Here is a 57,671-nt window from a genome sequence, read left to right as displayed (position 1 = left end):
TCACAGTTAAGTAAATTAGACTCTTTTATTAAGATTCGAAAGAAATATGTAGACATCTATAGTAAAGAATTTAGTTGTTTATCTGAAATCATCATACCAAAGCAATTGCCTCAAACCAGTTCGAGCTGGCACCTTTATATTATTCGTTTAAATACTAAGTTATTAAAATGTAATCGAAAAGAATTTTACGAAGCGTTACAAAGAGAAAATATCGGTGTGAATGTGCACTATATACCCGTACATTTACAACCGTTTTATCAAAAATTAGGTTATGAAAAAGGTATTTGTCCGCAAGCAGAAAACGTATATGAGGAAATTATTACGCTGCCTCTATTTCCTAAAATGACAGAAGCTGATGTGTGGGATGTAATACAAGCTGTGAGAAAAGTTCTTTTGTTTTATAGTGTTGCTAAAAATTAAATGAAAGGGGGGTTAATAAAATTGCAAAATCAGAAATTGTTAAGAGCAGTTACAAAAGTTGACATTAAAAAAGGAGAGATTATTACAGCTAATAAAGTAACAATGGAGTTAAATGTTGTAGAAAATGCGCTGAACAAGCTTGAAGCAGAGGAATTATTACCTCAGGTAGCTGTATATAATTTGTCTGCAGGTACCCCATTAACAAAAGAGGTTATTGAACCTCCTAAGGTAGTAATAATTGTACTTTGCCGCTTAAAATCTACTAGGTTACCTTTAAAAGCCATATTGCCAATACACGGAGTTTCTTCCATTGAACGATGTCTTATAAATACATTAGCTATTCCAGGAAAACATCAGGTCATACTTGCTACTTCAGATATTGCACAAGATGACCCTTTGGAAAAATTTAATTTAGATGGAAAGGTTAAGATTTTTAGAGGTGATCCAGAAAATACCGCTGATCGCATGTTCCAAGCTGCAAAACAAGAAAATGCAAACATTGTCATGCGGATTACAGGAGATTGCCCAGCTGTGTCACCAGAAATTAATAATTTTTTACTAGATGAACATTTGAAAAGTGGTGCAGATTATACACAGGCAGAGTTAAGTACGTTACCTGTCGGAACAGCAGGCGATATTTTTACATTAGAGGCAATTGAACGACTACTACAAACCCCAAAACCTTTAACCTATGCAGAATACCTTCCATTTTATTTTATTAATAATCCACATTTATTTCGTATCAATATAGTGAAACTTCCTCAACCATTTTGTTACCCTACTTGGAGGTTAACATTAGATGAACAACCGGATTTAGATATGTTCAATGAACTTTATAAAGGTCTGAATGTAAAATCTAAACCTTTATTTTTTCATCAAATAAAAGATTACATCCTTCGAAATCCTGAACTTATTGAAATGAATAATCATGTGAAATTGAAATGGGCAAATCAACAATCATTAGTAGATGAGCTAAATAGAGAAACGAAATTATAAGTTAATAAGTTATAGTGCTTTTAGTGAGGAGGGAGTATCTTGCTTGAGAAAAAAATTGCCTTTCGCGCCGACGCATCTATTGAAATAGGTACCGGTCATATTATGCGTTGTTTAACACTGGCCCAAGAATTGCGAAATAAAGGTGCTCAAGTATATTTCATTTGTCGTAAGCTGCAAGGTGATTTGCATCAATATATTTTAAATAAAGGATTTCGTGTGTTTGTATTAGATGGAGATGGTGAAAATACGAATTTCTTAAGTGCAAAAAACGGGAGGTATTTAAATTGGCTAAAATATCATTGGTTTGTTGATGCGCAACAGACCAATGATATTTTGTCGCAACTTCCCAAGTGTGATTGGTTAATTGTTGATCATTATGGATTAGATAATAAGTGGGAGTCTGCTTTAAGAAAAAGTGTAAGAAAAATTATGGTAATCGATGATCTTGCAAATCGAATGCATGACTGTGATTTGTTACTAGACCAAAATTTATATGATAACCTTGATGGTCGCTATAAAGATTTAATACCAGAGCACTCATTAGTAAAATTGGGGCCTAAATACGCTATATTACGACCAGAGTTTCATGCAGCTAAGAAGATTTCACGAAAAAGAACAGGAAAAATTGAGAGGATTTTTATTTTTTTTGGTGGCCATGATGTAACAAATGAGACATTAAAAACGTTAAGAGCTTTACAAAATATAAATAAAGATAACTTAAAAATAGACGTTGTGGTAGGTAGCCAAAATCCTCATAAAGAGGATATTCAAACTTATTGTAAGAGTGTTACTAACGCTTCATATTATTGTCAAATAGAGAATATGGAAGAGCTTCTCGTACGAGCGGATTTAGGGATAGGAGCTGGGGGCACAACCACATGGGAACGATGTTTTCTTGGATTACCTTCTATAACAATTACAACTGCCCAAAATCAAATTGAAGTAACAAAGGCTGTAGCGAAGGTTGGAGCTACATGGAATATTGGTACAGCTGAAAGTGTTTCGGATAAAGCAATTACGAAATGTCTAAACAAACTTTTATCAGATTCTAAAATAGTGAAAGAAATGTCTAATAAAGCTCTTTCTATACAGTGTGCCAGTAATACAAATGAAATAGCAAAAATTATTTTAGGAGGATAGTATGTTAGATATTGGGGATTTTCAATTGGAAAAGTTAAAAAAGAAAGATTTAGAACTTATTTTAAAGTGGCGGAATACAAAAGAAATTCGCTCGGTTATGTATGAAAATCATCAAATAACAATAGATGAACATTTAAAGTGGTATGAAAAACTCGTAATGGATGATACAAAGGTTGCAAGATTATTAACATATAAAGAAAAACCAATTGGATTTGTTAATTTTACAAAAATAGATAAAATGGATCGAACTTGTTATTGGGGATTTTATATAGGTGAAAAGCAAAGTGTAAGACGTGCCGGAACTGTATTAGGTTTATTAGCATTAAATTTTATTTTTGAAATCAAAGACATACACAAAGTATGTGCAGAAATAATAGAATCAAACCGTATTAGTTTAAATTTCCATCAGAAACTTGGTTTCCAAGAAGAGGGAAGATATGAAGATTATATTTATAGGGACAATGATTATGTTGATGTCATTACAATGACCTTGTCCCGTGAACAATGGGAGGAAAGAAGAGAATCTATAAAAAAAGAGCTTGAAGGTGACAAAAATGAGTAATGTATATATCGGAGGTAGAGAGATTGGCAATAGTTTGCCACCATTTATTATTGCAGAAATGTCAGGAAATCATAATCAATCATTAGATAGGGCGTTGAAAATTGTAGAGGCAGCTGCGGAGGCCGGGGCACAAGGATTTAAAATTCAAACATATACACCAGATACAATGACTTTAAATATAGAAAATGGTGATTTTTTAATTCATGATACGAAAAGTTTATGGAAAGGCAAATCACTTTATCATTTATACAAAGAAGCATATACACCATGGGAGTGGCATAAACCAATTTTTGATCGCTGTATAGAGTTAGGAATGATACCATTTAGTACGCCTTTTGATGAAACAGCTGTAGACTTTCTAGAGACATTAAATGTTTCATGTTATAAAATTGCATCTTTTGAAAATACTGATATTCCCCTCATACGTAAAGTAGCCGCAACAGGAAAACCAATAATCATTTCGACAGGTATGGCTTCAATTGCTGAACTAGATGAAACAGTAAGGGCTGCGAGAGAAGAAGGGTGTAAAGAACTAATTCTATTAAAATGTACAAGTACGTATCCTGCATCTCCGAAATCTACAAATATAGTTACTATACCTCATATGAAAGAGTTATTTAACTGTCAGGTGGGCTTATCCGATCATACACTGGGAGTAGGTGTATCTGTAGCGAGTGTTGCCTTTGGGGCCACAGTAATTGAGAAACATTTAACGCTCTCGAGGTTGGATGGAGGAGTTGACGCTAAATTTTCAATGGAACCAGCTGAATTTAAATTATTAGTAAGCGAAACTGAAAAAGCATGGGAATCTTTGGGGAATGTATATTATGGACCGACTGATATAGAAAAAGATTCTTTAAAATTTAGAAGATCATTATATGTAGTAGAAAACATAAAAGCGGGAGAATTCTTTACAAATGAAAATGTTAAAGCTATTAGACCAGGGAATGGCTTATTACCAAAACACATATCCAAAATTATTGGGAAAAAAGCGAATAAGGATATCGAAAAAGGGACGCCTGTTTCATGGGATTTAATTTGATATCGAGGAAATGAGAGTGTTTATAGAAAGATTTATAACAAAAATACTATTTAAGTAGAGAATAAATTTTAAAGGCCCTGTTTAAAAACAGGGCCTTTAAAAAGGGCATAATATTTAACAACTGAAGGTACCTTCATATTACCATTATTGGAATATCGATACCATATGTTAGGTGTTGAGAAATAAAAAGTTCATTCGGTACAACAAAGTGGCCAGCGAAGCTAGCTAAACACTTGTTGCACAAAAGAAAATTAGGCCCTGAAAGTAATAGATATGTAACCTAAAGTTACATTTATAGTGTTAACAAGCTTGCATATATTATACGAAAAGGTATCTAGTAAAAAATTTATTTTGTAGAAATAAAAAAGAAATTGTCACCGGATCACCTTTTGATAAAACAGCGTACTTTCAAACATAATATATTCAAATCCTTATGATATATGTAAATAAAAGAGCAGCTAGTGAAAGCTAGCTGCTTAATAAAGAAAAGAGAAGAACTACAGGGACGTTTAAATGAGTTCTGGCTTTCGCCTATCTTTAGTATTGACGGAATGTTTAGTTTTATGCTGAAAAACTTAAGAAGAGCATCTATAAAAAGACCTCTTTAAGGAAGAAATGAGATATTGAAAAGTGAATTAGGTTTTTAAAATTCAAGAAAATATATGACTATTTCATTATAATGTGACGATGAAACATAAAATGGTAGTTAACAAACTGGCCAGTATGGAAGCACAAACTTTGCATTTCAGCAAGGTAGGAACTATTTAATTGGTTTTGTACTGTTAATATTAGTTGCAAGTATTGAGTGGGATCAATGGCAAAATGTATCTTGTCCAATGTATATTATTGGATTTGCATCAATTGTTATATTAAAAATACTACCAGAATCAACATTTACTCCCGTTAAATTGGGAGCAAAAAGATGGTTTCAATTTCCTGTTATTGTTCAAATTCAACCATCGGAGTTTTTCAAAATTGCACTAATTATATTTGTCGCAAATTTAGTAATGAATCATAACGCTAAATATATGATTCGGACATATAAAACTGATTTCCTGTTGGTTGGAAAAATTATGTTAGTCTCAATTCCTCCTATTGCTCTGGTATATAGCCAGCCAGATACAGGGATGGTGTTCTTATACGCAGCATCTATTGTATTTATTCATATCAGGGATTCAAAAGAAATTAATTGCATTTTGTACATTCATTCCGGTAACTCTACTATCTACATTAATATTTACATACGTAAGATATTCAGATTTTTTCTTTAAAGAATTAGTTACTAGGTTAAAACCTCACCAACAATCACGCATTATAGGTTGGCTGAATCCAGCTGAAAATACAGATCAAGGGTATCAAACGCAACAATCTCTTTTAGCTGTTGGAAGTGGCGAATTACATGGAAAAGGATTTGGTCAAGGAAGTGTATATATTCCTGAAAAGCATACTGATTTTATTTTTGCTACCATCGCTGAAGAAGGTGGATTTATAATAGCGGCTCTCGTTGTATTGGTCTTGTTACTTCTTATATATCGAGTAACTATAATTGCATATTCAGCAGAGAATCTGTTTGGTACATTACTATGTGCGGGGCAATTAGTGTTCTAACACTTCGAATCTTCGAAAATATTGGTATAATGCCAGTAAAAGGAATTGCACTTCCTTTTTTATCATATGGAGGAAGTTCACTGTTTTCAAATATGATAATGATCGGGCTTATCTTATCGGTGCATAAAAATTATAAAAAATACATGTTTCAAGTGAAATAAAAGTTAAGAATATGTTATAGATTAATTTGAAGAAATCCCCTTGTGCATCTATATGCACAAGGGGATTTCTATTTTAATAAAGCTGTGACTGTAAAATAGTTGTTATAAAGTGGATTCTCTTATGAAAAGTATGCTGTGTTATCACTTTTGTATGAATTTTTTCAACCATTAATCTTTTTGAAATCGTGTCATCCAAATAAAGAGATACTTTATTTAAACAGTCTTCAAAGCTGTTATAGGATATAATTTCATCTTTATTGAAGAACGATAAAAGATCAGACTTTTCTTCAATAATTTGAAAGCCTTGGCAAGCGGCAATATCAAACGTACGATTATTAATAGTATTATTTTTTACTTTATTTTTATTTTTATTTTGTGGAAATAGATGACTACGATGAGGATTTAAAATAAGACTAGCGTTGTTATAATAGAGCGCAACTTCTTGAGGTGGAATCCATTCTTCTATAATTTTAATTCTTCGGTGATTTTTCCATTTTTTTAATAACTTATTTCTCCAATGTCGGCCAATAATAGTATAGTGATAGGGGGTATTTTCTAAAAGGAAATGTATTAATTTTACTCGGTTTGGATAAGGATAGCCAATGAATAATACTTCACTTTTATATTTTATATTTTTTAGACTAGGTTTAAATACGTCTATATTAGTTGCTAATGGTAAGTGATATACATTGGTATATCCTAAAGCTGTGTAATATTTAAGTGCTTCGCTATCAATAGTAAATATAAAATCAAAGTTATTTAATAGAAGAAGAGAAGTATCTATATAAAATGGATCCTCAGTTAACCAGACAGCTAATTTAATGTTCCATTTTTTAAAATATTGAATTGCTTTTTGTGGTAGATGATTACCTAATAAGGTGAATACAATATCGGGATGAAAAGTTGTTGTAATGAAATCCAATTGTTGTATTAATTCACTCGGTTGTATCGCTAACCATTCGAAATTTTGATCTATAAGTGTTCCTTGTATGCTTTGATCTAGATATTGATAAATTTTTGAGTAACCAGAAGTAATGTATAAGAGTTTCATATTTCAACCCCTGCTTTAGGTTTAAAATATATTATGAGATAAACGTAACACTTTCTATTTCTTTACAACTAATTTTAGTAATACTTGTAGTAGGAGGAGTAACTGAATTTTCCTCTTCTAATGTGACGATACAAGTATTAGGGTTAAAATTTGTAAAAATAGCAGGTCCAATAATATTCCCAGATTTACCAGTCACAGTAACGACTTCGCCTGGCTGTAAATTTTTAAAAATACTACATACTCCACCTGAACAACCAAATAAATTGCATAAGAACAAATTTATTCCTCCTTTAAACAATATACTATATTATATGAAGTTTTGTAGAACGATGTGTAGACAAGTAACCTTTAGAAGAGAAAAAATTTAAATTAAAGCAATTTATTGAAATAATAGGTCAATAGAATGTTACATCTCAGGGGATACTGATTAGATTTTTCATGAAAAAAGACATTCATTAGAATGTCTTAAATATGGATTAAGCTAGAAAAATATGAATCATTTTAAAGAGTGGTTAAAGTAACACTTTCTATATCTTCACAACTTATGAATGTAGTATTGGTAGATGAAGGGGTTATCACATCTTCTTCTTCCAATACTACTGCACATATATTCGGAAAGAACAGTGAAAAAGTAGCAGGTCCAATAATTTGACCTGATCTAGTAGTAATTGTAACAACTGTTCCCGTTGGCCACGAAGAGAATAGAAAACAAGCTAAACCTGTACAATCTGCCATAATAAATCCTCCTAACTTTAAGTTTTAATTGAAGTAATAAAGTCCAAACATTTTATAGTGTATGTGGGAGTAACATGAAGTGCTTGGACTAATAGAAATCACTTTCTGGTTTTATCTCTTTATGATCAATGAGATAACTATTAAATCCTACAATACAAAGGTTTAATAAATACAATATGGTCAGAAGGTTTAATGAAAAAGATATTCTATGATATAGTAATTAGCTATTCCAAGGTCAAAATACTGTGAATAGGAATTATAAAGTGAGGAATTTTTCAGAGTAACAAATGGAAGTTTTAATAATGTAACAAAAATTGAACATAATCTTCATTAAAAAAAAGAACACAAATCAGTGCTCTTAGAAAGTAGACTATAGGGCTTTCGGATTAGTATATACTATCATATGCTCGTTTTTTTTAAGGGTGTAAACAAAATTAAATAAAAATAATACATATGAGGTTTTTAAAAGAGTAATAGCTCAACAGGATGGATTTGCATACATATAAACTAAATAACCATAATTTCATTTGTAAATTTATATAAACAAAAATATTTGAAAACAAACTTTTCGCATTGCCAAATTGAATATTCCGGTTCTTATAAGTGACAAAGGATACTTTGAGAGAGTATTGAGACAAGGATAAACTGTAAGGAAAAATTATATAAGTGATTAATTAATATAAAACCATCCTATTATTGTATATGTGGACACTGGATGTTTCTATGTAGTTTGTTTCAAGTGACTTATAATCCAATGTCTATTGGCATGTGATGTAATTAAACGTAGCTAGAATACAGTATAATATTGAAAAATATAAAGTTTGTAGTGTTTGAAACAAATTAAAGAAGTAACATAAGGAATTTACGCATAAAGTAATGTTGATGGTAAAATTAACAGAATTTTCATTTTAATAAGATAAAAATGTGATGTTTTTAACGTATAATAATTTTACTACGATGAAAATACGGCCACAAATTAGTTAATTTAAAAATTAAATTTAGATAGGAAGAGGATAATGAAGACCAGAGATAGTTATAAAATTATTGTCGTTGGTGCTGGGACTGCAGGACTATCTTCTACTGCACATTTATTAAGAAATATCCCCCTATTGAAAGAAAGTATAGCGATTATTGATCCGTCAAAAAAACATTATTTTCAGCCACTATGGAGTTTAGTGGGGGGAGGAATTGTTTCAAAGGAAAGTACAATGCGTGATCAAGAATCGCTTATTCCAAAAGGGGCAAGGTGGATCCCTAAAAGTGTTGTTAAGTTATTTCCGGATGAAAATAAGATACTGTTAGATGACGGACTGCTGCTTGAGTATGAAATTCTTATTGTAGCAGCTGGTATACAAATAAATTGGGAAGGTATTAAGGGCTTAAAAGAATCTATTGGGACTAATGGGGTATGTAGCAATTATTCTTATACATATGTTGATTCTACTTGGAGAGAAATCGAAAAATTTAAAGGAGGAAATGCGCTTTTTACCCACCCTAATACTCCTATTAAATGCGGTGGTGCTCCACAAAAAATTATGTATTTAGCAGAGGAGTATTTTTGTAATAGTGGTGTAAGAAACAGAAGTGAAGTAATGTTTTATTCTGCAAACACTGACATATTTCAGGTTCCACGATATGCAAATACTTTAGAACAAGTACTAGAAAGAAAGCAAATTATAACGAATTATAATAAAAACTTAGTAGAAATTATCGCCGAAAAGAGAGAAGCAATTTTTGAAGATACGCAAACGCTGAAAAGAGAAACCATACCATATAGTATGATACATGTTGTTCCACCAATGGGGCCACCAAATTTTATTAAAGAGAGTGAAATAAGTGATTATCAGGGATGGGTAGATATAAACCCTTATACTTTGCAGCATGTAAAGTATAAAAATATTTTCGGACTTGGAGATTGTACTAATTTACCTACTTCTAAAACTGGAGCGGCAATTCGAAAACAAATACCTGTCTTAAAACAAAATATTATGGACGTACTTAGTGGAAGAGATTTGCAGGCTAAATATGATGGGTATACATCTTGTCCAATTATTACAGGATATAAAAGTCTTATACTCGCTGAATTTAACTATAAACATGAGCCTCAAGAAACGTTTCCGTTTAATCAAGCGAAAGAAAGGTATAGTATGTTTTTACTTAAAAGATTTATGTTGCCATATATGTATTGGAATTTTATGTTGAAAGGGATCCTATAGGGGAAGATAGAAAGTGGTTATAAAAATTGAAAAGCAATTTGAAATACCTATTTGGAGGGAATAGCTATGCTTTTAAAATATTTTTATGATGAAAAATTAGCACATGCTTCCTATTTAGTCGGTTGTCAGAAGGAAGGCGTAGCAATTGTAATTGATCCAGGTCGCTATATAGAACAATATATAGAATTTGCTAAGAAAGAGGGAATGGAAGTAATTGCTGCGGCTGAGACTCATATTCATGCTGATTTTCTTTCTGGGTCTAGAGAACTTTCCAATCTTTATCATGCAAATTTATATGTATCTGATGAAGGAGATTGTGATTGGAAATATCAATATCTTAATGAAGGTCGATACAAATTGGTTAGAGAGGGCACAGAGTTTAAAGTAGGTCATATAAAATTTAATGTAATTCACACCCCAGGGCATACGCCTGAAAGTATTTCTTTTTTAGTGACTGATACAAGTCAAAATAATTATACGAATGATAAACCGATAGGGATATTCACAGGTGATTTTATATTTGTAGGAGATATAGGAAGACCGGATTTATTAGAAACTGCAGTCGGTATGAAAGATACTGCAAAAATAGGAGCGAAACAATTATTTGATTCTATACAAAAAATAAAAATACTTCCTGATTATTTGCAAATATGGCCATCACATGGTGCGGGAAGCGCATGTGGAAAAGCATTAGGAGCAATTCCAACTTCTACATTAGGTTATGAAAAGATGTTCAATTGGGCATTTCAGTGTAATGAAGAAAGTGATTTTATATCAACTTTATTGACGGGACAGCCAGAGCCTCCAAAGTATTTTTCATTAATGAAGAATTTAAATAAGTATGGTCCGCCAATTCGTAAGAAGAGAAAAAGTAATGCTATTAATACAGTAGAAGAACTTCAAGAAATTTTGAAGAGCGTTCATCAAATAGTTGATATAAGGGATGTAGAGAGTTTTGCTGCAGGTCATATCGAGAAGTCAATTAACATACCTTATAACAATTCTTTCACAACTTGGTGTGGATGGTTATTAGATTATAAAACAGAAACGTTAATAATTCTAGATGAGGAAAAGGTTAAAGTGGAGGCAATTATTAGAGAATTTGAATCTATTGGGTTAGATAATATTATTGCTTTTGCACCCTTAAAAGTAATACAAAGACTTGATAGATTTGAAAGTTACAAAGAAAAAACATCGATTGAATTATATCCGCATATAAAAGGTGGAAGCGTTAAGGTTATCGATGTGCGTAGTAAAAAAGAGTGGGAGGAAGGACACCTTCATGATGCAATACATATCACTTTAGGTAATCTATTTGAACAACTAGATTATATACCGAAAGATTGTCCAATAGTTTTGCAATGTCGAACCGGATTACGTTCCGCTATAGCAGCTAGTATTTTACAAAGAGCTGGTATAAAGGAAGTAGTGAATTTAAAGGGAGGATTTCTTGCATGGAAAAAAGAAAGGCTTCCTTATACAACAAGCAATCTCAATGTGTAGGAAAATATTATTACAATAGTAAAGAAGGTCGCCATTCACGGCGACCTTCTTTACTATGCGTTATACCCAAATAATTTTAAATCTTCTCCAGACCCTGAAATAATCTTCTCAAATCGTAATCCTACTTTTTCTAAAAGCTTTCCTGAGGCGATGTTATCTATAGAAGTAATTGCTACAATTCGATTCATGCCGAGCTTTTGTACACCGTATTCGATTATTGCAGAAGCTGACTCGTAGCCATATCCTTTTGAACGGAATGTTTCTAAAAAGGCAAATCCGATATCAACGTCTTCTAATGAATCTCTTTTAATAAGGCCACACATACCAAGTGGAGTGAGATCTTCTTTTCGTTCTACTAAGTAAAGGCCAAATCCGAGTTTGTTATACATATCGATGGGACCGTTTACAATATAATTTTTTGCATCTTCTAAGTTTCTAACTCCTTTGTCACCGATAAACTGAATCCATGCAGGATCGTTTACTAACTCAAGAATAAAAGGAGCGTCTTTTATATCAAACCAACGAAGGTTAAGACGTTCTGTTTTAAGAACTATCAATGATTACACCACCTTTAAAAAGTTATAACAATTAGTATGGATTGTGTAAAACAAAAGTGCAACATATTTTAATGGGGGGGTGTTCACATAAAGTTCGTTTGTTTTGTATAGAGAGATATTTTATAATTAGGATTGATTGTAAAGAGTGAGATGCTTATACAATGACTCCTAGGTAACTAGGAATTTTTACTATATAACTATCATTATTGCTAAATATGACACACTACACATTCTACTCAAGGAGGTACATAATGAAGAAATTATATAATGCATCGTTTACGTATTTGATTATCGGTTTATTATCAGGGATTTTCGCTAGGGAGTATGGTAAGTATAAAGGGATTTTAGGATCTACTTTGTTAAATCTTTTGCATACACATACACTTGTACTTGGCTTTTTCTTCTTTTTAATTGCTTTAGGATTAGCAAAAGTATTCGCGTTTCATGAAGTACAAGGGTTTAATAAGTGGTTTGTTTTACATAACATTGCATTAACATTAATGTTAGGTTCGCTAGCAGCGAGAGGGCTTCTTCAGTTAAATGGAGCTGACTTTAAAGGGTTAACTTATATTGTAGGATTTTCTCATTCGTTGATGGCAGTTACTTTAATTTGGTTTATGTTGTTAATAAAGAAATCGTTTAAAATGTAGTGAAAAAGAACTTGTAGCGTGTGCTGCAGGTTCTTTTTTGTATGTTCAGGTTTAATAATCTTATTTTTCTAATTATTTTGTATAAAGATGGTATACTTGTTTTAAAATTAAAAAGGAGCGTTGATTATGGAAATAACAATTGAACATGTAGTAAATGAATTAAAAGGCATACTTCCTGAAGATCGAGTAGTAATAAATATGACAGTACGAGAGTTACATAGTAAAGATGAATCTTATCATACTAGTAGTTTACCTGATGTAGTTGTTTTTCCAAAAACGACCGAAGAAGTTAGCGCGATAATGAAAATAGCGATTCAGCACGGAACAGCTGTCGTTCCATTTGGAGTAGGGTCCAGTTTAGAGGGACATGTAATTCCTTACGAAAAAGGAATTACAATGGACTTTTCTCTTATGAACAAAATACTTGAAATAAGAGAAAAGGATTTTCTTGTGAGAGTACAGCCAGGGGTGACGCGCTCTCAGCTTAATAAAGAATTGAAAAAGTATGGATTATTTTTTAGTGTAGACCCAGGAGCTGATGCAACGTTAGGAGGAATGGCTGCTACAAACGCGAGCGGAACGACAGCAGTAAAGTATGGTGTAATGCGTGATCAAGTTCGAGATTTAGAAGTCGTTCTTGCGGATGGAGGGGTAATACATACCGGGAATTTAGCGGCGAAGTCATCATCAGGTTATCATTTAAATGGTATTTTCGTAGGATCAGAAGGAACACTTGGATGTTTCACGGAGTTAACTTTAAAAGTATACGGTATACCAGAACATGTTATGGCTGCGAGGGCATCGTTTCCAACTATAAATGATGCAGTAGAAGCTGTAATTAACATATTACAAGCAGGTATTCCAATCGCGAGAATTGAACTCGTTGATGAATTATCTATGAAACAAGTAAATCATTACAATGAAACAAGTTACAGAGAAGAACCGACACTATTTTTAGAGTTTCACGGCAATGAAGCAGGGTTAAAGCAAGATATTGAATTTACGAAAGAAATCGTTCTTAATCATAAATGTAAAGAAATTGCGTTTGAGACGGAAACAGCAGCAAGAAATAAACTGTGGGATGCAAGGCATAACTTAGCGTACTCTTACGTGCATAGTTATCCTGGTAAAAAGCTAATGAGTACAGACGTATGTGTGCCAATTTCGGAATTAGCTGGCGCGATTCAACATGCGAAAGAGGTATTAGATAAAGTAGGGCTTATTGGCGGTATTCTAGGTCATGTTGGAGATGGGAATTTCCATGTACTCTTAATGATTGACACAAATGATAAAGAGGAAGTAAAGAAGGCAGACGAAATAAACGAAAGTATCGTTCTGTATGCTCTTAAACGAGGAGGAACATGTACAGGAGAACATGGCGTTGGAATCGGAAAACGAAAGTATCAAGAAGAAGAACATGGGGCGGCATTATGTGTAATGGAGAAAATAAAGAAAGCTCTTGATCCGCAAAATATTTTGAATCCGAATAAGGTGTTTCAATTAAAAGATAGGGGCTGATCGGGTGAAAGTACTAGAAGCGATAAGTAATATAGCTGGAAAGTATTTTGCATTTTGGGTTATTTGTATTGCAGCTATTGCATATTTCATTCCCGCGCCATTTCTCGGGTTAACTAGTTACATAACGATTTTACTTGGGGTTGTCATGTTTGGGATGGGATTAACATTGAAGGCTGTTGATTTCAAAATCATAGCTACAAAACCATTAGCAGTTATTATCGGTGTATGTGCTCAGTTTATTATTATGCCACTTGTCGCATACGTACTAGCCTACGTTATGAATCTGCCAGCGGAATTAGCAGCTGGGTTAGTGTTGCTCGGTTCAGTACCGGGTGGCACTGCATCAAATGTTATGGTTTATTTAGCAAAAGGGAACTTAGCGTTGTCTATTGCAATGACTTCAGTATCAACGTTACTAGCACCAATTGCTACACCGCTCATTCTACTATTACTTGCAGGGCAATGGATGCCAGTAAATGCTATGTCCATGTTTCTTTCTATCGTACAAGTCATTATTGTGCCTATTATTTTAGGACTAGTAGTGAAAAAGTTTTTCCCTCATATCGTTAATAAAGGAATGACTGTTATTCCTTTAATATCAGTTGTAGCAATTATCATAATTGTTTCTGCAGTTGTTTCAGCAAATGTAAGTAGCTTTACTTCTTCAGGACTTCTTATCTTTATTGCGGTGATGCTCCATAATGCTTCCGGTTTTTTGCTCGGATATATAACTGCGTTCGTACTTGGACTAGACGAAGGGACAAGAAGGGCTATTTCAATAGAAGTAGGAATGCAAAATTCAGGTTTAGGTGTTGCACTGGCGACAGCGCATTTTGGACCGGCGGCTGCACTCCCAAGTGTATTAGCAGCAGTATGGCATAACATTGCAGGGCCAATATTAGCAACCATCTGGTCAAAAAATGCAAAAAATGAAAAGAATACTTTTAGCGATGAAAATGTATTAATAAATATAGAAAAATAGGAATGATAAATAATGCAAAAACGTATTGTACATTTTGAAGGAATGGTTGTATTTTTAGCCGCGATTTATATGTATTCGATATATGAGTTTAGTTGGATTATATTTTTTGTATTCCTTTTAGCGCCGGATCTATCAATGTTAGCATATGGGATTAATAATCACGTTGGTGCGAAAATATATAATGTATGTCACACATATATCATATCCATATTAATTGTTCTAATAGGTGTCTATTTTAAGATAGATACCGTTATAATGATTGGCTTAATATGGACAGCACATATTGGAATGGATCGAATGTTTGGATATGGATTGAAATATGAGACGGATTTTAAGGATACTCATATTCAGAGGTTATAAGAAAAAGTATTCATATTTACAGCGGGTCTATTAAAATATTGAACAAAATTCAGTGAATGAATTTTGTTCAATTGTTGAGAAATATATATATAGATAGATACAAATAATCGAATTATGTTATTTTTATGATAATTAAAAGAAGGAGAGTGGATTTGATGAATATACAAATCACTGGCAATGAATTAATTAATAAGATGCTGAATGATTGGTATCGAGATATTAGAGCTCAACGTATAAGTGAAGCAAAAAAATTAAAAGAAGAGATCGATAAAAAGCTTTATATTATCGAATCAGATGTAAAGGTTTCATTTCACTATTATCTGTTAGAATTTCGATATAAAGTGCTAATAGATGGTTTAGGTAATTTGAAAAAAGCTTTTGATAAAATAGATGCATTGCCTAAACCGAATGATGAATATTCTAATTATTATTATTATTTATTCAAAGCCATTCATTATACAATTCTTACTAATTATAGTGAAGCTAGCAACTATTTTGAAAAAGCTGAAGGGTTATTAGAGCATATTTCAGATGAAATTGAATATGCAGAGTTTAATTATAGAGTTGCTATATTAAAATACCACTTGCATTACGCATATTCAGCTATTGAATACGCTTCAAAGGCAAGAGATATCTTTGTTAAACAAGCAGGGTATGAAGTGAACATAGCGCTGTGCGAAAATATATTAGGATTATCTTTTTCGGAATTAAAGCAGCATGATAAAGGTGAGGAATATATTGCGTCAGCAATAAACATTTTACAAAAAAATGATGCTGAAATGTTAGTATTAAGAATCAGACATAATTTAGGTTTATTGTATGCGAGTCAAAATCTTTCAGTTTTAGCAATTAGACACTTATCTGAGGTTTCTAAAAAAATGCCTACTCATTATAAGGCAATCTTTTTAGAGGCAAGAGAATATTATAAATTAGGTGAAATAGAAAAAGCGAAGGAATTAATTGAAAGTGGATTGAAGGTTTGTGAGGAATTAAAAAATGATGAATATAGATATCACTTTTTAATTCTAAAGGGATTTTGTCAGCATTTAGAGGTAGAAAAAATAGAAAAAATTATTCTTGAAGGTTTTTCTTACTTTGAAAGAAAAAATTTATCGGAGTATATTCACGAATATACCGAAAGTCTGGCATTAGAGTTTCATAAGGTAGGTAATATAGAAAAAGCAGAAAAGTATTTTTTTATGAGTTATGAAATAAAAAAGAGAATATTTGAAAAAGAAGCATTAAAATAAAGAAAAAACTTGGATTATCTATAATGGGAATAGCAGCTGGAGTTATGGGGTTTTATGGTAGAAGGTCTTTGCAATAAATTAGCTCACAGTGGATATGGTAGAATGTTTATAATTATAAAACCTAATGAAAATCCATATGCTGTCTCTGAAGATACAACGATGCCTGCAAAACAAATCTTCTATTGAACGTGGGTAATTAAACAAGTCACAAATTATAATTTGTGACTTGTTTAAGGTTGGATACTAAATGTGTTGCTTTCAATATTGAAAGCAACTTTTAAGTTTGTGATTAATAGTTAACTTAATAAATTTTGGGTTAAAATAAAAACAAATTTTTAATCAAGTCCCACAAAAAGTACGATAAGGGCGATTCGTCGGTGCAGGCGGAATGCAGTATTCTTCTTGATCTGTAGAATACGCATAAGGGTTTGATAAAGCTTCAAGAAGTTTCTCCATTACGCTATAGTCGTCATTTGTAACAGCTGCTTCTAGTGCTTCTTCTACACGGTGGTTCCTTGGGATGATTGATGGGTTATTATTTTTCATCATTTCGTAGGCGTTTTCTTTCGATTGTTCTTGTCTTTTTAATCGAGATTGCCACAGTTTGTACCAATCTTTATATTCAGGACTTTCAAATAGAGCTATATTTTCAATAGCATCAAGAGTTAATGAACGGAATGTATTTGTATAATCTGCTTTATATTTCTCCATCATTTTTAAAAGTTGCTCAATAAGTGGTTGATCTTGTTCTTCGGTACTAAATAGTCCTAATTTCTTTTTCATTCCAAGGAACCAATGGTTTTCATACTGTACGCTAAATTTCGAAATTTCGTCTTGGGCGATCTTTAATGCTTCTTCTTCATCTTCGTGCAGAATTGGTATTAAAGATTCTGCTAATCGAGCGAGGTCCCATGCGGCCATATATGGTTGATTTCCATATGCATAACGACCTTGTGTGTCAATAGAGCTAAATACGGTTCCTTGATTGTAATTGTCCATAAATGCACAAGGACCGTAATCAATTGTTTCGCCACTAATCGTTATATTGTCAGTGTTCATTACACCGTGGATAAATCCAACAAGTTGCCATTTTGCGATAAGACTGGCTTGTCTTTTAATGACTTCTTGTAGTAATGCAGTATATCGGTTTTCATGAGCTTCAATTTCTGGGTAATGCCTTTTTATCGTATAGTCAGCTAGTGATTTCAGGTCCTCTATTGAACCACGAGCTGCAGCATATTGAAATGTACCGACGCGTATATGGCTACTAGCTACTCTAGTTAAAATTGCTCCAGGTAACTTTGTTTCACGATATGTTGCTTCACCAGTTGTGACAACTGCTAAACTGCGAGTAGTCGGAATATCAAGTGCATACATTGCCTCACTAATGATATATTCACGTAGCATCGGACCGAGTGCAGCACGGCCATCTCCTCGGCGTGAATAGGGAGTAGGGCCAGAACCTTTCAGTTGAATATCGAAACGCTCACCTGAAGGAGTAATTTGTTCGCCAATTAAAAGAGCACGACCGTCGCCTAACATATTAAAATGTCCGAATTGATGGCCAGCATATGCTTGAGCTAATGGATGAGCTCCTTCTGGGAGTGCATTACCAGCGAAAATAGCAATTTCAGCTTCCTTTTTCAGTTCTTCAGGGGTCAAGCCAAGAGATATCGCTAATGAATGGTTTAGTTTAACTAACTCCGGTGAACTTACGGGAGTAGGGGGGATTTCTGTATAAAATGATTGTGGTAAAGTCGTATAACTATTATCTAAATTCCAACCTGTTTCATTATTTTTAGTCATTGTATCTCCTCCTTTTTGTATTTTAAGTTATGTATTTGTACGTATGTATTCTTTGTAAAGTTAACTAAAAGTATAATATAATATTTCCCCTTGCAATCTATTGTAAGGACTTCATTGCACTATGTCTATTTAACAGCAAATTTAAAACCTCCATTTTAAGAAAATGGAGGTTTTATTATTATTTAATTTTTACAATTATTTTTCCTTTTGCTCTTCCAGACTCTGAATATTCCATTGCTTTTTGCGCATCTTCAAAAGGGAAGACTCGATCGATTACCGGTTTGATTTTTCCGGCTTCAATATAGTTTGCAATAGTACGTAATTGATCCCCGCTTGGCTTCATAAATAAAAATGAATATTGAGCAGTATGCTTTTTTTCAAGTGCAGTAAGTTTTTTGCTGGCTAATGAAAATAAGAGAGTTTTAAAGAATCCTGAACCAAATTCTTTACCGAAGCGTGCATTCGGCATACCTGAAACGGAAACAATGTTTCCTCTGCTTTTTATAATATTGAATGATTTTTCAAGTGTTGCACCGCCGATTGTATCAAATACCGCATCATAATTTTTTAGTATATCTTCAAATTTTTCTGTTTTGTAATTAATAATTTCATCTGCGCCAAGAGACGTTACTAAATTTGCACCAGCTTCACTAGCAGTCGTTGTAACAGTAGCACCCATTATTTTTGCTAACTGAATTGCGAAAGTACCAACACCACCGGATCCAGCGTGAATTAAAATCTTTTGTCCTTTTTGTAATTGCATGATGTCATGTAATGCTTGATATGATGTTAAGCCAACAAGTGGAATCGAAGCAGCTTCCTCAAAACTTAAATTTTTCGGCTTTAAAGCTATATCATCTTCATGAATGGCTATATACTCCGCGAAAGTACCAATCTTATTTTTTCTTGGACGAGCATATATTGCATCACCAACTTTAAAACGAGTTACTTTTGATCCAACCTTCGTGATGACACCGGCAAAGTCATTACCAAGGATTAGGGGCATTTCATATTTCAGTAACATTTTTACTTTTCCGTCGCGTATTTTAAAATCAATTGGGTTAATACTAGCTGCATGAATTTCTGCGAGCACCTCATACTCTTTTATTTCAGGAGTAGGTACCTCTGCCATACGCATTGGGACTTTTCCATATCTATCAATTATCATTGCTTTCATTTCTTATACCTCCAAGTTTTAATAAAAGTTTTGCAATAGCTTCTCAATATCTAATACAAGATTTTTTAATAAACCTAATTTTGTACGTATATCAATATAATAAAAATTCTTTGTACCTTCTTTTCTCATTAAAATAATGCCAGCTTCTCGTAAAATCTTAAGGTGATGTGATACTGCTGGACGGGAAAGGTGTGTTTGCTTCGTGATTTCTCCTACACGTAATCCTGTTTGACATTCCGTTTCCATTAGCACTAATAAAATAGCTTGACGTGTTTCATCACCAATTGCCAATAATACTTTTTGAGAATCAATAAAATCTTTTTTTATAATATTTAATTGTTCTTGTTTATTCATTTCAATCACTTTGCCTCCTGCTAATTAGTCGAAAGGTTTAAGATAACGAACCATTACTTCGATACGGTAATGCTACATGATTGTTGTATGAGGTGCAATATTGGGAAAGAAAATCGAGACGAATGAATTTTTTATTTTTGAAAATTATAGGGAGATAGAAAAGGGATTGGAAGGACTACATAACACAATAGATGAAGTTTTAAAAACAAAAAATGATGTAACAATAAAATAAGCGGTCGTAACCTTGTATAATCCATAAGGTTACGACCGTTTATAATGTTTTTATTATTTTTGATTTTTACGATAGAACATAGTTCAACGTAAAGTACGTTCTTTTGTTTTACACTTTCATACAGATATAATTCAGGTGGATTATATCTGTATGAAAAGGTAAAAGGGATTTTGGGGCGTAATCTATCTATATGATAATTCAAAATGAAATATAAGTCTATATTTTAATGTTTTTTTGATTATATTTATGTCACTGAGCTCAGAACAATGATGTGGAGGGTAAATATATGAAATCGAATTATGTACCAGTTTTAATTGTTGGAGGGGGATTATCTGGGTTAGCGTCTGCGTTATTTCTTGCAAAACATAACATTGAGTACTTACTTATTGAAAGGCATCCGTCTACTGCCATTCATCCGAAAGCAGGCGGTCTTACTTTACGTACAATGGAGTTATTTCGAGAATTAGGCTTGGAACAAAGAATTAAATTGGCAGGTAAAGCATTAGAGAACTGCCGAGGAAGAATAGCGGTTCATACAATAGCTGAGGCGAATAAAGAAGAATTGGAACAAATGAGAGCGACGCAATACAGAAACGATGAAGAGTTACTTCAAAAAATAGAAAAGATTAGTCCATCAAAACAAACTGCATGTTATCAAATTATTTTAGAAGAGATGATGTTACAAGAAGCAAAAACGCTAGGCGGGCAACTATCTTTTTATCATGAATTAGTTTCATTTGAACAAAATGAAAACGGGGCAAAAGCAAAGATTCGAAATCGTGAAACAGAAAAAGAAAGTGTCATACATTGTGACTATGTAATTGCAGCGGATGGAGCGAAAAGTAAAATACGTGAGCAGTTAGGGATTAAAACTGAGGGGCGTGGAACCATTGGTGGCTATTATATGAATATTTATTTTGAAGCTGATTTAAGAGAGTTTATACAAGGAGACGCATTCGGTTTTTCGATGGTACTTCATCCGGAGGTTCTTGGTGCACTTATCCCAGTTGATAACGTAAAAAAATGGATTTATCATGTAGCCTACGATTCATTAAAAGGAGAGGGGCTAGAGGACTTCACTATAGAACGTTGTAAACAAATTATTCAAATAGCAATTGGAAGTACAAATGTTGAATCAAAAATATTAAGTGTTTTACCGTGGGAAGCGGCCGAAAGTACAGCGGTGAAATTTCAAGGAAATCGAACCTTTTTAGTTGGAGATTCAGCACATATTATGCCGCCAACAGGAGGATTTGGTTCAAATACAGGAATACAAGATGCGCATAACTTAGCTTGGAAATTAGCGGCTGTTATAAAAGGGAAGGCAAAACCAAAATTGTTAGAAACATATCATGAAGAGAGACACTCTGTTGCAAAATTAACGACAGCTTATGCAAGTAGTTTACTGTTTCGTGCTGCGAATAGAGAGGAAGGCAGTTTGAATAATATGGATGTTTTAGCTGTTACAGTTGGATATCAGTATTGTTCAGAGGCGATTATAGATAATTCAGTCACTCCACATAGAATGGATAGCATAGAGTTGAACGGGAGACCTGGAACGCGAGCGCCGCATTTATGGGGAACGTATGAAGGAAAGAAAGTTTCTACATTAGACTTATTCGGTAACAGTTTTGTATTACTTATAGGAGTAGAAAATAGTTCTTGGGCTGAGGCAGCACATGCTGTTTCAGCTAAATTAGGAATAAATATAAAAGGGTATCGTGTTGGCTTAAGTGGAGACTTTGTTGTTCCAGAAGATATTTTTAGCAAATTATATGGTATAGAGAATGGAGGTGCTGTATTAATTAGACCAGATGGCTTTATCGGATGGCGTTCGGAAAAAACGGTAGTAAATCCAGATATAGTATTGGAAGAGGTAATGAGGAATTTATTATGTGATTTTTAAGTAACTACAGAAATATTGTTTTATGTGCTTCACTGTACTGAAAAAAATATTCACAAATTTCAATAGGTTTGATATGATTAAATTCGACAAGTTAATAGAGGCCGGAGATATTTGAGAAAAGCCATAAATTTATTTAGGGATACAGGAGTGTATTCTAAATAATTTATGGCTTTTTTTATTGAATGAATCGTACAAAATAGAGAGTTACATGTGAAAAGGAGGACTATAGGAATTAAATAGGATAATACTAGTTTTCTATATTAATAATATAGATAAAGTATATTTGTAAGATTGGAATTTTAATATAGGTTTATAAAAATAATGAAAGTGTGTCTTCTATTTCTTGTAAATCTCATTAGCTTGTTGAAATTTGCAACGTAGGAAGGGTTAGAAGGATGAGAAAGATTATTAGCGTTTTAGTTATTTTCTTTATGACGGGAAGTATCTTTGCTGGGGGAGCTGTTCATGCGAAAGCAGAAGGGAAGCATGAATGGAATACGAATAAGTTTTTAAATATTGCACATCGCGGAGCAAGTGGACATGCACCTGAGCATACTTTTGCTTCTTATGATTTAGTGAAAAAAATGAAAGCGGATTATTTAGAGTTAGATATTCAATTAACAAAGGATGGCCAATTAATTGCAATGCATGATACAGCAGTTGATCGCACTACAAATGGAACAGGCGAAGTACGTGATAAAACGTTAAGCGAAATAAAGAGTTTAGATGCAGGAACGTGGTTTAATAAAGTGTATCCAGAAAAGGCTAAGCAAGAGTATGTTGGGCAAAAAGTTCCGACTCTTGAAGAAATCTTCCAAAAGTATGGAAGAAGCATGAAGTATTACATTGAAACAAAATCACCAGATGTGTATCCAGGAATGGAAGAGAAATTGTTAGCATTGTTAAATAAATATAATTTAGTAGGTCAAAACATGTCATCTAGCCGTGTTATGATTCAATCATTTAGTAAAGATAGTTTGAAAAAGATTCATAGTATGAATGAAAATATTCCGTTAGTTCAATTGCTTTGGTATTATCCAAATGAAAACAATGAAATTGTTGAATGGTCTGGCATTACACATGAACCGAAAAGTGTAACGAATGATGATTTTCAAGAAATTAAAAAGTATGCAGCTGGTATTGGGCCAAATTTACGTAATGATAACGGAGAACTAATTATTGATGAATCATATATGAAAATAGCTAGGAAAAATGGACTGTTAATTCATCCTTATACAATTAATGAGAAACCAGATATGAGACTGTTAATCAAATGGGGTGCTACAGGAATGTTTACAAATTATCCGGATCGATTACATAGTGTATTGAAGGGGAAATAAGTGAAAAAGGGTATACCAGTGTTTTAGGTACACCCTTTTTAATTTAACTCCCCGATAAACAGAATCTCTTTTTCGTAGCATTCATCTTCATCATAAATAATTTCTTGAAAGCGAAGCGTTTCGAAGGAATGACAAACTGGAATTTCTAATTTCTCCCAAAAATCAATTTCATTTGAAAGAAGAATCCATTTTTGAAATTCACTATTTCTATTAAAAAAATTATGAAAGTAGTCCTCATTTTTAAATATAATGATTTGCGAACCCCACAAATTATTTATAGAAATTAAAACAACAACTCGATATGTATGTGTATCGCTCGGTTTCATATTTATTAAATGATTTGCTTGATTTAATAAGGTTTGAATACATAATCGCTTTACTTTTCTAGGTGTTTTACGAGAGTCGATAAAAGTTTGCGAAACTGGCAATAGCATATTCCAATATTCATCGTTATAGAAAATAGAAGGGAACGTTTTTGTATGTTCCTCAATTCGCTTTATTAAAGTGTTTGTTTTTCGTTTCATACCACGTATTTTCTTTTCACGCATTGTGAGTCATCTCCATAAATTTTTGTAATGCAGCAGAGTGATATATATCTTTTCTAGTAATAAAAGTAGTAGGAACTTTTTTGAAGCTATTTGGTAAAGGGTTGAATGATATGTCATGTTTATGATCATTTAAAATAGACTTCATCATAATTGCTATGCCCATACCTGATTTTACACATGCGAGTATCGCCTCAATTGTCCCGAACTCTAATACTCGCTTAGGTGAAATTCCTTCTTCTTGAAGCCAATCTTCTAATAAATTTCTATAATAGCACCCGCGACTAAATGCAAGTAAATTCATGTCTCCGATGTCTTTAAAGGAAGATAAAGGATTTTTGCTAATGAGAACTAATTCTTCTTCACGAAATATATTTGTATGAAGTTCAGTATGCTGAGTAGAGCCAGCTATAAACGCTCCGTCCAGTTTTCGTTCTAATACAAGCCTAATCAATTGTTCCGTCGTATTTGATTCTAAAATCAATTCGACTTTTGGGTATTTCTCATAATAGGCTGTTAATATAGATGGAAGTCTTACAGCGGTTGTAGATTCTGTACATCCAATTTTTAAAGTGCCTCTTGGTTCGATCCCATTACTTTGAACTGCTTTAACAGATTGATCTATTAAGTGGATAATTTGTTTGGCGTATGTTAATAAAATCTCACCGTTAGAAGTTAAAGTTACACCTTTTCCGTTTCGGTAAAATAAAGGCACACCTAATTCGTTTTCTAGTTGTTTCATACGCATTTTTACGCCAGACTGTACATAGTTTAAATTTTTCGCTGCGTGAGATATGTTTTTTTCTTTCGCAACTTCGTAAAATACAGTTAAATCTTTTATATCCAAGTATCATCTCTCCATAAAAGGTATCATTTTTTTTGATGGATTACATAATAAATCTTTATTTTATATGATATCAGAACTTTCATACAATGAAAGGGGGATGGAGGGATTATTGTGTTAATGGAAGAAAGGGTGAATAGTACTTATAAGTGGGTTATGTTAATTTTTGCGACAGTTGCTCAAACAACAGCGACACTTATAACGTATGGTTTTGGAGCGTTTGCATTATTTTGGAAAGAAGAATATGCACTTACGAATACGGAGAGTGGATTGCTAGTAAGTGTTGTAAATATAGGACCGCTATTTTGTATGCTTTTTGTCGGGCGGCTACTTGATCAATACAATGAAAAGTTGTTAATTTCGATAAGCTCATTTTTACTAGGAGGTTCATTTTTACTGACTAATATGGTCAATGAATTTAATGGGTTACTCTTTGTACTTTTATTAGTAGGAACGTTTTATAGTGTTTCGCAGCCAGGAGGAAGTAAGGTGATAATAAAGTGGTTCCCAAAAGAAAATCGCGGGTTAGCAATGGGGATTAGACAAGCTGGTATACCGATTGGTGGCACGTTAGCGGGAGTATTGATCCCGTTTCTTACAATAAAATATAATATGGCTTATGCGGTAAATAGTATTGCATGCATTTGTATAATTGGAGGGTTTTTATTTTTTATATTTTATAAGGAACCATATATTCAAGAGAAAGTTAAACAAGAACGTATTAAACTTTCTTTTTGGATGCAGTTAAAAGAAGTGATGTGTAAAAAAGAGTTGTATGCAATTTATATAACTGGCATTTGTATGATTTCATTGCAAATGGTGTTAGTTGCACACTTTATAAAATTTTTAGTATTGGAACAATCAATCACGCCAATTTTAGCTGGAAAAGTATTTTCCGTTATGTTCTTTTCTGGAATGGTTGGTAGGGTTATATTAGCAGCTACTAGTGATTTGTTTTATAAGGGAAATCGGCGCACCCCTTTATTTATAACTGTTTGTATTTCTATTCTCTTCATTCTAATATTAGTAATGAGCATACATACAATAACGAATGTATTGTATGGTGTAAGTGCATTGTTAGGGTTCTTTTCGATTGGATGGTTTAGTCTTTTTATAACTGAAGTTGCAGAATCAGCAAGTGAAGAATCGGTAGGGATGACAGTGAGTTTTGCACTTACATTAAATCAAATTTCCATTATTGTTGCACCTGCTTTATTTGGTTATATTGTAGATAAGAAGGGATATACGTATGCGTGGTTATGCATAGTTGTATTACTAACTATTTCAGCGGTTAGCTTATATAGGAATTATAGAAAATAAAGGAATGTTAGCAATGTAAATTTTTTGTGAAGAAAGTCTAAAGAAATGTTGAATGAGCGACATTTCTTTTTTATTTGTTGTATAATCAAAATGTAAATGAGATTCGTTTTCAATTTCGTTCATTACCTCTTTTGAAATTACCTGTAATTTTAGCCATAATTAGCTGTTTTTCTTTATCGTTATTTGCATGATTTATTTTATTTAAAAATTTTTCAGCATCATTTCCTTTTAATATCATAATTTGTTTTCCGTAATATTCAATTAATACCATGTTGTTTTTTGTTATCCGATAATGAAACATCTTATCATCTAAACGGTTGCGTTTATCGGTGTTTTTCATATTACATCTCCATTCTTTTTAGTATGTAACAAATGTTACAAAAGAATTTGAAATTATAGTGTAATGCATCCGATTGTATGTTGGAAATTTTGCTAGAAAGAAATACAATAGAGAGTAGTCAAAATTGAAAATGAGAAAAAGGAATCTAGTTTTAACATAGTGAATATTAAATAATATTATAATATACTTGATAATTAAAAGATATAAAATAGAATGGATGTACGTTAAGTGAAACTAGATAAAAGAGGGTTCCTAGTATGTTAAAGAAATGGTTAATCGTTTTCTTTATTTTTGCTGTTTTTTGTGGAAGTGTTGTTACACTAATACATGAAAATAAAGGAAAAAAATATGATGTAAAGGCATTTTTAAATGTAAATAGTAAGCAAAAAGATGTTAAGCAGGAAGTTGATGCGAATGCGAAAAAGCGTTATGAAATTGCAGCTGGAAAACTAGATCAGTACTTAAAAGATAAAGGATTTAATGGGAGTGTTCTTGTAGCAAGTAAAGATCATGTCATTTTACGAAAAGGGTACGGTTATGCGAATGTGAAAGATCAAGTATTAACAACTCCAAGAACGAAATATCGCATTGGGTCTATTACGAAAACAGTTGTTGCAATATCTATTATGCAACTAAAAGAAAAAGGGAAGTTGAACATTGAAGACAATGTAAATAAATATATCCCATCGTTTCCGGCAGATAAAAACATTACGTTACGAAATTTGTTAACACATACGTCTGGATTACCAGAACAGGGACAAGGTAGTGTTGACGCAGCATCACGGTTAAAATTAGTAACGTGGATTGGGGCACAAACGTTACAATTTCCAGCAGGGACAGGATGGAAATATACAGATTATAATTATATGGTGCTTGCATATATTGTAGAAAAAATATCGAATAAACCACTTGCTGAATATGTGAAAGAAAATATTTTGACTCCTGTTGAAATGCATGAATCTGGAATGGGCGCAACACTTCCAGAGGATATTTTCTTAGCAGAAGGGTATACGAAAAAAGATAATAAGTTAATAGCCACGCCTCGCTTAAAAATGAACTGGCTGTATGGTTGTGGTGAAATGTATACGACTGTTGAAGATATGAAAAAGTTAGATGAAGCTATTATGGATGGTAAACTACTTTCTAAACAAAGTGTATCAGATATGTTTTCTGCATCACCTGCAAGAAAATATGGATTTAGTTTCTATATTTACCCAGATTATTATCATAACCACGGTGTATTAGCTGGCTGGAACACTTTTAATAATTTTAACTGGGATAAACGAACGTTTGTCATATTATTTTCTAACGTCCAAAATGGTATGAATGATGCATTTAATCAAGAATTTAGGAAAATGGCGAATGATTTAATAGAAGGAAAATAATTATAAAAAATCGGTATTGATATGTAATTATCAATACCGATTTTTTTATTTTGTAAAGTTTTACTTACTGCCCACAAATAGCGGGATAAATAGGTAAGAAAGGTGATTGGCATTTGAATAAACCAAAATAGGTAGTTAAATGCTAAGTAATGTAAAGAATAATTGGTAATTTTTACATTGATAAAAAAGCTTGAGCTTCACACTATGTGAAGCTTTACATTATTGGAGACAAGAACAGGAGGTTGAAAAAATGAAAAAAGTAATAAAGTTTTGTTTAATAGCTACATTATCTACAACGATTATTAGTGGATGCTCTTTTGAGGGTAACAATGAAAATGTTAAAGGGGAAGAAGGAGAAAAAGTAGAGGTACAGAAAAATGCTGGGAAATATACGATGCCAGATGAAAAAGATAAACATGAAGGTACATGGCTGCAATGGCCACATGAATACACATATGGTGAAGAGTATAAGCAGGAAGTTGAACCTATTTGGGTTAAGATGGCAAGTGCTTTAACTGAGGGAGAGAAAGTCCACATTGTTGCATATGACCAGGAAGAAAAGAAGAGAATCAATAAGCTTTTAACAGATGAAGGGTTAAATATGGAGAAGATTGATTTCTTTATCGCGCCTACTGATGATGTATGGGCAAGAGATAGTGGACCGATTTTTGTTTATGACAATAATAAAAATTTAAAAATATTAGACCCGGCATTTAATGGATGGGGAAAGAAAACGCCTTACAAAAATGATGCTCGAATACGAGAGAATGTCAGTAAACAATCAGGAATTGAAAGAATTGATTGGGGGAAATTTGTCCTTGAAGGTGGTGCAATTGAGTTAGACAGCAATGGAACTGCTTTATTAACTCGAAGTGCAGTAACGAATAAAAATAGAAATCCTAATTTATCAGAAAAGGAAATTGAAAAATATATAAGTGACCTTGGGGTATCAAACTTTATTTGGTTAGACGGAGTACCTAATTTAGATATTACGGACTTTCATATTGATGGATTTGCTAAATTCCATAATAACTCTACCATTGTAACGATGAAAGAAGATGACCTAGCCGAATGGGGTTTATCTAATAAAGATATGAATACATTGTTAGATGCCAAAAATGCTTCAGGACAGAAATATAAGTATGAATACTTGCCGCTTAGTAAAGAAAAAGTTGCTTTAGAAAATGGAAAAACTCTCGATTATAAGGGATCGTATATCAATTATTATATTGGGAATACAGTTGTATTAGTGCCTAATTATAATGATCCGAATGATAAAATCGCAAACGATACGATTCAGAAGTTATACCCGGATCGTAAAGTAGTTGGCATTGATGTGAGAGAGCTTTATAAAAATGGTGGCATGATTCATTGTGTGACACAACAACAACCAATTGCATTGAAGTAATTAATTGTAATTTCGTTGTGCTGCTATATAGACAAAATAGGTGAAATCTTATCTTTACCTATTTTGTCGTTCCTTATTATTTGTAAAAATAAAAATTAAATATAATGATAATTGAATTGTAGTGTATGTTCGCTTTTCGTTTTATATGGTAAAGGAGAAAAATGTTTGTGTTAAAGAATTTTAAAATAGTGTTTTCGTATTTCCCTATCGTTTTACAGTACATTTTAAATGTAGCTTTAATTTGCTTAGGGATTGTTCTAAGTGTATTTCTTATGAAAGAAGTCATTCAGTTTATACAAGAACTGAAATTGGATGGTAATGAATCTAGTTATCATTTAATTGATAGTATCGTCGTATTCTTTTTGTACTTTGAATTCATCGTAATGATTATAAAGTATTTTCAAATGAATTTTCATTTTCCATTACGATATTTTATATATATAGGTATAACAGCTATTGTGCGTCTCATCATTATAGATCACGATAGTCCGTTAGATTTATTGTTATATGCCTGTGCAATCTTTGTATTAATTAGTGCGTTGTTCATTGCGAATTCTAAAATGATGCGTCGGGATTTAGAATAGTGAACATTTGTTGTTGAATTAAATAAGATATTTTATCTTTTTGCAAAAAAGGAGTAACGGTATTGAAAGAAATAATCTTAACCAGCCTCATAATGATAGGGTTTATGATTCTATTATTTAATTGTATACTTTCGTGATTTAAAAGAATAAAAGGTTAATAGAGAAAGAGGTTTTTGTAAATATGGTTCATTACAATAATCAAAATAGTTTACATTTATAAGTTTTGCATTCATAGGTATTGAAGCAATAGGGGTTGAAATTGAAGATCCCTTTGGTCAGGATCCAAATGATCTTCCGCTAGAAGGAATTTGTATAGGAGTAGAAGCGCATTTAGTGAATTTATATAATCAAAACGATCTATTAGAAGTAATGGGTTTGAATCGTGATAAAAAATCATTTAATCATTTATTGTTGTTTTAAAATAGGTTATTTAAAAAACTTGTCAAGAGTCAATTTAAGGCTTAACGTCAGCTTTATATTTTTTATATAAATATATAATATTTCTCCATGCTATAATCCATTCATGAAATATACGCGGTTCATGAGTTGTAATGAAAAGAGAAATGAATTGAGGAATAGTTGACTTTGTGAAATCAGTTATGTAACTACTATTAAAAAGCGAGGTAAATAATATGGAACAAAAACATAATGGGATTATTTTTACTGCAATACCAGACGAATCGAATGAATATTATCAACCATTTTATGAAGACTTGATTTACTTTAATGAATGTTTAAATGAAAAGAAATCAATGGCAGATCAACTTATATCTTTATCTGTTGAAGAACAAGACTTTCATACGAGCTGTTTTGAGTATGATGATATTTGGCTAAGAGATGTTGCACCGGTTGCCACAAATCATCTAGTTAAATTTAAATATCGACCAAATTATTTGCCAGATGATCAAGGGCGATATTTAGATCAACAATTTAATAAATGGTTGAAAAAGAATGACTTTGAATATGTAAAATCTCCATTAATATTAGATGGTGGTAATCTTATTTGGAATAAAAAAGATACTGTAATATTAACAGAACGCATATTTGATGATAACGATGATTGGACAGAAGAGGAAATTATTGAGCAGTTAGAATGGGATTTAGATGTGAGCCGAGTTATTATTATTCCTGCTGAAGAAGGGGATGTACTAGCACACGCAGACGGAATGGTTAAATTTATTGATGAACATACAATGTTTATTAGTGATTTTTTAGGGGATCATGAATTTAGATATAGTGTTCAAGAGATTATTCAAGAACAAATGCCAGAAGCTGCATTTATAGTTGTTCCTTCATCGTATACAGAGAAAGGACAATATGATCAAGAGATAGCATCGGCAAAAGGATTGTATATAAATATGTTAGAATCATGTGATGCTCTGTATGTTCCTAAGTTTGGACTAGCTAAAGACGAGGAAGTTTTACGATATATTCAACAGTATACGGAGAAACAAGTTATTCAAATTCATGTAGGAGAAATATCAACAATGGGAGGCGCGATGAATTGTTTAACGTGGTATTGTCCAAGTCATTTGTTACCTTCGAAAATAAGAAGATTGAAAAATCAGAATGAAGATTTTTCAATGAAGAAGATTTTTGATTGGTTTTAATAAATAGGTAATGAAAAGAAAATGTATTCAAGGAGTATTGATATGTATACCATCGCTGAGTTTTCTCGGATTTGTAAAATGAGTACGCGGATGTTAAGACATTATGACAAAGAGGAGATATTAAAACCGGCATATGTGAATCCGGTTAATGGGTATAGGTATTATGAACAAGGACAGCTGGAAGTAGCGTTGAAAATCAAAAAGCTAAGGGAGTATAAATTTCCTCTTCCAAAAATTAAAATTGTTTTGCAGTCATCGGATCAAGATTCGTTTGTTCAACATATACAATCACAAATTATCGAGTTGTCTCATGAAGTGAAGCAAAATTTACAGGTTATTTCAGAAATGAATGAAATGGTAATGGTGAATAGTAGTCTAAATATTGCTCGCCATAGAAGTTACGATATATTAATGGGAATGAGGAACGAAGTAACGATAATTACTCAAAGAGTAAAAATAGATATAGATGATATAGATGATTATTTTTATGACTTATATGAAGAGGTACAAAAAAATAACTTTCAAATAGTCGGTTCGCCATCTGCAGTCTTTTATGATGAAGAATATATTCCAAGTAACAGTGATATTGAATTAAGAATCCCGGTTATGCAGGGGAATGATGAAGATGTAGTACAAGAATATGAAATGAAAAAACTAAGTCCACATCAAATCGTTACTACTATGCATTATGGAAGTTACGACTATATAGGTTACGCTTATATAGCGTTAGAAGAATGGGTTGAAAAAAATGGGTATGTAATAGTTAATTCGCCATATGAGGTTTATATAAAGGGACCTGAATGTGATTGTTTAGCAGAAGAGTATGTGACACAAATTTGTTTTTTAGTTACGAAAATAGAATGAGAATAAGGATTGACATTAACATTATGTCAATCCTTATTCTATGTACGAAAGCAATTTATCATAATAAAAAGGCGAAATAAAGAGTCACCTTATAAAGTAGTTACAAGTAAATGAATATATATCTGTTGACCTTAACACGATGTCAAAGTTTAGACTGAAATTACATTCAAAGAAGGGGGGGAACACGTATGATAAAAAATTTATTTTATATGCCTGCTGAGTGGGAGAAACATGAGGGGACATGGCTCCAATGGCCTCATGATAAAGCTCATAGAGGTGAAGGTTACAGAGCTAAGCTAGATGATATTTGGGTAACGATGGCAAAGGAGCTTCATTACGGAGAAATTGTGCATATTGTTGTATATGATGAGGAAGAAAAAGTACATGTCCAATCGAAGTTAATGGAAGCGAAAGTGGATATGGATAAAATTGATTTCTTAGTTCAAGAGACGGATGATGTGTGGATAAGAGATAATGGACCGATCTTTGTAAAAGATAAGGAAGGCAATCTCTGCTTAACACACTGGGTTTTTAATGGTTGGGGAGATAAATATCCGTATGAAAATGATGCTGTTATTCCGGCAAAAATAAGTGAGATGTATAGTATTCCAAAAGTTAAATCTAGTGTCTGTCTAGAAGGTGGGGGAATTGAGATAAACGGAAACGGGACCTTAATGGCGGCGAAAACGTCTATTATAAATGAAAATCGAAATCCCACACTAAGTCAGAAAGAAATTGAAATGGAGTTAACGAAATATTTAGGAGTAACAAATTTCATATGGATAACTGGTATACGCGGAGAGGATAATTATGATGAAGATACGGATTATCATATTGATGGCGCGGCACGGTTTGTAAATGAAAATACGATACTATACGAATATGATCCTTTCGATGAAGGAGAGCCATACCTTTTGGAGGCGTACGAAAAGCATTATCAAGAATTGAGACAAGCAAGAAATATAGATGGAAAACCATTTCAGCTTATACCAGTACCGGTGACAAGAAAAGCTGTAAAAGAAGCAGATTGTAAGGGCTCATATTTAAACTTTTATATTGGAAATGAGGTTGTATTGGTTCCTATATATGGCGATGAGCATGACAAGTTAGCGCTTCAAATTATTGAAGGGCAGTTTCCGGGAAGAAGAATTGTCGGCATTTATGTAAATGAGCTGTTTGCGTATGGTGGCATGATTCACTGTGTGACGCAGCAACATTTAGCATAAAGTAACCGAAATGAAAAAAGCATGCAGAGTATATACTCTGCATGCTTTTTATAATGCTGAAAACTCCTCAACAAGTTGAGTGAATTGTTTCAATGCACTTTCAATCGGTTCTGGCGTAGTTAAATCAACACCAGCTTTTTTCAATAAGTTTAGTGGATAGTCAGAACTTCCGCCTTTAAGGAATTCAATATAATGTTTTTGAGCATTTGGATCGCCGCTTAATAGTTTATCAGCGATTTGAATGGCAGATGCGAATCCAGTTGCATATTTGTATACGTAAAACGGGCGATAGAAATGAGGGATTCTAGCCCATCCGTATTTTACTTCTTCATCAAATACAAGTGAATCACCGTTATATTCTTTAAATAGCTTTTCATAAATTTCACTGAAGACTTGTGCATTTAATGGTTTACCTTGCTCAGCCATTTCATGTGTGATTTTTTCAAATTCTGCAAACATGATTTGTGTAAAGAAAGTACCTTTAAATTTCTCAATAAAATGGTTAACTAAATGGTTACGCACGTTCGTTTCTTTTGCTTCTTTTAATAAATAGTGAATTAATAACACTTCATTTACTGTAGAAGCGACTTCTGCGACAAAGATAGAATAATGTGCAGAAATTCTTGGTTGGTATCCATGTGAATAGTGCGTATGCATACCGTGCCCGCATTCATGAGTAAGAGTGAACAGGCTGTTTAAATCATCGTGATGATTTAAAAGAATGAAAGGATGAACACCGTATACACCAAAGTTATAAGCACCAGAACGTTTTCCTGGTGTTTCTCTTACGTCTATATATCGTTTATCTTTAAAACTTTTTAATGTCTCAATATATTCTTCTCCTAAAGGAGCTAGTGATGCAATCATAATGTCAAATGCTTCACTATATGGAATGTCTTGTTTTGCACCCTCTACTAAATCGACGCCTAGGTCGTATTGTCTTAGTTCATCTACGTTTAATTTTTCTTTTCGAATTTCATTGTATGTATGTAATGTTTGAATGTTTTTTTTCGTTGTATCAATTAGGTTTTCATATACTTCTTTCGGAACCATATCGCCAAATAATGATTTCTCTAACGCCGATGGATAGTGTCTTAGCTTCGAAACAGTAACATTATTTTTAATAGCAGCGGATAAAGTAGATGCGATGGAATTCTTTAACTGAACATATGGTTTGTAATATGCTTTATAAGCTTCTTTACGCTTTTCACGATTCGTATCTTCTATTAATTTTGCATACATTCCGCGTGTTAAGTTCACTTTCTCTCCATCGTCAGTCGTCACTTCACCAAATAATATATCTGCATTGTTTAACATACCAAATGTGTGCTGTGGAGAGGAAAGAGCTTCACCCATTTGTGATAAAATTTCTTCTTGGTCCTTATTCAATACGTGTTTTTTATAACGATATAATTCAAACAAGTCTTCTTTATAATATTGTAAGCCTTCTGTTTCTTCTATGTAAGAATGTAATGTGTTTTCGTCTATGCTAAGTAAGAAGGGGGAAAAGAAAGATTTAGCCGCACTTACTTTCACATGTAATTGTGATACTTTATCGACAAGAGATTGCGCGTCAGTATCGCGCGTATCAAGGTCAGATTGTAATCGTGCATAAGCGAACATTAAAGATATTATGCTAGAAATTTCTTCACTCTTCGTTAAATAAGCTAATAAACTATTGCCATCGTGAATATTGCCATTAAACTCGTGTAATTCCTTCGTTAAAACTTCAATTTTATGAAAATCACTTTCCCAATCTTCAATTGTATGGTAAATGTCTGTTAAATCCCATTTTTCTATATCAGCTACTTGTAATCGATCTTTAAGTTCTGTCATAATCATTTCCTTTCTAAACATGTAGTTATATTTCTATATAACTATGAAATACAACAAATTGCAAAAAATCCCTGCTGAAAATTGAAAAGCCTTGCTAAAATAACAAGGCTTACATACTTATAGTGTAATTCCAAATTTTGAATGTAAAAGGTTTGTAAATTGCATGTCTGTAACGGTTTCTTTCGTTTTTTTACCATTTTTCGCTACTGTAAGGCTATCTTTCGTTAAAGAGGCATGCCCATCTTCAGTTAGTTTTACAATAAGAGGTAGTTTATTAAAGGGTGACCCTTCATGTTCAACGATAATTTTTTGTGCTGTATTTGCTTTTTCTTCATCCACTTCTTCTATATAAAATGCATAGCCTAACGTCCAATCATCAGCAGAAGATTGATCCAAGAACTCATTGTTTTTCCGCATCTCTAAAATGTAGTTTCCCTTTTCGGTCATTTCTTTACGAATACGATAATCTCCTGTAACAGAGTGAATGACTTCACCTGAGAAAGGGACAGGGGCAAGAGGTAAGTATGATCCGAATCCTACTTCAATTAAATAAAGTTCATTATGATGTGTTAAAACGGTTGCAATATGGCCAGAATCAACAGCCCATATGGAGTTTGTAGCGTTATAAACTGTTCCTGAAACGAGATGAACATCGAATCCAGAATCTTTCAAGAAGTAATACATAGTAGGATTGAGTTCATAACACAGACCGCCACGGTTATTTACTAAAATTTTCTCTTTCAAATTTTCTTTTGATATTTCTTTAAAATTCTTTTCGAGAATATTTAAGTTTTCAAAAGGAACAGTTTGTGCCATTGCGTACATAATGTTAGATAAATCTTCAAATGAAACTGTGTCTTTTTCTTCTATATATAATCGTACGAAAAATTGTTTTTGAAAGTCTGTCATAGAAATCCCTCCGTTATGTTTTTATAGGTAAATTGTAAACAATCTTGAATAGGATGTGAAATTAAAACTACGTTGAATATTTGAAGTGAGATTAAAAATAATGTGGGAGAGTGAGAGATTGCTACTTTACTAACGGTGGAACGAATATTATAATAATTCTGATAAACTATGCAAACGCTTTCTTAGAAGGGGATGGTGTACAGATGTTTAAAAGAGTAACAATAGTCGGATTGTCAGTTGTTATGTTTTTACCTAGTATATATGAGGGGAGTAAAGCATATGCAGATACAGTTAACAATGGAACGTTAATGCAGTATTTTGAGTGGTATGCTCCGAATGATGGGGATCATTGGAATCGTTTGCGTACTGATGCTGAAAATTTAGCGCAAAAAGGAATTACATCTGTTTGGATACCACCTGCATATAAAGGAACTACGCAAAATGACGTAGGATATGGAGCATATGATTTATATGATTTGGGGGAATTCAATCAAAAGGGAACAGTGCGGACGAAATATGGGACGAAAGCACAATTGAAGTCTGCAATTGACGCTTTACATAAGAAAAACATCGATGTATACGGTGATGTAGTTATGAATCATAAAGGTGGGGCTGATTATACAGAAACTGTCACAGCAGTTGAGGTAGACCCAAGCAATCGAAATGTTGAAGTATCAGGTGATTATGAAATTAGTGCTTGGACAGGATTTAACTTTCCAGGGCGTGGAGATTCTTATTCTAATTTCAAATGGAAATGGTATCATTTTGACGGAACAGATTGGGATGAAGGAAAGAAATTAAACCGAATTTATAAATTTAGGGGCATAGGTAAAGCGTGGGACTGGGAAGTGTCTAGCGAGAATGGGAATTATGATTATTTGATGTACGCGGATCTTGATTTTGATCATCCAGATGTTGCGAATGAAATGAAAAAATGGGGAACGTGGTATGCGAAGGAATTAAATTTAGATGGCTTTCGTTTAGATGCTGTTAAACATATTGATCATGAATATTTGCGCGATTGGGTAAATCATGTTAGACAGCAAACGGGGAAAGAAATGTTTACAGTAGCTGAATATTGGCAAAATGATATCCAGACTTTAAATAATTATTTAGCGAAGGTCAATTATAATCAATCTGTGTTCGATGCACCACTGCATTATAATTTTCATTATGCTTCAACAGGAAATGGGAATTATGATATGAGAAATATTTTAAAAGGAACGGTAGTTGCGAATCATCCTACACTTGCGGTTACTCTAGTTGAAAATCATGATTCACAGCCTGGTCAGTCATTGGAATCTGTAGTGAGCCCTTGGTTCAAACCGTTGGCATATGCATTTATTTTAACGCGTGCAGAGGGATATCCTTCTGTTTTCTATGGTGATTACTATGGTACAAAAGGAAATAGTAACTATGAAATTCCAGCGTTAAAGGACAAAATTGATCCGATTTTGACGGCACGAAAAAACTTTGCATATGGTACGCAGCGGGATTATTTTGATCATCCAGATGTAATTGGCTGGACAAGAGAAGGTGATAGTGTACATGCTAATTCTGGTTTAGCAACGTTAATCTCTGATGGACCAGGAGGGTCAAAGTGGATGGATGTTGGGAAGAATAACGCAGGGGAAGTATGGTACGATATTACGGGTAATCAAACAAATACTGTAACAATTAATAAGGACGGGTGGGGGCAGTTCCAAGTAAGTGGAGGATCAGTTTCCATATATGTTCAGCAGTAATTTTGTGATGAAAAAGGAGAGGTAGACTGAAATATAAGTTTTCCTCTCCTTTTTATATGGTGCATATTTATTTTTCCTGAATCTTTATTGTAATAAAAGAACTAGTCGACCTTTATAACAACAAGAGATGCATTGGAATAAATAATGTCACCCGTGGCTTCTCTTATTCGTAATCGAAGAACATCTCCTTGGTTTAAAGGTAATAGATCAGTTCTGGCGGATGTGGCTCTTACCCCAGAAGCACCACCAACTCGTGTTTCAATTGCGAATTGAATGGAATCGTTTATTGTAAGATTTAATATGCTAGACGAAATAGCTTGTATTACAAATACGATTGAAAAGGATACAGAGTATACACCAGTGGTATCAATTGTAATGGAGTTGTCTACTGGATTTAGAGTAGTTCCACTAACAGGTCCTGGAATGGTAAAGTTGACATTTGTATTAACTACTGCTGAAAAACCGATTCCTACTTCAGAAGTTATTGTTCCAAATACGGGAAGAATCCCTAAACCAGTTGCGCCAGTGGGACCAGTTATTCCAATTCCGGTAGGGCCTGTAACCCCAGTGGGACCAGTTATTCCGATACCGGCAGGACCTGTAACCCCAGTGGGGCCAGTTATTCCGATTCCGGTAGGACCTGTAACCCCGGTGGGACCAGTTATTCCGATTCCAGTAAAACCTGTCGCACCGGTAGGGCCTGTGATTCCAGTAGGTCCAGTAGGGAAAGTAAATGGTGGAATTGATGGTAGTGTGGGACCGATTAAATTTGGTTCCAGAGCAGGTCCATGTAAAGTATTATATTCTTCATTCATATAGTAAACCTCCTATCATTGCTTGTCATAATTATTAAATGTATTAGAGGAAGTAAATGACATTCGCAATAGCGGAGCCGCTTCTATAATTTTTCCTCAGCAAATATAGGTCTAGTTTAAGTGATATTGAAGCGTACAGTTACGTACTACTTAAGTATGACACCTTTACTTCTCACGTAACATATAGTATGATGATTTCAATAAATTAGATTTCAATGACTATAATATAAATTAATGAGAGGTGCTTTTTGTGAGTGCGGTAGGTACTAAATAGGAAAAATTTAATGAAATAAGTCAGATAAGAACAGGGGATTTTTATGTATACCATACCCCTAACTTTGTCATGGATTTATTTCGATACCTATGAAGATACCTACAATACTTTATAAAGCGTGTAATAAGGGACTGCCATCTATTTTTTTATGGCTTATTTCCTCATATGTTATTACACATGCCTTGTAAATGTAAAAGCTGCGGTATCCCCGCAGCTTTTTTGTATATATTTTTAATGTATAAAAATGGTAATTGAATAATGTAGAACTCATTGGAATCTAATGAGTAGGTATCTTCATTTATGATAAAAATCAATCATAGTGAGGAGAAACAAAATGAATACGATGACTTTTGAAAAGTTACAATATAACGAATTAAAGGATATAGTGAAATCTTATTGTGTAAGTGGATTAGGTAAGGAATTATTAAACAAATTAGAGCCGAGTACGAGTCTAAAAGTAGTGAGAAATCGCTTGAATGAAACGACAGAAGCACGAGCTATATTAGATGCAGAGGGGCATGTTCCTTTCTTCGGCATTTCTAATATTGCTAGTACAATTCAAAAATTAGAAAAAGGGATGATTTTAGATCCAGAAGAATTAGTAAGTGTTTCAGACTTTTTACGTGGATGTAGAAAGATTAAAAAGTTTATGTTAGATAAAGAATTTTTTGCACCAGTATTAGCTTCTTATGCAAATTCAATGACTGAATATAAAAGTATTGAAGAGGAAATTAACTTTTCAATTAAAGGAAATAGTATTGATGTAGCTGCAAGTAAAGAGTTAAAGCGAATTCGAAATAATATTGATTCTGTAGATGGGAAAATAAAAGAACGTTTAATGAAATTTTTAAATAGTAGTGCAAATAAGAAATTCATTCAGGAATTCTTTATTAGTAAAAAGGATGACCGTTATACGATTCCAATTAAATCTTCCTATAAAAATCAAGTTGCTGGAAGTATTATTGAAGCCTCGGCAAAAGGCTCTACTGTATTTATAGAACCGCATACGGTTACGAAATTGAATGCAGAATTAGCAGGTTTGAAAGCAGAAGAAGCGGTTGAAGAGTATCAGATTTTAGCGACGTTATCAGGAATGGTGTTAGAAAACATTTATAGTATAAAGATTAACATGGAGCTAATTAGTCAGTATGATATGGTATTTGCGAAGGCAAAGTTTAGTAAAACGACTGATGGAATAGAGCCGAAGTTAAATGATCATGGCTACATTCATTTAGTGAATTGTAAGCATCCGCTTTTAACAGGGCAAGTTGTACCGTTACATTTTAAAATTGGTCAAGAGTATCGTAGTTTAATTATTACAGGGCCGAATGCGGGCGGAAAGACAATTGTGTTAAAAACGATTGGATTGTTAACATTAGCTACAATGTCAGGCCTTCATATTGCAGGAGATAGAGGTACAGAAATCGCTATTTTCGAAAATGTATTCGTAGATATTGGTGATAATCAAAGTATTGAAAATGCATTAAGTACATTTTCGTCTCATATGAAAAATCTTTCTGAGATTATGAGGATGTCAAATAATAATACGTTGCTATTATTTGATGAAATTGGGAGCGGTACAGAACCGAATGAAGGTGCAGCACTTGCAATTTCTATTTTAGAAGAATTGTACCTTGCGGGATGTATTACCGTTGCGAGTACGCATTACGGAGAAATTAAACGATTCTCAGAAATGCACGATGACTTTATGAATGCAGCGATGCAATTTAATAGTGAAACGTTAGAGCCGCTTTATAAATTAGTTATCGGAAAATCAGGGGAAAGTAATGCACTTTGGATTGCGAATAAAATGAGCGTAAAAGAACATGTACTGAAAAGAGCGAAAGAGTACATGGGAAATAAAGAGTACGCTTTAGAAAAAGTGAATGAAAGTAAAATTAGAAAACCGAAATTTGTACAAGAAAAAAGAGAATCTCATTATGAGTACAAAATCGGCGATCGTGTGAATTTATTGGATTATGATGATTTTGGTATCATCTATAAGGAAAAAGATAATTTTTATAACGTTGTTGTATATTATAACGGTGAATTCGTTGAAGTAAATGTAAAACGTATTACTTTAGAAGTAGCAGCGAAGGAGTTATATCCAGAAGGATACGATTTAAATACACTATTTGTTGATTATAAAGAAAGAAAAATGCAACACGATATTGAGCGCGGATCGAAAAAAGCACTGCGTAAAATTCAAAAAGAAATAAGAAAGAATAGAGGATAAGTTAAAATGGTAACGATTAGACAAGAACAAAAAAATGATTATAGAAAAACAGAAGAAGTCGTAAAAGAAGCATTTTTACTTGAAGAATTTAGTGATAAAACAGAACATGAACTTGTAAAACGTATTAGAGAATGTGACGCGTTTGTTCCGGAGTTATCAATTGTTGCGGTAGATGAAGATATAGTTGGTCACATTATGTTATCGAAAATTACAATAGAACAAGATGGAACTTCTGTAGAATCGTTAGCACTTGCGCCAGTTTCAGTTGCTAGGGGCCATCAGAAGAAAGGAATTGGCGGAAAACTGATCACGGCTGCTTTAGAAAAAGCGAAAGAACTTGGATACGGATCAGTTGTAGTATTAGGACATCCAGAGTACTACCCGAAATTTGGTTTTAAGAAAGCAAGTGAGTGGAATGTAAAAGCACCGTTTGAAGTGCCTGAAGAAGTGTTTATGGCGATGGAGCTAAGAGAGAACGCTCTCCAAGGTGTAGAAGGAGTTGTTCAGTATTCGAGTGCTTTTGCTGAGTAGGAGTAACGGTTAAGAAATGTAATCATAAAAGATGCTATCTTTTTGTATGGATATACAGAAAGATAGCTTTTTTTATTAAGCGGATCTACTGACGTATATTTTGCTCAATGAATAATTGAGGTGGTAAAATTGAGATAGAAACGTAAAGGGAGAGAATAGAATGAATAAGCGAGAAACAGATAGCAATGAGAATGCAGTTACGTTATATGTTACAAGACACGGTAAAACAATATTAAATACGAATCATCGCGCGCAAGGTTGGGCTGATTCTCCATTAGTAGAAAAAGGTGTTGAAGTTGCCACAAATTTAGGAACAGGATTAAAAGATATTCATTTTATGAATGCGTATAGTAGTGATAGTGGCCGAGCGATTGAAACTGCTAATTTAGTATTAAAATATAGTGAGCAATCAAAATTAAAACTTGAGCAAAGAAAAGATTTGCGAGAATTAAATTTCGGTATTTTTGAAGGTGAAAAACTTGAGAATATGTGGGATGTGGTTGGAAAAGCTGCAGGCGTTCCATCACCAGAAGAACTTATGAAGTTTTCTATTCAAGAAGTGATTAATCTTATTAGAGTAGCAGATCCTACAAAACAGGCGGAAGATTGGGAATTATTTTCTACTCGTATAAAAGCTGAGATAGATAAAATTAGTGAAGAAGCTGCTGAAAATGGTGGCGGTAACGTTTTAGTTGTCGTTCATGGGCTTTTGATTACTACCTTAATAGAAATGTTAGACAGTAGCAAAACAAAACTTGGGGTGGAAAATGCTAGTGTGACGAAGATTGTATACCAAGATGGAACATATACAGTCGAGTCGGTTGGAGATATGAGTTATGTTGCAAAAGGGAAAGAAAGTGTGGAAATATAATTAAATCTCCAAGAGATATAAGAAAAGGAAGGTAGAGAAATCTAGCTTCCTTTTCTTATTGGAACGATTATGGAATTAATAAAATCTTCCCTGTACTTTTTCTGCTCTCTAATAATTTATGTGCAAGAGCACCATCTTGTAAGGAGAATGTAGTAGGGCACTCAATGTTTAATTTGCCAGTTGCGATCCAATCGAATAATTGAGTAGATCGTTTTTTACGTTCTTCATAAGTGGTAAGAACGTTCCAAAGGTCTCCGCCAGTTAAAGTTTTTGAAGTATCCATAAGCATACGTGGATCAACTGGCGCAGGATTACCACCAGCCATTCCGTAAAATACGACAGTACCGCCAATTTTAGTAGCGTTAAAACTGTCCTCTAATGTAGAACCTACTGATTCATATACAACATTTACTCCAGTTCCATTAGTCATTTCAAGTACTTTCGTATGCCATTCTTCGTTATATAAAAATACGTGATCGGCACCAGCTAATGTAGCTATCTTTGCTTTCTCTTTTGATGACGTTAAACCAATTACTTTTCCGCCATATAGTTTAATCATTTGAACAAGAAGTTGACCGACGCCACCAGCTGCAGCGTGTACTAAAGCTATATCACTTTGTTTTAGTTGATAGCTATCTTGCGTTAAATAATGTGCAGTTAATCCTTGTAATAAGACAGAAGCGGCTGTTTCAAAAGAAATAGAATCTGGTAGTGGGATTACTTTTTCAGATGGAACGGCAACTAGTTCTGCATTTGCAAATGGGACGTCCGCAAATGCAATACGGTCTCCTAGGTTGATAGTAGTAACGTCAGCTCCTACTTTTTCAACAATTCCAGCTCCTTCATAACCTAATACATAAGGCGGATTGCCAGCAAGATGATAATCGCCGCGGCGTCTATAAATATCAGCGAAGTTTAATCCGATTGCTTTCGTGCGGACTAGAATTTCATTTGGATTTATGATTGGATCATGTATTTCTTTATATTGTAGTACATCTGGATTTCCAAACTGTTCGAAACAAAGTGCTTTCATATGGAATCCCTCCATTTGTATTGTTTGTCGATGCTCTTTATCATACAATACAAATATCAATAGGCAAAGAGGATTATTTTGATGAAATCAATCGGAAATATCGATTGAAAAGAGGGATGATAAATGGAGATAAAACAATTAATTACATTTAAAGTAGCAGCAGACACTTTGAATTTTACACAAACTGCAAAGAAATTAAATTTTGCCCAATCAAGCGTAACGGCACAAATTAAAACGTTAGAAGCTGAGCTTGGTACACCGTTATTTGAAAGATTAGGAAAACGCCTTTTCTTAACTGAAGCAGGAAGAAAGTTTCAACTATATGCGGACAAGATAATCGCACTTAGTAAAGAAGCAAAGACGGCCGTGAAAGATGATGAGGAAATAGCAGGTACGTTAATAATTGGTGCACAAGAAAGTCAATGTACATACAGACTGCCTTCTATATTAAAGAGGTTTAAAGCACAATTTCCTCAAATAAAACTTATATTTAAACCAGCACATTCCAATAAAGATGCAAAGGAACAATTGATGGAGGGGAAAGTAGATCTTGCATTTATTTTGGACGAATGTAAAACAGAAGATGTTTTACATGTGGAACCACTTATGAAAGAAGAATTAAAAGTAGTAGCTGCTCCTACGCATCGTTTACTTGAAAAACTTTCAGTTTCTATAAAAGATTTAGAGAGTGAAACACTTCTACTAACAGAATTAGGCTGCTCGTATCGGACTTTATTTGAAGAACTATTTCGTATAGAAGATGTGTATCCAGCAAATAAAATTGAGTTCGTTAGTGTCGAGGCAATTAAACAATGTGTTATTGCAGATTTAGGTATAGCTGTTCTACCAGCGATAGTAGTAGAAAAAGATATAAGAGAAGGGACAATAAAAGAGTTACATTTAGAAAATGCAATTTCATCGATTTATACACAAATTGCTTGGCATAAAGATAAATGGATGACAGCACCACTGCAGCAATTTATTGATGTAACAAGGGAGTTTTTTACAACGGATTAAGTGGAGAAATATTTATTTTATATAAAAGAAAAAATGGCAATTTTGTATAAAGAACCGATGCTTGAATATAACAAGTATCGGTTCTTTTATGTTTTAAATATAGAATGCTATAAAATGTGTATTTCTCAACTTTTTTCTTACAAGGATAAGTAAAATTCTTCGTATATTCCAATAATCATCAGGGAATTTACAACGTTTATTCGTTTCTGTAAGATGCCTCTAGGAAGAGTGAAAGGAGGGCTTACATAGCAGTATAGCTTGTCTTTAGTATACGTACTTATTGTGAGGGGGAATTTAAAATGTTTAAAAAGTTAATGAAAGTATGTGTGTTAAGTGCGGCAAGTATAGGTGTATTATTTAGTTTTCAAGGAAGTACATTTGCAGCTACTGATTTAAGTAGTTATTATGACGGGAAAAATCCAGCAACAACGAAAGTATACGGGGGAAGTACAACATGTGATGCAGATGGATTTAATGCAAAGTCTACAGCAGTTTATGAAGGTAGTAAAAAAGTGGGGACAGTGTATTTACGTTACAGTAATAAATGTCATGCAGCATGGGCTAAGTTTGTGTTAGATCAACCAGCACCAGCTGTTTCGGGAGGAGTGTACGCGTACGCTGTTGTAAATAAATACAAAAATGATATATTCCAAAAATCAGTTACTTCTAATCAGGGGAACGGCACAATAAAAACAGGTCAAACGAGCACTTATACAGGAATGGTATTTGATTTAACTGCTGATTTCGGATACACAGCAGATGCTGAAGCAGTTACGTTTAATAACGGTTACGGGAAAACAGCACGTTACTAATAAAGGAGTGAAATTATATGAAACTTTTAAAAAAGACGAGTGCATGTTTATTGCTATCTTTACTCGTTGTAACTAGTATGTTTAGCACGATTAATAGCGATAAAGCATATGCAGAAGATCATTCATATGATGGGAAAAGTCCTTATTATAATAGTTGTGATCAATCCGCAGTAACGAAAGAGAAGAAATGGATAGATTCAAATTCTTATGTAGAATTAAAATTTAGCACGACGTGTAAGACGGCTTGGGCGAAAGTTACTGTAACTCGTCCAGCAGTTTATAATAACGAAGCTGATGCAAGGGTTGTTAGAAAAACAGATGGAAAGGCATATACTTGCGGAAGTGCTGGAGGAAATGGTGTTGTAAATAAAGGACAAACATCATGCTATACGCCAATGGTATATGACTTGGATCCAAGAAAAGCGCAAGCACAGGGGAAACATGCCATTCCGAATAGCGATGCTTATAATTATGCGGAGACTATTTGGTATTGATGAGGATATGGAGATTGTAAGGTAGAGTATTTTAAGAGCATGTTTAGATTGGATTTCAAAACATGCTCGATTTGTATTCATTCTAATTTTTTCGGTAATCATAAACCATTGAATTAACTAAGGTCAGTATCAGGAGGAGTATATCCAAGGTACCTAGCCATCGATACAATTTGTCCTTTATGATGAAACTCATGAGTCTCCGTATGAGTTAAAAGCCATAGCGGAGTTGTGCTCCAAGGTTCTTTTTGCCACTTTACTTCATTTGCTATATTTTCGAGCCAACGGTCATTGTATTCATCTAAAAAACGTTGTACAGTCTCATCTACTAACTTAAATCTAGCACGGACTTTTTCCACATCTGCATGCTCAATTTCGTAATCGCTAGCAAATGAAAAATCTGCTCTTTTTTGCTTGAATGCGAATGATCCAAGCCAGTATCGGTAGCAATCGGCTACATGAATATGAGTCTTTATAATGCTACCGCTTCCGAAATTAGGAACTGTGCTATGTAATGTTTCTACGGGGATTTCTTCCAAAAACGAAAATAGAGTTTCTCTTGTAGAGCTAATAAGATTATATTGTTGTTTTAAAATATGTAACATGCAAGTACACTCCTCTTTTATTTACATAGTAAGTAATTCTATATTTACGAGGAGTGAACCTTTTTATTATTTTTAATAAGCATATTAGATGTATTTCTTATTTGTTTCTGATAGATTAAACAAGGTGAAACGTTAATAAGTTGAACATTCTTAGTTCATAATAAATTGTACATGAAGAAGGGAAACGATTAAATGAATAGACTAGTGGGTTTAAAACAATTTGAAATAACGCGCGGGGCGTTACTTAAATTTATGGAAACGTTAGATGATAAAACTGCGGATACGCAGCCAGAGGGTTTTAACAATACAATTCGTTGGCATATCGGTCACGTGTTAACAGCAGCAGAAGTTTTCATGTTTGGAAAAGAATTCAAACAATTACCAACTGAATATCCAGGTATGTTTGGGTATGGATCACGACCATCTAAATGGAAAACAGAAGGACCATCGTTAGAAGTATTAACGGCTCAATTAAAAGAACAAGCAAAACGTATTAACGAAATTCCAGCAGAAGCATTTGAAAATAAACTGCCAGAGCCATTCCTAGGATTGGAAACAGTAGGGGAGCTTTACGGTATGATGCTTTATCATGAAGCTGATCATATTGGGCAAATGAAAGCGATGGAACGTATTATTAAAGCTCTTTAGTCTTAATTGCATATAACAAGCAATACAGTTGTAATGTTAAATAATATATACAAAAAAGGTAGATAAATTATTATCTACCTTTTTTGTATAACTTCTTGAAGGATTAGGGATTATCATCGTGGTGCTGATGAAGAAGGATTAGAGAATTTTATAATTTTTTAGGTTGTGATTATTAATTGTAGTATTCCTAAATATGGAATATAAGTATAATGATAGAGAAGAACTAGAAATAGGGGTGAATACTATGATTACATTAGAGCAAAAGTTAGAGCAATATAAACATACATATGTACAGTTAAAGGGAGAACTAAAATGGAAAACGAGTGATTCTCGAACAGGAATGATGATTGCTGCTATGTATGCAGGTAGTGATAAATTGTTTGATCTCGGACGTTTTTTAGAAATTAGTAGTTATATTAAGAATCAGGTAGGGATGTTTTCATACTTAAAGTCTTATCATCGTTTTGTAGTGGCCGCAACATTAGATATTCACTTTACAGATTACAAGGAAGCTTTTCGGACGTTTTTAGATTTATATGAACAATTGGTCACTGGTGGCTTTAGCCGGAGTATATTTACTTATCTCGCAGCAGCTGTGCTTTTAACAGAAGAAAATGAACAGCATGGCGCGCACATTCAGCGTTCGATGCAAGTATATAAACGCATGAAAAAGGATCACCTCTTTCTTACAAGTACAAATGATTATCCGCTCGCAGTTTTATTAGCAGGACAATCAGAGAATGTAGAAACACTTATGGATCGTGTAGAACGTCTGTATCAGAAACTAGCGAAAGCTGGTTTGCGTAAAGGGAATGATCTTCAGTTTTTAAGTCATATTCTTTCACTAAAGAAGGATGTCCGTGAAGAAATGTTAGTTGCAACATGTACAAACATATGGAATTTGTTAAAACAAGAAAAGGTAAAAGTGAAACAGATGCATTATCCAGCAATTGGGCTACTAGCGTTACTTGAAGATGGAGAAAAAGAGATTTATGCTATTAAAGCGTTGATTGAAAAACTGCAGGGGGAGAAATTATTCCGTTGGCATGCAGATGCGAATATTCTTATTGCTATTCAACTGTTCGTAAGTCAGAAAGGTGAGGAAAGTAAAGCTACCAACACAGGTTTACAAACTATGATAGAAGTCCTCATACAAGCACAACAAGCAGCTATGATGGCAACGATTGCCGCTTCATCTGCAGCAACATCTTCTGCTAGTAGTAGCTCATAATATGTAACTACTTTAATAAGGAAGGTAAAAAAGCCCATCACTTTCTAATGAGTGATGGGCTAAATATTTTTACATAATCAGCATTATTTTTTCGACTCTTTCAAATGTTTGAGTTGTGTAACAATCATAATGCTAATAACAACGAGTAAAAACCATGAACTAATTTTGTTTAAGTGAACGAGATTCCACGCTTCCCGTTGATTTGGATATTGCCATGCTCCGAAAAATGTTGCGATGTTCTCTGCAATCCAAATAAAGAACCCAATAAGGAAAAAGGAGAGAACGAGTGGCATTTTATATGTAACGCCTCGTAATGAAAATTCTACAAATGTCCGAAAGAAAACGATGAATAAAAGTACAGTTAATACCCATCTAAAGTCATATAGAAAATGATGTGTGAAAAAATTAAAGTAAATCATAGCGCCTAGCGGTATAGCAAAAATAGCCCTCGGCCAATGGTACATTTGTAAATGTAATCTTCTCCACGCTTGGCATATGTAACTGGCAACACTTGCATACATAAAGCCACTGTAAAGTGGAACTCCAAAAACTTTTGAATATGCCTCTTCTGGATAACTCCATGAACCGAAATGTACTTTATATATTTCTAGTAAAAGCCCGATAAGGTGAAAAACAGTAATTACTTTTAGTTCATCTTTCGTCTCAAGTCCAGTCTTATACATAATCCACTGCATAAGAAGACATACGATGAGTATGAAATCATAGCGGTATAACCCTGGGATGGAAATGATTTTTGATAGGGCTAGTGTTAAGAAAATAACGACTGGGAATAAACAGGATAATGCTTGCTCGTAAGTGAAATGTAATAGTTGTTTTATATATAACATTGTATCTCCTTTTTGTTAGAAAAATCAAAATAATTACTAAGTATACTACAATTTAAAAAATAAACCAGCAGTCTATTTTGCATGTATTTGTAAGTTTTAGAAAGGAATTGTAATAAGTATTTTAATATTTAACAAATTAAAAAAATAGTTTGCTATTTTAAAAAAGTGAGGATATAATTTCTAAATAAAAATGATAATTATTATCAATAAATAGTATAAAATAAAAATAATTATAAAAAACAACTGAATATAAAGGATGAAATGAAACATGTTACATAAGTCTGCTGTATATGCTGGCAATAAGCACATGAAACATATTAAGTTCATATGTTTCATGTGCTTATCAATTTTATGTTTAATCGGATCTATATTTTTAGCTATTGCATTCGGTGCAAAGGATATCCATTTGCAAACCGTATGGACAGCGGTTTTTGATTATAATCCGAAATTAACGCAGCACCAAATTATATATGAATTAAGGCTCCCAAGGGTAATTGGAGCAGCAGTTGTAGGAGCAGCTTTTGCGGTCGCTGGGGCTGTTATGCAAGGAGTAACACGAAATCCTTTAGCTGATGCAGGTGTGCTTGGCATAAATGCAGGTGCGATGTTTGTAGTAGCACTTAGTTTTGCCTTTTTTCCGCATATGCCATATTCCTATTTAATGATTGTCTCTTTTATTGGAGCGGTTTTAAGTACAGTACTCATTTTTATTATCGGATCGGCCACATCAGGCGGATTAACACGAATGAGGTTAACGATTGCTGGAGCGGTTATGGCAGCGCTTTTACATTCATTAAGTTCAGGTGTTGCGATTTATTATGATTTAAGCCAAGATTTAGCGTTTTGGTATGCTGGTGGTGTTGCAGGGGTTAAGTGGGAACACTTGAAATTTTTAGTCCCTATTATTCTTATAACGATTATTTTTGCGACAATGCTAGGGAGATCTATTTCACTCATATCAATGGGAGATGATGTTGCTACAAATTTAGGAGTGAAAACGAACCGAACGAGAATACTAGGGATGATTATAGTAGTCATTCTTGCAGGTGTATCTGTTTCAGCTGTTGGTTCTATCGGATTTGTAGGACTCGTTATTCCGCATATTGCTAGAAAATTAGTTGGTGTTAATTATCGACTCATTATTCCTATGTCAGCATTATTAGGTGCTATGTTATTAGTTTTAGCTGACCTAGGAGCAAGAGCAGTAAACCCTCCTAAAGAACTTGCGATAGGAATTATGGTAGCTCTTGTTGGAGTTCCGTTCTTCCTCTATATAGCACGTAAAGTTGGGAGGGAGCTATAAGTGAAGGGCCTTATTAACACAGATAAAAAAAGAGCCATTACTGTAACTACAATATTCGGTTGTATTGGTATCGCTGTCATTTTACTTAGCTTAAATACAGGGACACTTAGTATTGCACCGCTCAAAGTAATTCAAACGCTTTTCGGTTATGGTGATTTTGAAAGTGCAACCGTGCTATACGATTATCGTATGCCAAGAATTATAATCACAATGTTAGCTGGTATTGGCCTTGGGATTTCCGGTGCGATTTTACAAGGATTATCACGTAACGCACTTGCAGACCCTGGTATTTTAGGATTGCATTCAGGTGCATCTTTCGGGCTAATTATATTTGTTACTTTCTTTCATTCTATTAATGAGAATGCATCGATTTTAATACCGTTATTTACATTTGGTGGGGGAATACTAGCTGCATTTTTAATTATTATACTTGCGAGTGATCGATCAAAAGGTTTACTTCCTATTAGACTTATTCTAGTTGGTATTGCTGTTTCAGCTGGATTTAGTGCGATTTCGTTATTTTTCTCTCTCAAGTTAAATGATGAGACATATACATTCGCTTCCAGATGGTTAGTTGGTAACGTGTGGGGAAGGGATTGGATTCATGTCCTTGCATTATTACCTTGGATTTTCATACTAACCCCGTATGCATGGCTAAAATCTAAAACGTTAAATGCATTGTCACTAGGTGATAGTGTGGCAGCAGGACTTGGTGTTTCTGTTCAAAAAGAACGGTTACTACTTTTAGCTACAGCGGTTGGATTATCTTGCGCGAGTGTATCGATGGCAGGAGGAATTGGTTTTATCGGTTTAGTTGCTCCGCATATTGCAAGAAAGTTAGTAGGTACTACGTATCAACATTTTCTTCCTTTAGCTGGCATTATCGGAATGATTATTTTAGTGCTAGCAGATACGATAGGTCGTTCTATATTTGAGCCAAACTCTATTCCAGCTGGTGTAGTAGTGGCAGCTTTAGGAGCACCGTATTTTCTTTATTTACTTACAAAAACAAAATAAATACTTCAAAGAGGAGAACATATGAAAAAGAAACTTACTATTTTATTTAGCATGATGTGTATTTTAGTATTAGCAGCATGTGGTCAAACGAAAGCTAATGAAGAGGCAACGAAAAAAACGGAAAAAAGTAATGACCCAAAAATTGCTTCAATGTCTATTCATTTAACAAATGATTTACTTGCATTAGGAATTACACCAGTAGGTTCTGTTATTGGGGGAGATTTAAAAGATTTCTTACCGCACGCTAAAGAGAAGTTGAAAGATACGAAGAAGCTTGGTGTTGTAACAGATCCGAATATGGAAGCGTTACTTCAATTAAAGCCAACTGACATTTATGTTGATGAAAAATATGCTGGTAAAGATGTAGCGAAATACGAAAAAATTGCAAAAACACATTCTTTCAATTTAGATGAAGGTACGTGGAGAGATCATTTAAAACAAGTTGGTAAACTTGTAAACCGTGAGAAAGAAGCAGATAAATATATTCAAGATTACGAAGAGCAATCAAAACGAGTAAAAGGTTTAATAGATAAAGAGCTAGGTAATAACGAAAAAGTAATGGCAATTCGCGTTACTGCAAAAGAATTGCGTGTATTTAGTACGAAAAGACCGATGGGACCAATTTTATTCCAAGACTTAGGGTTACAGCCTGCAAATGGTGTAGAGAAAATTGATGGAAACCGCCCTTTCGAAGTCATTTCACAAGAAGTATTACCTGACTTTGATGCAGATGCGATTTTCGTTGTTGTAAATAGAGATGATAAAGCAAAAGCAGCATTTAAACAACTTCAAGAAACGCCAATTTGGAAAGACTTAAAAGCAGTTAAAGGCAAGCACGTATACATTATCAATGATCAACCATGGCTGGACTATTCTGCTTTAGGAAACAAAATGGCAATGGATGAAGCGGAGAAAATGTTTACGAAATAATATAGTTTTGCTATTAGGAAAGGCCCTCTAAATTTGGAGGGCCTTTCTATTATTGTTAGAATAAATAAAAAATTATACAATGAAGTTAATTCAATATGGAGGAGATGTGCCAATGTCAGCGCTTATTGTAAGTATCCCATTTATGAAACAGTTTATGGAATAAGGGGATAAATAGTCTAAAATAAGTATCCCCGTTATTTAAAAGGGGGAGTTTGAAATGACAATGAATCTTTTTCGAAATAAAACGATTAAATTATCAGCTATGAGAGAAATAGATGCTGAAGTAATGGCTATGTGGCAAGAAGATAGTGAGTATTTAAGACATGTTGATACAGATGTAGCATTCCCGCAATCTTTAAATGAAATAGCAAGTGATGGGCTATTAAAAGGACGGAGATCGAATAGTGTTTCTTTCATGGTAAGGACAGTTCAAGAAGATCGCTTAATTGGTTTTGTGGCGATTCATGGTATAGAGTGGAATAACGGAACAGGTTTATTAGCTATTGGTATAGGAGATGCGAATGATAGAGGAAAGGGATATGGGAAAGAAGCAATACATCTTATTCTAAAGTATGCTTTCTATGAATTGAATTTACACCGCATCGGTCTTGATGTTATTTCGTATAATAAACTTGCCATTGCATTGTATAAAAAGATGGGTTTTCAGATGGAAGGCTGTATGAGAGAAGCGGTTCAAAGAGATGGGAATTGTTTTGACCGTATGATTATGGGGATATTGCGGGATGAATGGATAGAGCTGCAAGGTTAGAAAGTACATTCGAAATTATATATGTAGTATGCAGGAGATATAATGGTAATTGGCGAAAATTTACAGTGTATTGATTGAACTTATAAGGAGTCATGTGAGATGAACTTAGAAAAAGAAAAGCCAGTAAATGAAGAGGTCGCCGAATTAAAAGAACTAATTAAAGAGTTACACGGAAGTGTGCACCAACTTCAAAGTGAAGTACAGCAACTAAGGCACGAAAGACCAGTTGTTGAAGTACGAAAGGGTGTTCAACTATCACCAGCAATCGTTGGACAAATTGGTGGTATGATATTAGGTGGGTTAGCAATTATCGGTATATTTTGGTGATGAAAAAAGGTTTGCAGCACGGATGCTGCAAACCTTTTGTATTTGACGATATAATTTCATGCAATACAACTTTTACATTAAATAACGTAAATATATATAAGCATGTGATAACAAGAGTGCAACAATAGTTAATGGTAAACCAATTTTTAAGAAGTCCATATAAGAGAAGCCATGTCCTTCACGTTTTGCAATACCAGCAACGACTACGTTTGCAGATGCTCCGATTAGCGTTCCATTTCCTCCTAAGCAAGCTCCAAGTGATAACGCCCACCATAGTACTTCGATTTGCGGAGAGTCGACAGATAGTCCGAGTCCTGTAGCTAAGTCTTGAATAAGCGGGATCATCGTTGCGACAAATGGGATGTTGTCGATTGTCGCAGATGCGATGCCAGATACCCATAAAATAAGTATAGCTGCGAATCCGATGTCACCGTTTGTTACGTCGAGTACTTCTTTTGCAAGTGAAGAGATAAGTCCGATATCAATTAACCCGCCAACGAGAACGAATAGTCCGGCGAAGAAGAAAATGGTTACCCATTCAACGTGGGCAAATACATCTTCAATATCATGTTCTTTCACGCCGGTTAACATAAGAAGTGTAGCGCCTGTCATCGCGATAACAGCAGCGTCTACATGAATAATCGAATGAAGTACGAAGCCTAAAATAGTTAGTCCTAAAATCGAAATGGATTTTAAAAGGAGGCTTTGATCTTTAATGTAATCTTTTTCGTTTAATGCCATTAGTTTTTCGATTTGTTCAGATGTTGTTTTTAGTTTGTTACGATACATGAAGTAAATAATGCCAAGTGTCACAATAGAAATAATAATTACGATTGGAGCTAAGTTAAGTAAAAAGGCGTTAAAATCTAAATGTTTGTTTGCTGATCCAATCATAATATTAGGTGGATCACCGATTAATGTTGCTGTTCCACCTATATTTGAAAATAGCACTTCTGAAATCAAATAAGGCACAGGATTTACTTTTAAAATACGTGTAATGGATAATGTAACAGGAACGATTAATAAAACGGTTGTTACATTGTCCAAAAATGCTGATCCGACAGCGGTTAATAGGGATAGTAATAATAAAATGCGAATCGGTTTTCCACCAGCTGCTTTTGCCGCTTTAATGGCCACAAATTCAAATACGCCTGATTGACTCGTAATATGTACGAGAATCATCATCCCGATTAAAAGGGTGATCGTTTCCCATTGAATATGTGATGTGAAAGCGGTATGTAAATCTACAACTCCAAAAATAATCATAATAGCAGCACCGAATAGTGCGATTACAGCACGATTCAATTTTTCAGAAATAATAAATCCGTACGTGATTAAAAATACGGCAATTGCAAAATAATATTGCCAATTTGCTACTTCATGTGCTGATTGTTCCAATCATGTCACCTTCTTTAAAGTATGTATTCAATTGTCGAAATGTATCTCGCTGCAATAATGCGGGATAAAATATATTGTAGCAAATTCAAAAAAGAAAGAAAACTATTTAACGAAGTGAAGGAAAAAATGTATTTTTTACATATCATATAAAAAATATAAAAAACGCAGTGCAAATTATTAGGAAAAGTGAGCGTTGTCCTCTAATATAGAGATAGCAATTTACATTATTTTTGCGTAAAATGGTTTAAAGAGGTGAATTCCGATGGAAATAGTAAAAGATAGTTCTCTTATTCAAAATGAAATTGAACGTTTTGTAAATAAAGATGTATATATTCATTTAGAAACGACAAACGGAGCATATGCATCACACATAAATGAAAAGATGATGACAGTTGGTGCTTTCATTCGAAATGCGATTATCCGTTTTGAACGCGGGAAGATAACTGGAACAAATCCATACCGAGTTGGTCTGAAAATGGATCACGGTTGGGTATATGCTGAAGGTATTACGCACTGGGAAGTAGACGATCAAGAGCGTTTATTATTAGCTGGACATGATAATTTAGGTCGTCTAGCAGTTGCACTTGAGTTAAGCTTAACACCATTTAAGTAAGAAGGAGGGAAACTTATGGAGAGACATGTACTTGTTGTATTTCCGCATCCAGATGATGAAGCATATGCTGCGGGAGGAACAATTCGCTTATTAACAGATCAAGGAGTACCTGTAACATATGCATGTGGTACTCTAGGACAAATGGGACGTAACATGGGTAAGAATGTATTCGCTAACCGTGAAACGATTCCACATATCCGTGAGAAAGAATTGAAAGATGCTTGTGAAGCGATGGGCATTAAAGATTTAAGAATGCTTGGCTTCCATGATAAAACGTTAGAGTTTGAAGATGTTGATTTTGTTGCTGACAAAATTGAAGCAATCATTCAAGAAGTAAATCCATCTCGAATTATTACATTTTACCCAGAGCACGGTGTACATCCAGATCATAATGCATTTGGCCGCGCTGTCGTTCGCGCTGTATCACGTATGCCAAAAGAAGAGCGCCCAGTTATTCATGCTGTTGCGATTACGAAAAATCGTGAGGCAGTATTAGGAGAACCGGATGTTGTAAATAACATTAGTGAAGTATTTGATCATAAATTAACTGCACTAGGTGCGCACCGTTCACAAACAGAAGCAATGCTTGAAGACACGCATGCAAAAATAAAAAATAAAGATGCAGCAACATTAAAATGGCTGCAACTTGAACAGTTTTGGACTTATAAATGGGAGTAGGCTAGAAGGATACCTTCTAGTTGCTCTTACATAGAAAAAGCGCCGTCACTTGTGATGGCGCTTTTTCTTGTTGAAGACTATATATTTCTTAGGGGGCTTCAAAATTTTAAAATTAACGTGCAGTATAGCCTCCATCAACAAGAAGTGTTGTACCGTTAACAAAACTAGCATCATCACTTGCTAAAAATAAGACAGCTTTAGCGACTTCTTCTGGTGTTCCAAGTCGGCCTTGCGGATGAAGTGAAGCTAAATATTCTTTCTGTTGAGGATTAACACTACCAAGTAAAGGGGTGTCAATATAACCAGGGCACACCGCATTAATACGTATTCCATATTTAGCGTAGGCAGTACATAAATTTTGAGTTAATAGTTTCACGCCACCTTTTGCAGAGGAGTATGCTGTTGGGGTAGGTAATGAAACAAAACTATGAATCGAACCAGCGTTAACGATGACACCACCTGTACCTTGTTTAAGAAATTGTTCAATCGAATATTTATCAGAAAGGAATACCCCAGATAAATTAATATCAATAGTTTTTTTCCATTTTTCATAGGATAATTCGTTTGCTGGTGCATCATCAGCAACGCCGGCATTGGCATACATAATATCTAATTTACCGTATGTACTTACAGTCTCATGAATTAGCTGTTTAATATCTGCTTCTTTTGTTACATCGGTTTTAATAAATAACGTATTATATCCATGTGCATTCAATTCATCTGATAGGTCTTTTCCACGTTCAGAAAAGTCAGCAATAACTACTTTTGCACCTTCTTCGATAAAAAGACGAACGGTAGATTCGCCAATTCCACTTGCACCACCAGTTATGATTGCTACTTTGTCTTTTAATTTCATATAAACCTCTCCATTCATCAATGAATTTAAGTCGAATTTTTAAATTTTGTTATTAAACTATCAACCTTAAATAGTAAGTAGATAGAAGAAAAAGCTCGCGTTTACTTAATCGTAAAAGCCCGATTGGTGAGGGCTAATAATCAGTGAGGGATGAACAAAACCCCCACTGATTAAAGTTTTACTTTA

The 57,671-nt window shown here is 33.8% G+C and carries 57 protein-coding genes and 2 pseudogenes (1 of these 59 running past the window's edge); 41 read left to right on the top strand and 18 right to left on the bottom strand.

All coding sequences use genetic code 11. The features are described 5' to 3' along the window. From pseC to CN409_RS32855, 7 genes and pseudogenes are all read left to right on the top strand, one after another. Positions 1 to 420, top strand: the 3' end of a protein-coding gene (gene pseC / locus CN409_RS21805; RefSeq protein WP_000251478.1) for a UDP-4-amino-4,6-dideoxy-N-acetyl-beta-L-altrosamine transaminase. 786 nt of this gene lie to the left of the window's left edge; 420 of the gene's 1,206 nt are visible here — the last part of the coding sequence; the start codon falls outside the window, past its left edge; its stop codon occupies positions 418 to 420. Beyond that, positions 421 to 1,416: a cytidylyltransferase domain-containing protein gene (locus tag CN409_RS21800; RefSeq protein ID WP_097981054.1), complete on the top strand. Its 996-nt coding sequence runs from the start codon at positions 421 to 423 to the stop codon at positions 1,414 to 1,416. Between the two features lie 39 nt (positions 1,417 to 1,455). Continuing rightward, complete coding sequence (pseG, locus tag CN409_RS21795; RefSeq protein ID WP_097981053.1) at positions 1,456 to 2,556, top strand: UDP-2,4-diacetamido-2,4,6-trideoxy-beta-L-altropyranose hydrolase; 1,101 nt, start codon at positions 1,456 to 1,458, stop codon at positions 2,554 to 2,556. Position 2,557: 1 nt separating this feature from the next. Beyond that, the gene (pseH, locus tag CN409_RS21790; protein ID WP_097981051.1) at positions 2,558 to 3,118 is read left to right on the top strand and encodes a UDP-4-amino-4,6-dideoxy-N-acetyl-beta-L-altrosamine N-acetyltransferase; all 561 of its coding nucleotides are present in this window, start codon (positions 2,558 to 2,560) and stop codon (positions 3,116 to 3,118) included. Next, positions 3,111 to 4,160, top strand: coding sequence for a pseudaminic acid synthase (gene pseI / locus CN409_RS21785; protein ID WP_097981050.1), 1,050 nt, complete (start codon positions 3,111 to 3,113; stop codon positions 4,158 to 4,160). Before pseH ends, pseI begins: the two co-directional genes overlap by 8 nt. 767 nt (positions 4,161 to 4,927) lie before the next feature. Beyond that, positions 4,928 to 5,768 (top strand): annotated as a pseudogene (locus tag CN409_RS21780) (FtsW/RodA/SpoVE family cell cycle protein). After that, positions 5,744 to 5,929, top strand: a complete 186-nt coding sequence (locus CN409_RS32855; RefSeq protein ID WP_367399326.1) for an FtsW/RodA/SpoVE family cell cycle protein — start codon at positions 5,744 to 5,746, stop codon at positions 5,927 to 5,929. The pseudogene CN409_RS21780 and the gene CN409_RS32855 overlap by 25 nt, the downstream one beginning before the upstream one ends. A 73-nt stretch (positions 5,930 to 6,002) precedes the next feature. Here the strand turns inward: CN409_RS32855 and CN409_RS21775 are convergent, their stop codons facing one another. The 3 genes from CN409_RS21775 to CN409_RS21765 form a co-directional block, all read right to left on the bottom strand. Continuing rightward, entirely contained in the window at positions 6,003 to 6,980 is a 978-nt protein-coding gene (locus CN409_RS21775; protein ID WP_000772272.1) for a CgeB family protein, read from the bottom strand. A gap of 31 nt (positions 6,981 to 7,011) precedes the next feature. Then, positions 7,012 to 7,257 carry a hypothetical protein gene (locus CN409_RS21770; RefSeq protein WP_000477970.1) on the bottom strand — a complete coding sequence of 82 codons (246 nt, stop codon included), beginning with the start codon at positions 7,255 to 7,257 and terminating at the stop codon, positions 7,012 to 7,014. A 224-nt stretch (positions 7,258 to 7,481) separates the two neighbouring features. Further along, positions 7,482 to 7,715 (bottom strand): hypothetical protein, encoded by a 234-nt coding sequence (locus tag CN409_RS21765; RefSeq protein WP_000752669.1) that lies wholly within the window; start codon positions 7,713 to 7,715, stop codon positions 7,482 to 7,484. 1,016 nt (positions 7,716 to 8,731) lie between these two features. Here CN409_RS21765 and CN409_RS21760 point away from each other — a divergent pair. Further along, positions 8,732 to 9,931 (top strand): FAD/NAD(P)-binding oxidoreductase, encoded by a 1,200-nt coding sequence (locus CN409_RS21760; protein WP_097981048.1) that lies wholly within the window; start codon positions 8,732 to 8,734, stop codon positions 9,929 to 9,931. A gap of 66 nt (positions 9,932 to 9,997) precedes the next feature. Beyond that, on the top strand, positions 9,998 to 11,434 hold the full coding sequence (locus tag CN409_RS21755; protein WP_000925301.1) for an MBL fold metallo-hydrolase: 1,437 nt from the start codon (positions 9,998 to 10,000) through the stop codon (positions 11,432 to 11,434). Positions 11,435 to 11,487: 53 nt separating this feature from the next. Here the strand turns inward: CN409_RS21755 and CN409_RS21750 are convergent, their stop codons facing one another. After that, positions 11,488 to 11,991 (bottom strand): GNAT family N-acetyltransferase, encoded by a 504-nt coding sequence (locus tag CN409_RS21750; protein WP_000636433.1) that lies wholly within the window; start codon positions 11,989 to 11,991, stop codon positions 11,488 to 11,490. Between the two features lie 251 nt (positions 11,992 to 12,242). Here CN409_RS21750 and CN409_RS21745 point away from each other — a divergent pair, with 251 nt between their 5' ends. From CN409_RS21745 to CN409_RS32580, 6 genes are all read left to right on the top strand, one after another. Next, positions 12,243 to 12,641 carry a DUF2871 family protein gene (locus tag CN409_RS21745; RefSeq protein ID WP_000737896.1) on the top strand — a complete coding sequence of 133 codons (399 nt, stop codon included), beginning with the start codon at positions 12,243 to 12,245 and terminating at the stop codon, positions 12,639 to 12,641. A 126-nt stretch (positions 12,642 to 12,767) separates the two neighbouring features. After that, complete coding sequence (locus tag CN409_RS21740) at positions 12,768 to 14,159, top strand: FAD-binding oxidoreductase (RefSeq protein WP_097981047.1); 1,392 nt, start codon at positions 12,768 to 12,770, stop codon at positions 14,157 to 14,159. 4 nt (positions 14,160 to 14,163) lie between these two features. Next, positions 14,164 to 15,141, top strand: coding sequence for a bile acid:sodium symporter family protein (locus CN409_RS21735; protein WP_097981045.1), 978 nt, complete (start codon positions 14,164 to 14,166; stop codon positions 15,139 to 15,141). 12 nt (positions 15,142 to 15,153) lie between these two features. Continuing rightward, positions 15,154 to 15,501 carry a DUF4260 domain-containing protein gene (locus tag CN409_RS21730; RefSeq protein ID WP_001172057.1) on the top strand — a complete coding sequence of 116 codons (348 nt, stop codon included), beginning with the start codon at positions 15,154 to 15,156 and terminating at the stop codon, positions 15,499 to 15,501. Positions 15,502 to 15,656: 155 nt separating this feature from the next. Beyond that, on the top strand, positions 15,657 to 16,751 hold the full coding sequence (locus tag CN409_RS21725; protein ID WP_001025501.1) for a response regulator aspartate phosphatase: 1,095 nt from the start codon (positions 15,657 to 15,659) through the stop codon (positions 16,749 to 16,751). 54 nt (positions 16,752 to 16,805) lie between these two features. Continuing rightward, positions 16,806 to 16,937 carry a hypothetical protein gene (locus tag CN409_RS32580; RefSeq protein ID WP_000229165.1) on the top strand — a complete coding sequence of 44 codons (132 nt, stop codon included), beginning with the start codon at positions 16,806 to 16,808 and terminating at the stop codon, positions 16,935 to 16,937. Between the two features lie 153 nt (positions 16,938 to 17,090). Here CN409_RS32580 and CN409_RS21715 read toward each other — a convergent pair whose 3' ends face one another. From CN409_RS21715 to CN409_RS21705, 3 genes are all read right to left on the bottom strand, one after another. Continuing rightward, complete coding sequence (locus CN409_RS21715; protein ID WP_097981043.1) at positions 17,091 to 18,557, bottom strand: protein adenylyltransferase SelO; 1,467 nt, start codon at positions 18,555 to 18,557, stop codon at positions 17,091 to 17,093. A 178-nt stretch (positions 18,558 to 18,735) separates the two neighbouring features. After that, on the bottom strand, positions 18,736 to 19,734 hold the full coding sequence (locus tag CN409_RS21710) for an NADP-dependent oxidoreductase (protein ID WP_086390698.1): 999 nt from the start codon (positions 19,732 to 19,734) through the stop codon (positions 18,736 to 18,738). A gap of 18 nt (positions 19,735 to 19,752) precedes the next feature. Beyond that, the gene (locus tag CN409_RS21705; RefSeq protein WP_000571870.1) at positions 19,753 to 20,097 is read right to left on the bottom strand and encodes an ArsR/SmtB family transcription factor; all 345 of its coding nucleotides are present in this window, start codon (positions 20,095 to 20,097) and stop codon (positions 19,753 to 19,755) included. A gap of 509 nt (positions 20,098 to 20,606) precedes the next feature. Here CN409_RS21705 and CN409_RS21700 point away from each other — a divergent pair. Beyond that, positions 20,607 to 22,226 carry an FAD-dependent oxidoreductase gene (locus CN409_RS21700; protein WP_097981042.1) on the top strand — a complete coding sequence of 540 codons (1,620 nt, stop codon included), beginning with the start codon at positions 20,607 to 20,609 and terminating at the stop codon, positions 22,224 to 22,226. A gap of 395 nt (positions 22,227 to 22,621) precedes the next feature. Continuing rightward, positions 22,622 to 23,566, top strand: a complete 945-nt coding sequence (locus CN409_RS21695; protein ID WP_097981040.1) for a glycerophosphodiester phosphodiesterase — start codon at positions 22,622 to 22,624, stop codon at positions 23,564 to 23,566. 38 nt (positions 23,567 to 23,604) lie between these two features. Here the strand turns inward: CN409_RS21695 and CN409_RS21690 are convergent, their stop codons facing one another. Further along, entirely contained in the window at positions 23,605 to 24,114 is a 510-nt protein-coding gene (locus CN409_RS21690) for a DUF3916 domain-containing protein (protein ID WP_001208325.1), read from the bottom strand. Beyond that, the gene (locus CN409_RS21685; RefSeq protein ID WP_086396416.1) at positions 24,107 to 24,958 is read right to left on the bottom strand and encodes a LysR family transcriptional regulator; all 852 of its coding nucleotides are present in this window, start codon (positions 24,956 to 24,958) and stop codon (positions 24,107 to 24,109) included. Before CN409_RS21685 ends, CN409_RS21690 begins: the two co-directional genes overlap by 8 nt. A 117-nt stretch (positions 24,959 to 25,075) precedes the next feature. Between CN409_RS21685 and CN409_RS21680 the strand changes: the two genes are divergently transcribed. Further along, a complete protein-coding gene (locus CN409_RS21680) occupies positions 25,076 to 26,275 on the top strand; it encodes an MFS transporter (RefSeq protein WP_097981092.1) in 1,200 nt (399 codons plus the stop codon). A gap of 109 nt (positions 26,276 to 26,384) precedes the next feature. Here CN409_RS21680 and CN409_RS21675 read toward each other — a convergent pair whose 3' ends face one another. Continuing rightward, positions 26,385 to 26,615, bottom strand: coding sequence for a hypothetical protein (locus CN409_RS21675; RefSeq protein ID WP_000798793.1), 231 nt, complete (start codon positions 26,613 to 26,615; stop codon positions 26,385 to 26,387). Between the two features lie 257 nt (positions 26,616 to 26,872). Between CN409_RS21675 and CN409_RS21670 the strand changes: the two genes are divergently transcribed. The 7 genes and pseudogenes from CN409_RS21670 to CN409_RS21640 all read left to right on the top strand — a co-directional run bounded on the left by CN409_RS21670 (position 26,873) and on the right by CN409_RS21640 (position 33,692). Further along, positions 26,873 to 28,000, top strand: coding sequence for a serine hydrolase domain-containing protein (locus CN409_RS21670; protein ID WP_000915208.1), 1,128 nt, complete (start codon positions 26,873 to 26,875; stop codon positions 27,998 to 28,000). A gap of 250 nt (positions 28,001 to 28,250) precedes the next feature. Further along, positions 28,251 to 29,408: an agmatine deiminase family protein gene (locus tag CN409_RS21665; RefSeq protein ID WP_074789808.1), complete on the top strand. Its 1,158-nt coding sequence runs from the start codon at positions 28,251 to 28,253 to the stop codon at positions 29,406 to 29,408. Positions 29,409 to 29,575: 167 nt separating this feature from the next. Next, entirely contained in the window at positions 29,576 to 29,992 is a 417-nt protein-coding gene (psiE, locus tag CN409_RS21660; protein ID WP_140159717.1) for a phosphate-starvation-inducible protein PsiE, read from the top strand. Between the two features lie 210 nt (positions 29,993 to 30,202). Continuing rightward, a pseudogene (locus CN409_RS21655) lies at positions 30,203 to 30,412 on the top strand (bestrophin family protein); the annotation flags it as partial. 212 nt (positions 30,413 to 30,624) lie between these two features. After that, complete coding sequence (locus tag CN409_RS21650; protein WP_000435525.1) at positions 30,625 to 31,602, top strand: agmatine deiminase family protein; 978 nt, start codon at positions 30,625 to 30,627, stop codon at positions 31,600 to 31,602. Between the two features lie 42 nt (positions 31,603 to 31,644). Next, entirely contained in the window at positions 31,645 to 32,466 is an 822-nt protein-coding gene (locus tag CN409_RS21645; RefSeq protein WP_079245795.1) for a MerR family transcriptional regulator, read from the top strand. A gap of 188 nt (positions 32,467 to 32,654) precedes the next feature. Further along, complete coding sequence (locus CN409_RS21640) at positions 32,655 to 33,692, top strand: agmatine deiminase family protein (RefSeq protein WP_079245794.1); 1,038 nt, start codon at positions 32,655 to 32,657, stop codon at positions 33,690 to 33,692. A gap of 48 nt (positions 33,693 to 33,740) precedes the next feature. Here CN409_RS21640 and pepF read toward each other — a convergent pair whose 3' ends face one another. Both pepF and CN409_RS21630 read right to left on the bottom strand, forming a co-directional pair. Then, positions 33,741 to 35,528, bottom strand: a complete 1,788-nt coding sequence (gene pepF, locus CN409_RS21635) for an oligoendopeptidase F (protein WP_086390696.1) — start codon at positions 35,526 to 35,528, stop codon at positions 33,741 to 33,743. A 117-nt stretch (positions 35,529 to 35,645) separates the two neighbouring features. Next, on the bottom strand, positions 35,646 to 36,437 hold the full coding sequence (locus CN409_RS21630) for an arylamine N-acetyltransferase family protein (RefSeq protein ID WP_000129232.1): 792 nt from the start codon (positions 36,435 to 36,437) through the stop codon (positions 35,646 to 35,648). Positions 36,438 to 36,640: 203 nt separating this feature from the next. Here CN409_RS21630 and amyS point away from each other — a divergent pair, with 203 nt between their 5' ends. After that, the gene (gene amyS / locus CN409_RS21625) at positions 36,641 to 38,182 is read left to right on the top strand and encodes an alpha-amylase (RefSeq protein WP_000476899.1); all 1,542 of its coding nucleotides are present in this window, start codon (positions 36,641 to 36,643) and stop codon (positions 38,180 to 38,182) included. Between the two features lie 101 nt (positions 38,183 to 38,283). On the opposite strand, the gene CN409_RS21620 is transcribed toward amyS, so the two are convergent. Further along, a complete protein-coding gene (locus CN409_RS21620; RefSeq protein ID WP_001001586.1) occupies positions 38,284 to 38,997 on the bottom strand; it encodes an exosporium leader peptide-containing protein in 714 nt (237 codons plus the stop codon). 608 nt (positions 38,998 to 39,605) lie between these two features. Here CN409_RS21620 and CN409_RS21615 point away from each other — a divergent pair. The 3 genes from CN409_RS21615 to CN409_RS21605 all read left to right on the top strand — a co-directional run bounded on the left by CN409_RS21615 (position 39,606) and on the right by CN409_RS21605 (position 42,909). Beyond that, positions 39,606 to 41,507 (top strand): endonuclease MutS2, encoded by a 1,902-nt coding sequence (locus CN409_RS21615; RefSeq protein ID WP_097981039.1) that lies wholly within the window; start codon positions 39,606 to 39,608, stop codon positions 41,505 to 41,507. Positions 41,508 to 41,513: 6 nt separating this feature from the next. After that, positions 41,514 to 42,038 (top strand): GNAT family N-acetyltransferase, encoded by a 525-nt coding sequence (locus tag CN409_RS21610; protein WP_000256473.1) that lies wholly within the window; start codon positions 41,514 to 41,516, stop codon positions 42,036 to 42,038. A 160-nt stretch (positions 42,039 to 42,198) separates the two neighbouring features. Next, the gene (locus CN409_RS21605) at positions 42,199 to 42,909 is read left to right on the top strand and encodes a histidine phosphatase family protein (RefSeq protein WP_001042047.1); all 711 of its coding nucleotides are present in this window, start codon (positions 42,199 to 42,201) and stop codon (positions 42,907 to 42,909) included. A 67-nt stretch (positions 42,910 to 42,976) separates the two neighbouring features. Here CN409_RS21605 and CN409_RS21600 read toward each other — a convergent pair whose 3' ends face one another. After that, positions 42,977 to 43,942: a quinone oxidoreductase family protein gene (locus CN409_RS21600; RefSeq protein ID WP_000645236.1), complete on the bottom strand. Its 966-nt coding sequence runs from the start codon at positions 43,940 to 43,942 to the stop codon at positions 42,977 to 42,979. Positions 43,943 to 44,065: 123 nt separating this feature from the next. Here CN409_RS21600 and CN409_RS21595 point away from each other — a divergent pair, with 123 nt between their 5' ends. The 3 genes from CN409_RS21595 to CN409_RS21585 all read left to right on the top strand — a co-directional run bounded on the left by CN409_RS21595 (position 44,066) and on the right by CN409_RS21585 (position 46,265). Next, the gene (locus tag CN409_RS21595) at positions 44,066 to 44,959 is read left to right on the top strand and encodes a LysR family transcriptional regulator (protein ID WP_097981037.1); all 894 of its coding nucleotides are present in this window, start codon (positions 44,066 to 44,068) and stop codon (positions 44,957 to 44,959) included. Positions 44,960 to 45,258: 299 nt separating this feature from the next. Next, positions 45,259 to 45,771 carry a YjfA family protein gene (locus tag CN409_RS21590; RefSeq protein WP_097981036.1) on the top strand — a complete coding sequence of 171 codons (513 nt, stop codon included), beginning with the start codon at positions 45,259 to 45,261 and terminating at the stop codon, positions 45,769 to 45,771. Between the two features lie 17 nt (positions 45,772 to 45,788). Beyond that, positions 45,789 to 46,265, top strand: a complete 477-nt coding sequence (locus tag CN409_RS21585) for a DUF2690 domain-containing protein (RefSeq protein ID WP_000771161.1) — start codon at positions 45,789 to 45,791, stop codon at positions 46,263 to 46,265. Between the two features lie 113 nt (positions 46,266 to 46,378). On the opposite strand, the gene CN409_RS21580 is transcribed toward CN409_RS21585, so the two are convergent. After that, complete coding sequence (locus CN409_RS21580) at positions 46,379 to 46,867, bottom strand: DinB family protein (protein WP_000902413.1); 489 nt, start codon at positions 46,865 to 46,867, stop codon at positions 46,379 to 46,381. 192 nt (positions 46,868 to 47,059) lie between these two features. Here CN409_RS21580 and CN409_RS21575 point away from each other — a divergent pair, with 192 nt between their 5' ends. Continuing rightward, positions 47,060 to 47,515 (top strand): DinB family protein, encoded by a 456-nt coding sequence (locus CN409_RS21575; protein ID WP_001081119.1) that lies wholly within the window; start codon positions 47,060 to 47,062, stop codon positions 47,513 to 47,515. Between the two features lie 193 nt (positions 47,516 to 47,708). Further along, positions 47,709 to 48,746, top strand: coding sequence for a DUF4003 domain-containing protein (locus tag CN409_RS21570; protein ID WP_141527731.1), 1,038 nt, complete (start codon positions 47,709 to 47,711; stop codon positions 48,744 to 48,746). 83 nt (positions 48,747 to 48,829) lie between these two features. On the opposite strand, the gene CN409_RS21565 is transcribed toward CN409_RS21570, so the two are convergent. After that, positions 48,830 to 49,594, bottom strand: a complete 765-nt coding sequence (locus CN409_RS21565) for a DUF817 domain-containing protein (protein ID WP_097981033.1) — start codon at positions 49,592 to 49,594, stop codon at positions 48,830 to 48,832. Between the two features lie 268 nt (positions 49,595 to 49,862). Here CN409_RS21565 and CN409_RS21560 point away from each other — a divergent pair, with 268 nt between their 5' ends. From CN409_RS21560 to CN409_RS21540, 5 genes are all read left to right on the top strand, one after another. Beyond that, entirely contained in the window at positions 49,863 to 50,897 is a 1,035-nt protein-coding gene (locus CN409_RS21560) for a FecCD family ABC transporter permease (protein WP_097981031.1), read from the top strand. After that, complete coding sequence (locus tag CN409_RS21555; RefSeq protein ID WP_000677264.1) at positions 50,898 to 51,914, top strand: FecCD family ABC transporter permease; 1,017 nt, start codon at positions 50,898 to 50,900, stop codon at positions 51,912 to 51,914. A 21-nt stretch (positions 51,915 to 51,935) separates the two neighbouring features. After that, positions 51,936 to 52,844: an iron-hydroxamate ABC transporter substrate-binding protein gene (locus tag CN409_RS21550; protein ID WP_000728216.1), complete on the top strand. Its 909-nt coding sequence runs from the start codon at positions 51,936 to 51,938 to the stop codon at positions 52,842 to 52,844. Positions 52,845 to 53,061: 217 nt separating this feature from the next. Then, positions 53,062 to 53,613, top strand: coding sequence for a GNAT family N-acetyltransferase (locus CN409_RS21545; RefSeq protein WP_086397775.1), 552 nt, complete (start codon positions 53,062 to 53,064; stop codon positions 53,611 to 53,613). A gap of 99 nt (positions 53,614 to 53,712) precedes the next feature. Then, positions 53,713 to 53,940: a coiled-coil domain-containing protein gene (locus CN409_RS21540; protein WP_017763453.1), complete on the top strand. Its 228-nt coding sequence runs from the start codon at positions 53,713 to 53,715 to the stop codon at positions 53,938 to 53,940. Positions 53,941 to 54,012: 72 nt separating this feature from the next. On the opposite strand, the gene CN409_RS21535 is transcribed toward CN409_RS21540, so the two are convergent. Further along, a complete protein-coding gene (locus CN409_RS21535) occupies positions 54,013 to 55,338 on the bottom strand; it encodes an ArsB/NhaD family transporter (RefSeq protein ID WP_000437996.1) in 1,326 nt (441 codons plus the stop codon). Positions 55,339 to 55,600: 262 nt separating this feature from the next. Here CN409_RS21535 and CN409_RS21530 point away from each other — a divergent pair, with 262 nt between their 5' ends. Then, the gene (locus CN409_RS21530) at positions 55,601 to 55,951 is read left to right on the top strand and encodes a YojF family protein (protein WP_000407045.1); all 351 of its coding nucleotides are present in this window, start codon (positions 55,601 to 55,603) and stop codon (positions 55,949 to 55,951) included. Between the two features lie 15 nt (positions 55,952 to 55,966). Further along, entirely contained in the window at positions 55,967 to 56,629 is a 663-nt protein-coding gene (gene bshB2, locus CN409_RS21525) for a bacillithiol biosynthesis deacetylase BshB2 (protein WP_000439480.1), read from the top strand. 112 nt (positions 56,630 to 56,741) lie between these two features. Here bshB2 and CN409_RS21520 read toward each other — a convergent pair whose 3' ends face one another. Further along, complete coding sequence (locus CN409_RS21520) at positions 56,742 to 57,485, bottom strand: SDR family NAD(P)-dependent oxidoreductase (protein ID WP_017763451.1); 744 nt, start codon at positions 57,483 to 57,485, stop codon at positions 56,742 to 56,744. Positions 57,486 to 57,671: the final 186 nt, after the last annotated feature.

Origin of the sequence: Bacillus sp. AFS012607 (genome assembly GCF_002558005.1) — a bacterium.
Classification (GTDB): Bacteria; Bacillota; Bacilli; order Bacillales; family Bacillaceae_G; genus Bacillus_A; species Bacillus_A thuringiensis_S.
Note: the sequence above shows the minus strand (reverse complement) of the source record. Positions and strands in the feature narration are given on the sequence as shown.

Excerpts from the sequence above, each read along its gene's own strand:
- CN409_RS32580 (WP_000229165.1), top strand. The coding sequence starts at position 16,806 with ATGGTAGAAGGTCTTTGCAATAAATTAGCTCACAGTGGATATGGTAGA.
- CN409_RS21715 (WP_097981043.1), bottom strand. The coding sequence starts at position 18,557 with ATGACTAAAAATAATGAAACAGGTTGGAATTTAGATAATAGTTATACG.
- pseI (WP_097981050.1), top strand. The coding sequence starts at position 3,111 with ATGAGTAATGTATATATCGGAGGTAGAGAGATTGGCAATAGTTTGCCA.
- CN409_RS21585 (WP_000771161.1), top strand. The coding sequence starts at position 45,789 with ATGAAACTTTTAAAAAAGACGAGTGCATGTTTATTGCTATCTTTACTC.
- CN409_RS21700 (WP_097981042.1), top strand. The coding sequence starts at position 20,607 with ATGAAATCGAATTATGTACCAGTTTTAATTGTTGGAGGGGGATTATCT.
- CN409_RS21745 (WP_000737896.1), top strand. The coding sequence starts at position 12,243 with ATGAAGAAATTATATAATGCATCGTTTACGTATTTGATTATCGGTTTA.
- CN409_RS21650 (WP_000435525.1), top strand. The coding sequence starts at position 30,625 with ATGGAACAAAAACATAATGGGATTATTTTTACTGCAATACCAGACGAA.
- CN409_RS21615 (WP_097981039.1), top strand. The coding sequence starts at position 39,606 with ATGAATACGATGACTTTTGAAAAGTTACAATATAACGAATTAAAGGAT.
- CN409_RS21520 (WP_017763451.1), bottom strand. The coding sequence starts at position 57,485 with ATGAAATTAAAAGACAAAGTAGCAATCATAACTGGTGGTGCAAGTGGA.
- CN409_RS21530 (WP_000407045.1), top strand. The coding sequence starts at position 55,601 with ATGGAAATAGTAAAAGATAGTTCTCTTATTCAAAATGAAATTGAACGT.
- CN409_RS21620 (WP_001001586.1), bottom strand. The coding sequence starts at position 38,997 with ATGAATGAAGAATATAATACTTTACATGGACCTGCTCTGGAACCAAAT.
- CN409_RS32855 (WP_367399326.1), top strand. The coding sequence starts at position 5,744 with ATGTGCGGGGCAATTAGTGTTCTAACACTTCGAATCTTCGAAAATATT.
- CN409_RS21580 (WP_000902413.1), bottom strand. The coding sequence starts at position 46,867 with ATGTTACATATTTTAAAACAACAATATAATCTTATTAGCTCTACAAGA.
- CN409_RS21640 (WP_079245794.1), top strand. The coding sequence starts at position 32,655 with ATGATAAAAAATTTATTTTATATGCCTGCTGAGTGGGAGAAACATGAG.
- CN409_RS21600 (WP_000645236.1), bottom strand. The coding sequence starts at position 43,942 with ATGAAAGCACTTTGTTTCGAACAGTTTGGAAATCCAGATGTACTACAA.
- CN409_RS21550 (WP_000728216.1), top strand. The coding sequence starts at position 51,936 with ATGAAAAAGAAACTTACTATTTTATTTAGCATGATGTGTATTTTAGTA.
- CN409_RS21560 (WP_097981031.1), top strand. The coding sequence starts at position 49,863 with ATGTTACATAAGTCTGCTGTATATGCTGGCAATAAGCACATGAAACAT.
- CN409_RS21710 (WP_086390698.1), bottom strand. The coding sequence starts at position 19,734 with ATGAAAGCAATGATAATTGATAGATATGGAAAAGTCCCAATGCGTATG.
- CN409_RS21800 (WP_097981054.1), top strand. The coding sequence starts at position 421 with ATGAAAGGGGGGTTAATAAAATTGCAAAATCAGAAATTGTTAAGAGCA.
- CN409_RS21630 (WP_000129232.1), bottom strand. The coding sequence starts at position 36,437 with ATGACAGACTTTCAAAAACAATTTTTCGTACGATTATATATAGAAGAA.
- CN409_RS21545 (WP_086397775.1), top strand. The coding sequence starts at position 53,062 with ATGACAATGAATCTTTTTCGAAATAAAACGATTAAATTATCAGCTATG.
- CN409_RS21725 (WP_001025501.1), top strand. The coding sequence starts at position 15,657 with ATGAATATACAAATCACTGGCAATGAATTAATTAATAAGATGCTGAAT.
- CN409_RS21760 (WP_097981048.1), top strand. The coding sequence starts at position 8,732 with ATGAAGACCAGAGATAGTTATAAAATTATTGTCGTTGGTGCTGGGACT.
- CN409_RS21665 (WP_074789808.1), top strand. The coding sequence starts at position 28,251 with ATGAAAAAAGTAATAAAGTTTTGTTTAATAGCTACATTATCTACAACG.
- CN409_RS21765 (WP_000752669.1), bottom strand. The coding sequence starts at position 7,715 with ATGGCAGATTGTACAGGTTTAGCTTGTTTTCTATTCTCTTCGTGGCCA.
- pepF (WP_086390696.1), bottom strand. The coding sequence starts at position 35,528 with ATGACAGAACTTAAAGATCGATTACAAGTAGCTGATATAGAAAAATGG.
- CN409_RS21740 (WP_097981047.1), top strand. The coding sequence starts at position 12,768 with ATGGAAATAACAATTGAACATGTAGTAAATGAATTAAAAGGCATACTT.
- CN409_RS21675 (WP_000798793.1), bottom strand. The coding sequence starts at position 26,615 with ATGAAAAACACCGATAAACGCAACCGTTTAGATGATAAGATGTTTCAT.
- CN409_RS21680 (WP_097981092.1), top strand. The coding sequence starts at position 25,076 with ATGGAAGAAAGGGTGAATAGTACTTATAAGTGGGTTATGTTAATTTTT.
- CN409_RS21595 (WP_097981037.1), top strand. The coding sequence starts at position 44,066 with ATGGAGATAAAACAATTAATTACATTTAAAGTAGCAGCAGACACTTTG.
- CN409_RS21565 (WP_097981033.1), bottom strand. The coding sequence starts at position 49,594 with ATGTTATATATAAAACAACTATTACATTTCACTTACGAGCAAGCATTA.
- CN409_RS21645 (WP_079245795.1), top strand. The coding sequence starts at position 31,645 with ATGTATACCATCGCTGAGTTTTCTCGGATTTGTAAAATGAGTACGCGG.
- CN409_RS21590 (WP_097981036.1), top strand. The coding sequence starts at position 45,259 with ATGTTTAAAAAGTTAATGAAAGTATGTGTGTTAAGTGCGGCAAGTATA.
- CN409_RS21605 (WP_001042047.1), top strand. The coding sequence starts at position 42,199 with ATGAATAAGCGAGAAACAGATAGCAATGAGAATGCAGTTACGTTATAT.
- CN409_RS21570 (WP_141527731.1), top strand. The coding sequence starts at position 47,709 with ATGGAATATAAGTATAATGATAGAGAAGAACTAGAAATAGGGGTGAAT.
- CN409_RS21730 (WP_001172057.1), top strand. The coding sequence starts at position 15,154 with ATGCAAAAACGTATTGTACATTTTGAAGGAATGGTTGTATTTTTAGCC.
- pseH (WP_097981051.1), top strand. The coding sequence starts at position 2,558 with ATGTTAGATATTGGGGATTTTCAATTGGAAAAGTTAAAAAAGAAAGAT.
- CN409_RS21670 (WP_000915208.1), top strand. The coding sequence starts at position 26,873 with ATGTTAAAGAAATGGTTAATCGTTTTCTTTATTTTTGCTGTTTTTTGT.
- CN409_RS21755 (WP_000925301.1), top strand. The coding sequence starts at position 9,998 with ATGCTTTTAAAATATTTTTATGATGAAAAATTAGCACATGCTTCCTAT.
- amyS (WP_000476899.1), top strand. The coding sequence starts at position 36,641 with ATGTTTAAAAGAGTAACAATAGTCGGATTGTCAGTTGTTATGTTTTTA.
- CN409_RS21610 (WP_000256473.1), top strand. The coding sequence starts at position 41,514 with ATGGTAACGATTAGACAAGAACAAAAAAATGATTATAGAAAAACAGAA.
- CN409_RS21695 (WP_097981040.1), top strand. The coding sequence starts at position 22,622 with ATGAGAAAGATTATTAGCGTTTTAGTTATTTTCTTTATGACGGGAAGT.
- CN409_RS21575 (WP_001081119.1), top strand. The coding sequence starts at position 47,060 with ATGAATAGACTAGTGGGTTTAAAACAATTTGAAATAACGCGCGGGGCG.
- CN409_RS21540 (WP_017763453.1), top strand. The coding sequence starts at position 53,713 with ATGAACTTAGAAAAAGAAAAGCCAGTAAATGAAGAGGTCGCCGAATTA.
- CN409_RS21690 (WP_001208325.1), bottom strand. The coding sequence starts at position 24,114 with ATGCGTGAAAAGAAAATACGTGGTATGAAACGAAAAACAAACACTTTA.
- CN409_RS21775 (WP_000772272.1), bottom strand. The coding sequence starts at position 6,980 with ATGAAACTCTTATACATTACTTCTGGTTACTCAAAAATTTATCAATAT.
- bshB2 (WP_000439480.1), top strand. The coding sequence starts at position 55,967 with ATGGAGAGACATGTACTTGTTGTATTTCCGCATCCAGATGATGAAGCA.